At 44.8% G+C, this 55,694-nt stretch carries 57 protein-coding genes, 17 tRNA genes, 2 riboswitches and 1 other annotated feature (1 of these 77 running past the window's edge); of the genes, 53 read left to right on the plus strand and 21 right to left on the minus strand.

Annotated features, from left to right (window positions below; genetic code table 11):
* Position 1: 1 nt before the first annotated feature.
* From BTA30_RS11165 to BTA30_RS11270, 22 genes are all read left to right on the plus strand, one after another.
* Positions 2–76 (plus strand) — tRNA-Gly (locus BTA30_RS11165).
* A gap of 9 nt (positions 77–85) precedes the next feature.
* Positions 86–171, plus strand: a tRNA-Leu gene (locus BTA30_RS11170).
* 9 nt (positions 172–180) lie between these two features.
* A tRNA-Arg gene (locus BTA30_RS11175) sits at positions 181–257 on the plus strand.
* 10 nt (positions 258–267) lie between these two features.
* Positions 268–344: transfer RNA gene (locus tag BTA30_RS11180), tRNA-Pro, on the plus strand.
* A 6-nt stretch (positions 345–350) separates the two neighbouring features.
* Positions 351–423, plus strand: a tRNA-Ala gene (locus BTA30_RS11185).
* A 31-nt stretch (positions 424–454) separates the two neighbouring features.
* Positions 455–528: transfer RNA gene (locus BTA30_RS11190), tRNA-Met, on the plus strand.
* Positions 529–533: 5 nt separating this feature from the next.
* Positions 534–610 (plus strand) — tRNA-Ile (locus tag BTA30_RS11195).
* Positions 611–617: 7 nt separating this feature from the next.
* Positions 618–710: transfer RNA gene (locus BTA30_RS11200), tRNA-Ser, on the plus strand.
* 27 nt (positions 711–737) lie between these two features.
* Positions 738–814 (plus strand) — tRNA-Met (locus BTA30_RS11205).
* Positions 815–853: 39 nt separating this feature from the next.
* A tRNA-Asp gene (locus BTA30_RS11210) sits at positions 854–930 on the plus strand.
* 17 nt (positions 931–947) lie between these two features.
* Positions 948–1,023 (plus strand) — tRNA-Phe (locus BTA30_RS11215).
* 21 nt (positions 1,024–1,044) lie between these two features.
* Positions 1,045–1,120 (plus strand) — tRNA-His (locus BTA30_RS11220).
* Positions 1,121–1,128: 8 nt separating this feature from the next.
* Positions 1,129–1,199: transfer RNA gene (locus BTA30_RS11225), tRNA-Gly, on the plus strand.
* A 15-nt stretch (positions 1,200–1,214) separates the two neighbouring features.
* Positions 1,215–1,291: transfer RNA gene (locus tag BTA30_RS11230), tRNA-Ile, on the plus strand.
* 6 nt (positions 1,292–1,297) lie between these two features.
* Positions 1,298–1,372: transfer RNA gene (locus tag BTA30_RS11235), tRNA-Asn, on the plus strand.
* A 1-nt stretch (position 1,373) separates the two neighbouring features.
* Positions 1,374–1,464: transfer RNA gene (locus BTA30_RS11240), tRNA-Ser, on the plus strand.
* Positions 1,465–1,474: 10 nt separating this feature from the next.
* Positions 1,475–1,546, plus strand: a tRNA-Glu gene (locus BTA30_RS11245).
* A gap of 180 nt (positions 1,547–1,726) precedes the next feature.
* On the plus strand, positions 1,727–3,610 hold the full coding sequence (gene glgB, locus BTA30_RS11250; RefSeq protein ID WP_076761328.1) for a 1,4-alpha-glucan branching enzyme: 1,884 nt from the start codon (positions 1,727–1,729) through the stop codon (positions 3,608–3,610).
* Positions 3,607–4,746 (plus strand): glucose-1-phosphate adenylyltransferase, encoded by a 1,140-nt coding sequence (locus BTA30_RS11255; protein ID WP_076761329.1) that lies wholly within the window; start codon positions 3,607–3,609, stop codon positions 4,744–4,746. The genes glgB and BTA30_RS11255 overlap by 4 nt, the downstream gene beginning before the upstream one ends.
* Before the next feature lie 25 nt (positions 4,747–4,771).
* The gene (locus BTA30_RS11260) at positions 4,772–5,800 is read left to right on the plus strand and encodes a GlgC family sugar phosphate nucleotidyltransferase (protein WP_076761330.1); all 1,029 of its coding nucleotides are present in this window, start codon (positions 4,772–4,774) and stop codon (positions 5,798–5,800) included.
* A complete protein-coding gene (gene glgA / locus BTA30_RS11265; RefSeq protein ID WP_076761331.1) occupies positions 5,797–7,278 on the plus strand; it encodes a glycogen synthase GlgA in 1,482 nt (493 codons plus the stop codon). The genes BTA30_RS11260 and glgA overlap by 4 nt, the downstream gene beginning before the upstream one ends.
* Positions 7,239–9,638, plus strand: a complete 2,400-nt coding sequence (locus tag BTA30_RS11270; RefSeq protein ID WP_076761332.1) for a glycogen/starch/alpha-glucan phosphorylase — start codon at positions 7,239–7,241, stop codon at positions 9,636–9,638. Before glgA ends, BTA30_RS11270 begins: the two co-directional genes overlap by 40 nt.
* A 32-nt stretch (positions 9,639–9,670) precedes the next feature.
* On the opposite strand, the gene BTA30_RS11275 is transcribed toward BTA30_RS11270, so the two are convergent.
* Positions 9,671–10,423 (minus strand): TraR/DksA C4-type zinc finger protein, encoded by a 753-nt coding sequence (locus BTA30_RS11275; protein ID WP_076761333.1) that lies wholly within the window; start codon positions 10,421–10,423, stop codon positions 9,671–9,673.
* Between the two features lie 108 nt (positions 10,424–10,531).
* Positions 10,532–11,464: a 1,4-dihydroxy-2-naphthoate polyprenyltransferase gene (locus tag BTA30_RS11280; RefSeq protein WP_076761334.1), complete on the minus strand. Its 933-nt coding sequence runs from the start codon at positions 11,462–11,464 to the stop codon at positions 10,532–10,534.
* A 267-nt stretch (positions 11,465–11,731) separates the two neighbouring features.
* Here BTA30_RS11280 and BTA30_RS11285 point away from each other — a divergent pair, with 267 nt between their 5' ends.
* The 6 genes from BTA30_RS11285 to menC all read left to right on the plus strand — a co-directional run bounded on the left by BTA30_RS11285 (position 11,732) and on the right by menC (position 19,176).
* Positions 11,732–13,156: an isochorismate synthase gene (locus BTA30_RS11285; RefSeq protein ID WP_076761335.1), complete on the plus strand. Its 1,425-nt coding sequence runs from the start codon at positions 11,732–11,734 to the stop codon at positions 13,154–13,156.
* On the plus strand, positions 13,153–14,892 hold the full coding sequence (menD, locus tag BTA30_RS11290) for a 2-succinyl-5-enolpyruvyl-6-hydroxy-3-cyclohexene-1-carboxylic-acid synthase (protein WP_076761336.1): 1,740 nt from the start codon (positions 13,153–13,155) through the stop codon (positions 14,890–14,892). The genes BTA30_RS11285 and menD overlap by 4 nt, the downstream gene beginning before the upstream one ends.
* The gene (gene menH / locus BTA30_RS11295; RefSeq protein ID WP_076761337.1) at positions 14,880–15,704 is read left to right on the plus strand and encodes a 2-succinyl-6-hydroxy-2,4-cyclohexadiene-1-carboxylate synthase; all 825 of its coding nucleotides are present in this window, start codon (positions 14,880–14,882) and stop codon (positions 15,702–15,704) included. The genes menD and menH overlap by 13 nt, the downstream gene beginning before the upstream one ends.
* Positions 15,705–15,717: 13 nt before the next feature.
* Entirely contained in the window at positions 15,718–16,536 is an 819-nt protein-coding gene (menB, locus tag BTA30_RS11300; protein WP_076761338.1) for a 1,4-dihydroxy-2-naphthoyl-CoA synthase, read from the plus strand.
* A gap of 81 nt (positions 16,537–16,617) precedes the next feature.
* Entirely contained in the window at positions 16,618–18,054 is a 1,437-nt protein-coding gene (locus BTA30_RS11305; protein WP_076761339.1) for an o-succinylbenzoate--CoA ligase, read from the plus strand.
* A gap of 12 nt (positions 18,055–18,066) precedes the next feature.
* Complete coding sequence (gene menC, locus BTA30_RS11310; protein ID WP_076761340.1) at positions 18,067–19,176, plus strand: o-succinylbenzoate synthase; 1,110 nt, start codon at positions 18,067–18,069, stop codon at positions 19,174–19,176.
* A 170-nt stretch (positions 19,177–19,346) separates the two neighbouring features.
* Here the strand turns inward: menC and BTA30_RS11315 are convergent, their stop codons facing one another.
* The 4 genes from BTA30_RS11315 to BTA30_RS11330 all read right to left on the minus strand — a co-directional run bounded on the left by BTA30_RS11315 (position 19,347) and on the right by BTA30_RS11330 (position 22,203).
* Entirely contained in the window at positions 19,347–19,538 is a 192-nt protein-coding gene (locus BTA30_RS11315) for a hypothetical protein (protein WP_076761341.1), read from the minus strand.
* Positions 19,539–19,564: 26 nt separating this feature from the next.
* Positions 19,565–19,726 (minus strand): DUF1540 domain-containing protein, encoded by a 162-nt coding sequence (locus BTA30_RS11320; RefSeq protein WP_076761342.1) that lies wholly within the window; start codon positions 19,724–19,726, stop codon positions 19,565–19,567.
* 64 nt (positions 19,727–19,790) lie between these two features.
* A complete protein-coding gene (locus BTA30_RS11325; protein WP_076761447.1) occupies positions 19,791–20,840 on the minus strand; it encodes a cytochrome d ubiquinol oxidase subunit II in 1,050 nt (349 codons plus the stop codon).
* Positions 20,841–20,871: 31 nt separating this feature from the next.
* Positions 20,872–22,203 (minus strand): cytochrome ubiquinol oxidase subunit I, encoded by a 1,332-nt coding sequence (locus BTA30_RS11330; protein WP_076761343.1) that lies wholly within the window; start codon positions 22,201–22,203, stop codon positions 20,872–20,874.
* A 192-nt stretch (positions 22,204–22,395) separates the two neighbouring features.
* Between BTA30_RS11330 and BTA30_RS11335 the strand changes: the two genes are divergently transcribed.
* Positions 22,396–22,641: a type B 50S ribosomal protein L31 gene (locus tag BTA30_RS11335; RefSeq protein ID WP_076761344.1), complete on the plus strand. Its 246-nt coding sequence runs from the start codon at positions 22,396–22,398 to the stop codon at positions 22,639–22,641.
* A 79-nt stretch (positions 22,642–22,720) separates the two neighbouring features.
* On the opposite strand, the gene BTA30_RS11340 is transcribed toward BTA30_RS11335, so the two are convergent.
* Together BTA30_RS11340 and BTA30_RS11345 are read right to left on the minus strand one after the other, a co-directional pair.
* Entirely contained in the window at positions 22,721–23,722 is a 1,002-nt protein-coding gene (locus tag BTA30_RS11340) for a metal ABC transporter substrate-binding protein (protein ID WP_076761345.1), read from the minus strand.
* Between the two features lie 100 nt (positions 23,723–23,822).
* A complete protein-coding gene (locus tag BTA30_RS11345) occupies positions 23,823–25,004 on the minus strand; it encodes a GTP-binding protein (protein WP_076761346.1) in 1,182 nt (393 codons plus the stop codon).
* Between the two features lie 124 nt (positions 25,005–25,128).
* Between BTA30_RS11345 and BTA30_RS11350 the strand changes: the two genes are divergently transcribed.
* Positions 25,129–25,698: a beta-class carbonic anhydrase gene (locus BTA30_RS11350; RefSeq protein WP_076761347.1), complete on the plus strand. Its 570-nt coding sequence runs from the start codon at positions 25,129–25,131 to the stop codon at positions 25,696–25,698.
* Here the strand turns inward: BTA30_RS11350 and yidD are convergent.
* Entirely contained in the window at positions 25,695–25,922 is a 228-nt protein-coding gene (gene yidD / locus BTA30_RS11355) for a membrane protein insertion efficiency factor YidD (RefSeq protein ID WP_076761348.1), read from the minus strand. The genes BTA30_RS11350 and yidD overlap by 4 nt on opposite strands.
* A 138-nt stretch (positions 25,923–26,060) precedes the next feature.
* On the opposite strand from yidD, the gene BTA30_RS11360 reads away from it, so the two are divergent.
* Together BTA30_RS11360 and BTA30_RS11365 are read left to right on the plus strand one after the other, a co-directional pair.
* Positions 26,061–26,534: an S-ribosylhomocysteine lyase gene (locus BTA30_RS11360; protein ID WP_076761349.1), complete on the plus strand. Its 474-nt coding sequence runs from the start codon at positions 26,061–26,063 to the stop codon at positions 26,532–26,534.
* A 149-nt stretch (positions 26,535–26,683) separates the two neighbouring features.
* On the plus strand, positions 26,684–27,130 hold the full coding sequence (locus tag BTA30_RS11365; RefSeq protein ID WP_076761350.1) for a FixH family protein: 447 nt from the start codon (positions 26,684–26,686) through the stop codon (positions 27,128–27,130).
* Here BTA30_RS11365 and ytzI read toward each other — a convergent pair.
* The gene (ytzI, locus tag BTA30_RS11370) at positions 27,124–27,267 is read right to left on the minus strand and encodes a YtzI protein (protein ID WP_076761351.1); all 144 of its coding nucleotides are present in this window, start codon (positions 27,265–27,267) and stop codon (positions 27,124–27,126) included. The two genes, BTA30_RS11365 and ytzI, sit on opposite strands and share 7 nt — an antisense overlap.
* Before the next feature lie 132 nt (positions 27,268–27,399).
* On the opposite strand from ytzI, the gene BTA30_RS11375 reads away from it, so the two are divergent.
* From BTA30_RS11375 to ytkD, 4 genes are all read left to right on the plus strand, one after another.
* Positions 27,400–27,837 (plus strand): Dps family protein, encoded by a 438-nt coding sequence (locus BTA30_RS11375; RefSeq protein WP_076761352.1) that lies wholly within the window; start codon positions 27,400–27,402, stop codon positions 27,835–27,837.
* Between the two features lie 153 nt (positions 27,838–27,990).
* Positions 27,991–28,392: a phage holin family protein gene (locus BTA30_RS11380; protein WP_076761353.1), complete on the plus strand. Its 402-nt coding sequence runs from the start codon at positions 27,991–27,993 to the stop codon at positions 28,390–28,392.
* A 48-nt stretch (positions 28,393–28,440) separates the two neighbouring features.
* Entirely contained in the window at positions 28,441–28,764 is a 324-nt protein-coding gene (locus tag BTA30_RS11385) for a hydrolase (protein ID WP_076761354.1), read from the plus strand.
* A 216-nt stretch (positions 28,765–28,980) separates the two neighbouring features.
* Positions 28,981–29,454, plus strand: a complete 474-nt coding sequence (ytkD, locus tag BTA30_RS11390) for an RNA deprotection pyrophosphohydrolase (protein WP_076761355.1) — start codon at positions 28,981–28,983, stop codon at positions 29,452–29,454.
* 38 nt (positions 29,455–29,492) lie between these two features.
* On the opposite strand, the gene BTA30_RS11395 is transcribed toward ytkD, so the two are convergent.
* From BTA30_RS11395 to BTA30_RS11405, 3 genes are read right to left on the minus strand one after another with little or no spacing between them, the layout of a single operon-like run.
* Complete coding sequence (locus tag BTA30_RS11395; RefSeq protein ID WP_076761356.1) at positions 29,493–30,305, minus strand: ABC transporter permease; 813 nt, start codon at positions 30,303–30,305, stop codon at positions 29,493–29,495.
* Positions 30,292–31,062, minus strand: a complete 771-nt coding sequence (locus BTA30_RS11400) for an ABC transporter ATP-binding protein (protein WP_076761357.1) — start codon at positions 31,060–31,062, stop codon at positions 30,292–30,294. The genes BTA30_RS11395 and BTA30_RS11400 overlap by 14 nt, the downstream gene beginning before the upstream one ends.
* Before the next feature lie 12 nt (positions 31,063–31,074).
* Positions 31,075–32,067 carry an ABC transporter substrate-binding protein gene (locus BTA30_RS11405; protein ID WP_083696962.1) on the minus strand — a complete coding sequence of 331 codons (993 nt, stop codon included), beginning with the start codon at positions 32,065–32,067 and terminating at the stop codon, positions 31,075–31,077.
* Between the two features lie 107 nt (positions 32,068–32,174).
* On the opposite strand from BTA30_RS11405, the gene BTA30_RS11410 reads away from it, so the two are divergent.
* Positions 32,175–32,975, plus strand: a complete 801-nt coding sequence (locus tag BTA30_RS11410) for an alpha/beta hydrolase family protein (RefSeq protein ID WP_076761358.1) — start codon at positions 32,175–32,177, stop codon at positions 32,973–32,975.
* Positions 32,976–33,001: 26 nt separating this feature from the next.
* Positions 33,002–33,244 (plus strand): DUF2584 domain-containing protein, encoded by a 243-nt coding sequence (locus tag BTA30_RS11415; protein WP_076761359.1) that lies wholly within the window; start codon positions 33,002–33,004, stop codon positions 33,242–33,244.
* Positions 33,245–33,289: 45 nt separating this feature from the next.
* Here the strand turns inward: BTA30_RS11415 and BTA30_RS11420 are convergent, their stop codons facing one another.
* Together BTA30_RS11420 and pckA are read right to left on the minus strand one after the other, a co-directional pair.
* On the minus strand, positions 33,290–34,474 hold the full coding sequence (locus BTA30_RS11420; protein WP_076761360.1) for a dicarboxylate/amino acid:cation symporter: 1,185 nt from the start codon (positions 34,472–34,474) through the stop codon (positions 33,290–33,292).
* Between the two features lie 131 nt (positions 34,475–34,605).
* Entirely contained in the window at positions 34,606–36,189 is a 1,584-nt protein-coding gene (gene pckA / locus BTA30_RS11425) for a phosphoenolpyruvate carboxykinase (ATP) (RefSeq protein WP_076761361.1), read from the minus strand.
* Positions 36,190–36,383: 194 nt separating this feature from the next.
* Positions 36,384–36,523: riboswitch (SAM riboswitch) on the plus strand.
* Between the two features lie 352 nt (positions 36,524–36,875).
* On the opposite strand from pckA, the gene metK reads away from it, so the two are divergent.
* Together metK and asnB are read left to right on the plus strand one after the other, a co-directional pair.
* A complete protein-coding gene (gene metK, locus BTA30_RS11430) occupies positions 36,876–38,078 on the plus strand; it encodes a methionine adenosyltransferase (protein WP_076761362.1) in 1,203 nt (400 codons plus the stop codon).
* 232 nt (positions 38,079–38,310) lie between these two features.
* Positions 38,311–40,209: an asparagine synthase (glutamine-hydrolyzing) gene (asnB, locus tag BTA30_RS11435; RefSeq protein ID WP_076761363.1), complete on the plus strand. Its 1,899-nt coding sequence runs from the start codon at positions 38,311–38,313 to the stop codon at positions 40,207–40,209.
* A gap of 43 nt (positions 40,210–40,252) precedes the next feature.
* On the opposite strand, the gene BTA30_RS11440 is transcribed toward asnB, so the two are convergent.
* From BTA30_RS11440 to BTA30_RS11450, 3 genes are all read right to left on the minus strand, one after another.
* Positions 40,253–41,389 (minus strand): glycosyltransferase family 4 protein, encoded by a 1,137-nt coding sequence (locus BTA30_RS11440; RefSeq protein WP_076761364.1) that lies wholly within the window; start codon positions 41,387–41,389, stop codon positions 40,253–40,255.
* Positions 41,390–41,450: 61 nt separating this feature from the next.
* Positions 41,451–41,963, minus strand: a complete 513-nt coding sequence (locus tag BTA30_RS11445; protein WP_076761365.1) for a phosphatase PAP2 family protein — start codon at positions 41,961–41,963, stop codon at positions 41,451–41,453.
* A 183-nt stretch (positions 41,964–42,146) separates the two neighbouring features.
* Positions 42,147–42,665, minus strand: coding sequence for a gamma carbonic anhydrase (locus BTA30_RS11450; protein ID WP_076761366.1), 519 nt, complete (start codon positions 42,663–42,665; stop codon positions 42,147–42,149).
* A gap of 63 nt (positions 42,666–42,728) precedes the next feature.
* On the opposite strand from BTA30_RS11450, the gene BTA30_RS11455 reads away from it, so the two are divergent.
* A complete protein-coding gene (locus tag BTA30_RS11455; protein WP_404802518.1) occupies positions 42,729–43,496 on the plus strand; it encodes an alpha/beta hydrolase in 768 nt (255 codons plus the stop codon).
* A gap of 14 nt (positions 43,497–43,510) precedes the next feature.
* Positions 43,511–44,590 carry a tetraprenyl-beta-curcumene synthase family protein gene (locus BTA30_RS11460; protein ID WP_076761368.1) on the plus strand — a complete coding sequence of 360 codons (1,080 nt, stop codon included), beginning with the start codon at positions 43,511–43,513 and terminating at the stop codon, positions 44,588–44,590.
* Between the two features lie 229 nt (positions 44,591–44,819).
* Here BTA30_RS11460 and mnmM read toward each other — a convergent pair whose 3' ends face one another.
* Complete coding sequence (mnmM, locus tag BTA30_RS11465) at positions 44,820–45,404, minus strand: tRNA 5-(aminomethyl)-2-thiouridylate-methyltransferase MnmM (protein WP_076761369.1); 585 nt, start codon at positions 45,402–45,404, stop codon at positions 44,820–44,822.
* Positions 45,401–46,369 carry a tRNA modification radical SAM protein MnmL/YtqA gene (mnmL, locus tag BTA30_RS11470; protein WP_076761370.1) on the minus strand — a complete coding sequence of 323 codons (969 nt, stop codon included), beginning with the start codon at positions 46,367–46,369 and terminating at the stop codon, positions 45,401–45,403. Before mnmL ends, mnmM begins: the two co-directional genes overlap by 4 nt.
* A 157-nt stretch (positions 46,370–46,526) precedes the next feature.
* Here mnmL and BTA30_RS11475 point away from each other — a divergent pair, with 157 nt between their 5' ends.
* From BTA30_RS11475 to BTA30_RS11500, 7 genes are all read left to right on the plus strand, one after another.
* A complete protein-coding gene (locus BTA30_RS11475; RefSeq protein ID WP_076761371.1) occupies positions 46,527–46,805 on the plus strand; it encodes a YtzC family protein in 279 nt (92 codons plus the stop codon).
* 125 nt (positions 46,806–46,930) lie between these two features.
* Positions 46,931–47,071, plus strand: coding sequence for a hypothetical protein (locus BTA30_RS23375; RefSeq protein ID WP_164470231.1), 141 nt, complete (start codon positions 46,931–46,933; stop codon positions 47,069–47,071).
* A 29-nt stretch (positions 47,072–47,100) separates the two neighbouring features.
* Complete coding sequence (locus BTA30_RS11480; RefSeq protein WP_076761372.1) at positions 47,101–47,493, plus strand: GntR family transcriptional regulator; 393 nt, start codon at positions 47,101–47,103, stop codon at positions 47,491–47,493.
* The gene (locus tag BTA30_RS11485) at positions 47,486–48,364 is read left to right on the plus strand and encodes an ABC transporter ATP-binding protein (protein WP_076761373.1); all 879 of its coding nucleotides are present in this window, start codon (positions 47,486–47,488) and stop codon (positions 48,362–48,364) included. The genes BTA30_RS11480 and BTA30_RS11485 overlap by 8 nt, the downstream gene beginning before the upstream one ends.
* A complete protein-coding gene (locus BTA30_RS11490) occupies positions 48,358–49,335 on the plus strand; it encodes a permease (protein WP_076761374.1) in 978 nt (325 codons plus the stop codon). The genes BTA30_RS11485 and BTA30_RS11490 overlap by 7 nt, the downstream gene beginning before the upstream one ends.
* A gap of 27 nt (positions 49,336–49,362) precedes the next feature.
* Positions 49,363–50,061 (plus strand): ABC transporter ATP-binding protein, encoded by a 699-nt coding sequence (locus BTA30_RS11495; protein ID WP_076761375.1) that lies wholly within the window; start codon positions 49,363–49,365, stop codon positions 50,059–50,061.
* Complete coding sequence (locus tag BTA30_RS11500; RefSeq protein WP_076761376.1) at positions 50,051–51,376, plus strand: ABC transporter permease; 1,326 nt, start codon at positions 50,051–50,053, stop codon at positions 51,374–51,376. The genes BTA30_RS11495 and BTA30_RS11500 overlap by 11 nt, the downstream gene beginning before the upstream one ends.
* A 29-nt stretch (positions 51,377–51,405) precedes the next feature.
* Here the strand turns inward: BTA30_RS11500 and BTA30_RS11505 are convergent, their stop codons facing one another.
* Complete coding sequence (locus BTA30_RS11505; protein WP_076761377.1) at positions 51,406–52,080, minus strand: coiled-coil domain-containing protein; 675 nt, start codon at positions 52,078–52,080, stop codon at positions 51,406–51,408.
* A gap of 129 nt (positions 52,081–52,209) precedes the next feature.
* Positions 52,210–52,315, plus strand: a riboswitch (SAM riboswitch).
* Between the two features lie 61 nt (positions 52,316–52,376).
* Here BTA30_RS11505 and BTA30_RS11510 point away from each other — a divergent pair.
* The 4 genes from BTA30_RS11510 to leuS all read left to right on the plus strand — a co-directional run.
* On the plus strand, positions 52,377–53,198 hold the full coding sequence (locus BTA30_RS11510; protein ID WP_076761378.1) for a MetQ/NlpA family ABC transporter substrate-binding protein: 822 nt from the start codon (positions 52,377–52,379) through the stop codon (positions 53,196–53,198).
* 130 nt (positions 53,199–53,328) lie between these two features.
* Positions 53,329–54,513: an MDR family MFS transporter gene (locus BTA30_RS11515; protein WP_076761379.1), complete on the plus strand. Its 1,185-nt coding sequence runs from the start codon at positions 53,329–53,331 to the stop codon at positions 54,511–54,513.
* 216 nt (positions 54,514–54,729) lie between these two features.
* On the plus strand, positions 54,730–55,059 hold the full coding sequence (locus BTA30_RS11520; protein ID WP_125921368.1) for a DUF4257 domain-containing protein: 330 nt from the start codon (positions 54,730–54,732) through the stop codon (positions 55,057–55,059).
* A gap of 102 nt (positions 55,060–55,161) precedes the next feature.
* Positions 55,162–55,374: a binding site (T-box leader), on the plus strand.
* Between the two features lie 112 nt (positions 55,375–55,486).
* Positions 55,487–55,694, plus strand: partial view of a leucine--tRNA ligase gene (leuS, locus tag BTA30_RS11525; RefSeq protein ID WP_076761381.1) — the beginning only. The gene runs 2,207 nt beyond the window's last position; only the first 208 of its 2,415 coding nucleotides appear in the window; it begins with the start codon at positions 55,487–55,489; the stop codon falls past the right edge of the window.

A 55,694-nucleotide genomic window follows, 5' to 3' on the forward strand; every position in this document is an offset into this window, starting at 1 on the left:
TGCGGAAGTAGTTCAGTGGTAGAACACCACCTTGCCAAGGTGGGGGTCGCGGGTTCGAATCCCGTCTTCCGCTCCAACCATCCACGCCGGGGTGGTGGAATTGGCAGACACACAGGACTTAAAATCCTGCGGTAGGTGACTACCGTGCCGGTTCAAGTCCGGCCCTCGGCATTGACATATGCGCCCGTAGCTCAATTGGATAGAGCGTTTGACTACGGATCAAAAGGTTAGGGGTTCGACTCCTCTCGGGCGCGCCATTATGTGTAACGGGAAGTAGCTCAGCTTGGTAGAGCACATGGTTTGGGACCATGGGGTCGCAGGTTCGAATCCTGTCTTCCCGACCATTCTTTGGGGCCTTAGCTCAGCTGGGAGAGCGCCTGCTTTGCACGCAGGAGGTCAGCGGTTCGATCCCGCTAGGCTCCACTTTGTTATCTCTATATTAAATCTATATCATGGCGGTGTAGCTCAGCTGGCTAGAGCGTACGGTTCATACCCGTGAGGTCGGGGGTTCGATCCCCTCCGCCGCTATTAAAGGACCTTTAGCTCAGTTGGTTAGAGCAGACGGCTCATAACCGTCCGGTCGTAGGTTCGAGTCCTACAAGGTCCACCATTATTACGGAGGAATACCCAAGTCTGGCTGAAGGGATCGGTCTTGAAAACCGACAGGGGTGTCAAAGCCCGCGGGGGTTCGAATCCCTCTTCCTCCGCCATACATTCTCTATATGATTTATTATCATCGCGGGGTGGAGCAGTTCGGTAGCTCGTCGGGCTCATAACCCGAAGGTCGCAGGTTCAAATCCTGCCCCCGCAACCAAAACAATTCATGAGAAGTACCCGAAGGGTGCAGCTAAATGGTCCGGTAGTTCAGTTGGTTAGAATGCCTGCCTGTCACGCAGGAGGTCGCGGGTTCGAGTCCCGTCCGGACCGCCACTAAAATTTAAATACTTGGCTCGGTAGCTCAGTTGGTAGAGCAACGGACTGAAAATCCGTGTGTCGGCGGTTCGATTCCGTCCCGAGCCACCATTTACAATTTGATATATTTTGGCGGTTGTGGCGAAGTGGTTAACGCACCAGATTGTGGCTCTGGCATTCGTGGGTTCGATTCCCATCAATCGCCCCAATAAAAATGCGGGTGTAGTTTAGTGGTAAAACCTCAGCCTTCCAAGCTGATGTCGTGGGTTCGATTCCCATCACCCGCTTCATTTGCATATCATGGGCCTGTAGCTCAGCTGGTTAGAGCGCACGCCTGATAAGCGTGAGGTCGATGGTTCGAGTCCATTCAGGCCCACCATGATATTCCACAGTAGCTCAGTGGTAGAGCTATCGGCTGTTAACCGATCGGTCGCAGGTTCGAATCCTGCCTGTGGAGCCATGGAGAAGTACTCAAGTGGCTGAAGAGGCGCCCCTGCTAAGGGTGTAGGTCGTGTAAGCGGCGCGAGGGTTCAAATCCCTCCTTCTCCGCCATTTCAAATATGGCCCGTTGGTCAAGTGGTTAAGACACCGCCCTTTCACGGCGGTAACACGGGTTCGAATCCCGTACGGGTCATCATTTAAAAACCCCTGTATCAAATAGATACAGGGGTTTTTTGTATGACTTCAGTCAATTGGTTTGAAAGCTGTTGTTGAATTTTGTCAATAAAAAGAAGCGCTTTCATAAGAGGGATCGATCCATTTTCTGCGAATAAATGAGTAATCTTTAAATATAGTGGCAGAAAGGATGAAATCAATGACTGATGTGAGTGCCGCAGATTTTGAAATGCATCTGTTTCATGAAGGCCGCCTTTATGAAGGCTATAGATTATTCGGCGCTCATCAGACAGAGCAGGATGGCCAAATAGGCTTCCGGTTCTGCGTTTGGGCTCCTCATGCTAAAAAAGTCCGAATCGTCGGGACGTTTAACGGCTGGTTCGGATTGACACATCAGATGCGAAAGCTGAGTCATGAAGGCATATGGGAATTGTTTATCCCTGGAGTTGAAGAGGGGGAGTTGTACAAATATGAAATCACGACAGCTGCAAATGAAACGAAACTAAAGGCTGACCCTTATGCTTTCCTTTCTGAAGTCAGACCGAAAACAGCGTCCATTACTTATCGGCTGCCGGGATTTGAATGGAACGATCATAAATGGCTGAAGAAGAAAAAGCGTAAGGCCGTTTATGAAAAACCGGTTTCGATCTATGAGCTTCACATCGGTTCATGGAAGAAGAAAGCCGATGGGAGCTTCTTCACGTATCGGGAAATGAGTGGAATGGTTATTCCTTACGTAAAGGAGCATGGTTTTACTCATATCGAGCTGATGCCGATTACTGAACATCCTTTTGATCGTTCATGGGGCTATCAAACAACGGGATATTACAGTCCGACAAGCAGGTATGGAAAACCGCATGATATGATGTATTTTATCGATCAGTGCCATCAGCATGACATCGGCGTCATTCTTGATTGGGTTCCCGGCCATTTCTGCAAGGATGAGCACGGCTTGTATTTATTTGACGGAACGCCTTTGTATGAATATATACATGAGCATGACAGGGAAAATTGGGAATGGGGAACCGCGAATTTTGATTTCGGAAAACGCGAAGTTCACAGTTTTTTAATATCGAATGCGCTGTATTGGATTCAAATGTATCATATAGATGGATTTCGAGTCGATGCCGTCGCAAACCTCCTGTATTGGCCAAACCGTCCTCAGCCTGAAGCCAACGGTTTTGCGATCGAATTTATCCAATCCTTAAATGAACAAGTTTTTGCTAAAGATCCGCATTTTCTGATGATAGCAGAGGACTCCACAGACTGGCCGAAGGTGACACATCCGACTGATGAAGGCGGTCTAGGGTTTAACTATAAGTGGAATATGGGTTGGATGAATGACATTTTAACCTATATGGAAACCCCTCCTGAACAAAGAAAGCACCTGCATCATCTTGTTTCTTTCTCCTTAATGTACGCCTACTCTGAAAATTACATCTTGCCGTTTTCCCATGATGAAGTGGTTTACGGCAAAAAGTCTCTGCTTCATAAAATGCCTGGCGACTATTGGCAGAAGTTTGCTCAATACCGCCTGCTGATCGGTTTTTTCATTGCACATCCCGGAAAAAAGCTTCTTTTTATGGGCGGGGAGTTCGCCCAATTTGATGAATGGAAGGATGATGAACAGCTTGATTGGTTTTTAGAGGATTTTGAGATGCATCATAAAGCTGAGAACTTCACAAAAGACGTTTTTCACATCTATAAAAACAGCAGGATTCTTTACGAAAATGATCATCGTCCGCAAGGCTTTGAATGGATTGATGTCCATAATGCGGAACAATCCGTTGTATCGTTTATCCGCTATGGAAAAAAGCCGAACGAAGCGCTGGTCATCGTCTGCAATTTTACACCGGAAGTTTATCACGGCTATCAGATCGGCGTCCCTTTTCAAACCGAATATGTTGAAATTTTAAATAGCGATGATAAAGCCTACGGCGGTTCGCATCAAATCAATCTGAAACATCTCCAAGCACAAAAAGGCGTTCTGCATGGCAAACCAGCCTGTATTAGCATGACTGTCCCCCCGCTTGGGATCTCGATTCTCAGAGCGGTCAAAAAGAGAGGAGTGAAAAAGGGATGAAAGACCAGTGTGTGGCCATGCTTTTAGCAGGCGGAAAAGGAAGCAGGCTGAACGCTTTGACAAAACATTTGGCTAAGCCTGCGGTTCCGTTTGGCGGAAAGTACAGAATCATCGATTTTGCCCTCAGCAACTGCACAAATTCTGGAATCCATCATGTCGGTGTACTGACTCAATACCAGCCGCTTTTGCTGAATTCATATATCGGTATAGGTGAAACATGGGATCTTGACCGGAATAACGGCGGGGTTGCGATTCTGTCTCCTTATGCTGAGGCATCAGAAGTGAAGTGGTATAAAGGGACGGCAAGCGCCATTTATGAAAATCGCCATTTTTTAAAAGAGCGTCAGCCTGAACATGTGCTCATTTTATCAGGGGATCATATATACAAAATGGATTACGGAAAGATGCTTGAATACCACATTGAAAAACAGGCTGATGCCACCATTGCTGTCATTGAGGTTAACTGGGCTGAAGCCGGCCGTTTCGGGATTCTTCACACAAACGATCAGATGGACATTACTTATTTTGAGGAAAAGCCGAAATATCCGAAAAGCAATTTAGCTTCGATGGGTGTTTACATTTTTAAATGGAGCGTGCTTGAAGAGGCATTGGAACAAGATGAGAAAAAAATGGATTCCAGCCATGATTTCGGCAAGGACATTATTCCTGCTCTTCTTCATGAAAAAAAGAAGCTGAATGCATATCCGTTTCAAGGCTACTGGAAGGATGTCGGGACGATCAGAAGCTTGTGGGAGGCCAATATGGATTTGCTTGGAGACCATCCCGCGCTTGATCTGTTTGAGCGAAACTGGCGAATTTACTCGGTCACGCCTGACCTTCCGCCCCAATTTATTGCTGAACAAGCGGAAGTAAAAGAATCTCTCATCAGTGAGGGGTGCGCCGTCTATGGAGCGGTAGCCCGATCGGTTGTTTTTCAAGGCGTCAGTATCGGCAGGCACTCCAAAATCAAACATTCGGTGATTATGCACGATGCTGAAATCGGAGATCATGTTGAACTAGAAAATGCCATTGTTCCACCCGGAATGCGGCTTCCGGACGGCTTTCGCGCCAAGTCTGAGAATGATGAGGTTCTGCTTATCACAGAGGAGTTTGTAGAAAAACATAAGGTTGTCTAATCAACTGGGAGAGGCGGGGATGCCAATGAATAATCAAATGCTGGGAATTATTGATGCAGCCGTAAATCAGCAGTCTCTTCAAGATTTAACCGCCGGACGTTCCATTGGAGCTGTCCCGTTTGCGGGCAGATACCGGCTGATTGATTTTGCTTTATCAAGTATGGTCAATTCAGGTATTCGAAGTGTTGCGGTATTTTCCAGGCCTCCGTATCGCTCCTTAATGGATCACTTGGGATCTGGTCAGGAGTGGGATTTAAATCGGAAAAGAGACGGTCTGTTCTTTCTGCCTGCTTCACTATCTCATGATGAAAATGCCGGGCTGGGATCATTTCATCAGTTTGCCGAACATCTTGATTATTTTAAGAGAAGCACACAACAATATGCAGTCATCACCAACAGCTATACAGTCTGTCAAATTCCGTTTCAATCTGTTCTAAAAAAACATCTTGAATCAGGCTGTGATCTGACTGAAATATGTCAGGAAGGTAAGCCTCTTGGCATGTACGTGACGGCCAAAAAGCTATTAAAAGAAATGATTGAGGGTCATCAGGAAACAGGGCTGCGGTCATTTGAAGAAGCCGTCGAAAAGGAACGGAACTCGCTTTCTATCTGCCGTTATGAGCATTCGGGATATACCGCTGTTATCGATACGCCGGAAACCTATTTGCTTCACAGTCTGAAACTGATTCATCCGGTGTTTTGGCAGCAGATTTTTCATTTGGAGCACCCTGTTTACACAAAAGTGAAACATGAACCTCCAGTGAAATATTCACAAAATAGCAGTGTGAAACAATCGATCATCGCAAACGGCTGCGTGATCGATGGTGAAGTCGAGAATTCGGTGCTGTTCCGCGGGGTTTATGTAGGCAAAGGAACAAAAATTAAAAACAGCATTGTGATGCAAAAAACACAGATTGGAGAAAATTGCCGTTTAGAACATGTCATCTGTGACAAAGACGTCAAGATCGGCCATGACATCGAAATGTCCGGGACAATAAACCTTCCGTTTATGCTGAAAAAAGGAGCCGTGCAAGGAGCGCTGATGAACTCTTGAACATATTATTCGCTGTTTCTGAATGTGTGCCGTTTGTAAAATCGGGGGGGCTCGCAGATGTAGCCGGGGCTCTTCCGAAGGAGCTTGCCCTTTTAGGAGTTGAAACGGCGGTGATGATGCCGAAATACAGCTTGATTGCCGAAGACTTCAAAAAGCGCATGAACAAAATCGCCGAGTGCGAAGTATCCGTCGGTTGGCGCAGGCAGTATTGCGGTATTGAAGTCCTTGAGCATGACGGTATTCATTATTATTTTATCGACAATGAATATTATTTTAAGCGCGGTACACTTTACGGCCATTATGATGACGGAGAAAGGTTCGCTTTTTTTTCGCGGGCCGTCTTAGAAGCTTTATACACGCTGGATCTGGCCGTTGACATCATTCATACACACGATTGGCATGCAGCCATGATCAATTATTTATTGAAAGAGGAATATGGGAAAAAGCCATTTTACCAAGACATGAAAACCGTACTGACGATTCATAACCTTCAATTTCAAGGAGTCTTTCCGAAGGAGACCGTTCATGATCTGCTTGGACTTGATTTATCCCACATGACCACTGACAGGCTTGAGTTTTATGGAAACGCCAATTATATGAAAGGCGGAATCATGGCGGCTGATCAAGTGACAACAGTCAGTCCGACATACCGCAATGAAATTCTGACGCCTTATTATGGCGAGCGGCTTGAAGGCGTCCTCTCCGAAAGGCAGGATGTCCTGACAGGAATTTTAAATGGGATCGATAAGACAATATACGATCCTTTGCATGATCCTCACATCGATTATCACTATGACGCAGAAAATCTTGCCGGAAAACGGAAAAACAAAACCGTGATTCAGCAGATGCTGGGGCTCACTGAAAATGAAAAAATTCCGGTCATCAGTATGGTCACAAGGCTTACAAAACAAAAAGGCATTGACCTGATCAAAAGAGTTCTGCACGAATTGCTTGAAGAAGAAGAGATGCAGATCATCGTTTTAGGGACCGGCGAAACAGAATTCGAAAGCTATTTCCGCTATATGGAGTACGCATTCCCGAGAAAATGCAGGGCATACATCGGATTCAGCGAACCGCTCAGCCATAAGATTTATGCCGGAAGCGACCTTTTCTTAATGCCTTCTAAATTCGAGCCGTGCGGGATTGGACAGCTGATCGCCCTCACATATGGAGCGGTTCCGGTCGTCAGGGAAACAGGCGGTCTTCATGACACCGTATCGGCTTACCAGGAAAAAACCGGGGAAGGCAACGGATTTACATTCACCCATTTTAATGCCCACGATATGAAGTACACGATCAAAAGAGCGCTGTCCTTTTATCATCAAAAAGATATTTGGAATGACATTGTCCAAAAAGCGATGACACAGAATGTGGGCTGGGCCGAATCAGCCCGGCAGTATCAGCAGATATTCGACCGGGTGACAAGGGGGGAAGCGTCATGTTCTCGTGTAAAGAAAGCTTTAAACAAAGCTTTTTAAAACGGCTTGAGAGGCTGTGCGGCAAAAGCTTTCACGATTCATCAAAACTTGATCAGTACCAGACGCTCAGCATGATGGTCAGAGAATATATCAGCTCAAACTGGATCGGGACGAATGAGCAGAGCCGTTCCAACCAAAACAAACAAACGTACTATTTATCGATTGAATTTCTGCTGGGCAGGCTTCTCGGGCAAAATTTGCTTAACCTCGGCGTACGCGGCATTGTCCAAAGGGGTCTTGGCGAGCTTGGCATTTCTCTTGATGACATTGAAGAGACCGAAATAGATGCGGGGCTCGGAAACGGGGGCTTGGGCAGGCTTGCGGCTTGCTTTTTGGATTCGCTGGCATCGCTTGACCTTCCAGGGCACGGGATGGGGATTCGCTATAAACACGGGTTTTTTGAACAAAAAATCGTTGACGGCCATCAGGTCGAGCTTCCTGAACAATGGCTGAAGCACGGGTATGTCTGGGAAATCCGCAATGCGGATCAAGCAGTCTGTGTTTATTTTGGCGGTGAGGTTAAGATGGCCCAGGAAGGCGGCCGTCTGCGCTTTTGGAATGAAAATGCCGAAGTCATCACAGCCGTGCCTCATGATATTCCTGTGATCGGCTATAAAACAAAGACGATCAATACCCTCAGGCTGTGGAATGCCGAGCCTTGCAGTCTCCAGCACGAGCAGAATATCTTGAAGTATAAGCTGGATACAGAGGCCGTATCAGAATGTTTATATCCGGATGACACACATGACGAGGGGAAAGTCCTCCGGCTCAAGCAGCAGTATTTCTTAGTATCCGCAAGCCTGCAAAGCATTGTAAAGAGCTACAAAAAAAATCATCGGTCTCTATACGACTTCCACAAAAAAGTTTCGATCCACATTAATGACACACATCCCGCTTTAGCCGTGCCGGAGCTGATGAGAATCCTGCTCGATGAAGAAAAAATGACCTGGGAGGAAGCGTGGTATATAACAGTACATACGATCTCATATACGAACCATACGACGCTTGCCGAGGCTCTTGAAAAATGGCGGATTGACTTATTTAAACCGCTTCTGCCGAGAATTTTTATGATTGTTGAAGAGATCAATGAACGGTTTTGCGAATGGCTGTGGGAAAAATACCCGGGAGATTGGGACAGGATTGAAAAACTGGCGATTATCGCTCACGGAGAAGTGAAAATGGCACATCTGGCGATTGTCGGAAGCTACAGTGTAAACGGCGTTGCCAATATTCACTCCAACATATTAAAAGAGCGTGAAATGAACGGCTTTTATACCGTTTTTCCTTCTAAATTCAACAATAAAACAAATGGCATGTCACATAGAAGATGGCTTTTAAAAGCAAATCCGCCGCTGGCTGACCTCATTACCGAAGCGATAGGGGACAAGTGGATCAAAGATCCGGAAAGTCTGCTTGAACTCCAGCCGTATGCTCATGATGCCGCGTTTATTGAATCGTTTCAAAAAATAAAAAGGCAACGAAAACAGATTCTGTCAGACATCATAAAAAACAGCACAGGCTTTGCCGTTCATCCCGACAGCATCTTCGACGTTCAGGTGAAACGGCTGCATGCCTATAAGCGGCAGCTTTTAAATGTAATTCATATGATGTACCTTTACAACAGGCTGAAGGATGATTCCGCGTTTTCCATTTATCCGCAAACATTTATTTTTGGAGCAAAAGCATCGCCGACTTACCATTATGCCAAAAAAATCATTAAGCTGATCCATTCTGTCGCACATAAAGTCAACCATGACCCTGAAGTCAGACACTCAATGAACGTCATCTTTATGGAAAATTACCGTGTGTCTTCAGCTGAACGGATTTTTCCGGCTTCAGATGTCAGTGAGCAAATCTCTGCGGCAAGCAAAGAAGCTTCCGGCACCGGAAACATGAAATTCATGATTAACGGGGCTTTAACGATCGGAACGCATGACGGGGCCAATATTGAAATGCTGGAGAGAGTGGGTCCCGACTGTATTTATACGTTTGGTTTAAAGGCGGATGAAGTGCTTCATTATGGCGAAAAAGGCGGTTACCGATCACGGGAATACTATCAGCATGATGCAAGAATCAGACAGGCGGCAGATCAGCTGATCAGCGGATTTTTTGAAGGTGAAGCAGATGAATTTGAACAGATTTATGATTCCCTTCTCGCACATAATGACGAGTATTTTGTGTTAAAGGATTTTGCGTCATATGCAGAAGCCCAGGAAAGAATTCAAAAGGATTACCGGAATAAACGGCTTTGGGCTGAAAAGGCCGTCACAAATATTGCCCATGCTGGCTATTTTTCAAGTGACCGCACGATAAGGGAATACGCGGACGATATCTGGGGCATTAAGCCGCACCCCCGCTAACGGCAAAATGCTAAGCCCCTTCTGCCGGGGGCTTAGTCATCCTCTGTATATGGTTCTTTTTCCGCCGGAGGCAGGTCTCCGAATGAGGTCATGATGCCCTCTTCATCAAGCAGTTCTTCATATTTTTCATGCTCTTTCGTCGGATAGACCGTGATTTCTTTTCCCGTAATATCTGTCGCGGCATAATTTTCGTAGTCTTCGACATAACCAAGCGGCTCTTCATATTCCATGTACATTTGGCTGTATGACAGCGGAGGGACAGCTAAATCCTGCGGTGTTTCCGAATTGCCGTAGCGCTCGACATCCTGATAAGCGTCCTCTGAATCGTATGCCACATTTTCATCATCTTCATCTCGTTCAAAATGGCCGAAAGGAGGGTTTAACACTTCTTCTTCGATCGGACGGTCTTTTGATACAGATACTGTTGAGGAATGCTCACTGCATGTCGTTGCCGTAGGCAGCACGGAGAGCCTTTCGTAAGGAATGTCTTTTCCGCATACTTCACAACGGCCGTATTCTTCTTTTTCAATCAAAGATAACGCATGCTCGATATCGTGTAAATGCTCCCTTTCATGCTCGTAAAGGGCAAGATCTTTTTCCCGCTCGTAAAGCTCTGTCCCTTCATCTCCAGGGTGATTGTCGTAAGAGGACAGCTCCCCTGTTGAGTTGAAAGGATATGTGATATCCATGCCAAAATGGCCGCTGTCTTTAAACCGGCTCACAATCTGTTCTTTGCCGGCTTTCAGTTCATTTTCAAGTTTTGTCAACTGTTCCTTTGTTAGCACATGTATCGCCCCATTTCTAAAAAGTGCTGCCTTTTTAGTATGAACGAATTTAAACAGAACTTTCATTGTAAAAAAAGCAAAAAAAAGAGCCTGCTAAGGGCTCTTTTTTTAGAAAATATATTGAATGGCCAAGGCAAGCGCAAGCAGAAGGCCGAAAAATGTGTTCGTCTGCGCCGTTGATTTCATCGCGACCATCAGATCGGCCGGTTTTTCTTTCACCTTGAATTCTTTGATCGCTTTAATCGGTTTCGGAAGGCTTAAAAGAACAAGGCAGCTCCAAAAAGAAATGATCCCGAACACGATGTACAGACCGATTAATAAATAAGAAACAATGAATACCCAGCTTAATATCTGTACGGCATTTTTTCTTCCTGCCAAAATCGGAAGCGTCTTTCTTCCGTTTTCCTTGTCTCCGACCAAATCGCGGATGTTGTTGGAAAGGTTGATTCCCCCGACTAGAATCGTGATCGGAAGCGAAATCAGAAAGACATTCCAAGCCAGTCCGCCGGTCTGGATATAGTAGGAAATGAGGATAATCATCATCCCCATAAAGACGCCGGACATGATCTCGCCGAATGGCGTATAAGAAATGGGAAGAGGGCCGCCTGTATAAAGGTATCCGACGGCCATGCAAATTAATCCGACGAGCGCCAGCCACCAGCTTGAAGACACACATATATACACACCGAGCACAACGGCTGCCAAGAAGAGGCCGTATGCCAGATATAATACCGTTTTTGGCTTCATTCCGTAGCGGACGATGGCTCCTCCGATACCGACCGAGTTTTCATTATCGAGCCCGCGCACGTAATCGAAATACTCATTAAATAAATTTGTTCCAATTTGTATCAGGATCGAGGCTGATAGCATAGCTAAAAACAGCCATATATCAATTCGCCCTGCCTCAAGGGACATGACCGTCCCGAGTGTAACAGGGACAAATGCGGCTGTCAGTGTATGCGGTCTTGTTAACATCCACCATACACGCCATTTTTCCGGCTTTATTTCAGAAACACTCCCTGAAAGTGATTGATGCTGCATAAAGTTTGACTCCTTTAGTTTTAATACGTACACGTCCATACTAAGTTTAGAAAAAGTTAAAAAAGGTGTCAATATAATGGGTGATATTGTTAGAAAAAAAGCGGCCGGAACACTGGTGAAAAATAATAAACCACCTTGTCTTTTTCAATTGGCCGATTACGTTTATAATAGTAAGGGCACCTGTTAACAAAGTGTCGTTTTGTTGACACACATCGTACACAGGTGTATGGTTATAAAAGCATTTTACGGATTTTGGAGGAATGTATCATGGTGACAACAGTGCAGCGCACCTTCCTTCGGGAAGCGCCTGAAGCATTAAATGTAGTCAAAAAAGTCAACCATGCTGTTTTAATAAGTTATTCCAGAAAAATAGAAGGCCTAGACGCCCTTTCCTTTTTCAAAAGCGGAGAAGAAAAATATGCCGGCAACCGGTTTTTTTGGTCTGATCCTGAAGGGGAAATGACGCTTGTCGGCCTGGGAAAAGAAATAACGGTTTCCACTGATCAAAAGGATGCCGGCCGCTATCGGGATATACATGAAAAATGGGAGCGCTTAAAAGAGAAAGCATATCATTTCCATGAAGGTGAAAGAAGGAGTCAAACGCCAGCAGGGCCTTTGCTGTTCGGCGGTTTTTCTTTCGACCCATTGGAAGAACGAGATCAACATTGGAATGGCTACCAGGAAGGCGCTTTTTTTATTCCCTCTGTCATGCTGACGCGGGACGGAGAGGAATCATTTTTAACACTAAATCAATGGAAAGCTCCCAGTGAAGATGTTCAATTTGTTCTTGCTCATCTAAAGTCCGCTGCTTCTCAGATCTTAAAACAAAATGTTCTTCAGGAAAATGAGAAGGAACATCCTCTGTGTGAGGGCAGGGAAGAGCTGCACCTTCCGCAGTGGTTTGACGCGATTCGCCAGGCGACAGATGACATCAAAACAGGCAAATATGATAAAGTCGTACTGGCAAGAGAAACCCTTTTGACGTTTAACAAACCTGTTCAGCTTCATGACGTATTGTGTAATCTTATGTCTGAACAAAAAACAAGCTATATTTTCGCTATTGAGGAAAACGGCAAAAGCTTTGTCGGCGCTTCTCCTGAACGGCTCATTAAAAAAGATGCAGACAAGGTGCTCTCCACCTGTCTCGCGGGCTCGATCAAAAGAGGCGAAAATGAACAGGAAGACCGGATGCTCGGTCTTGAGCTGTTAAACGATGAGAAAAATTTAATTGAACACAACATTGTCGTCAACATGATTTTCAAGGCGTTTTTATCAAACTGCAGCCATGTCAAAAAGCCGGACAAGCCGGGATTGTACAAAACAAAAAATGTACAGCACCTTTATACACCGGTTGTCGGCAAAATGAATGAGGAATCCTCCCTGTTTCATTTAATCGAGCAGCTCCATCCAACACCAGCCCTCGGAGGAGCGCCTCAGCACAAAGCAGTTGAGGTCATCCGGAATATTGAACCGCTGTCAAGAGGATGGTATGCGGCGCCGGCAGGATGGATTGATATGCGCGGCAATGGAGAATTTGCGGTTGCGATCAGGTCAGGGCTGATTGAGTCGAAAGAGGCCAGGCTCTTTGCGGGCTGCGGGATTGTCGCCGATTCCGATCCCGCGCTGGAGTATGAAGAAACGCAAATGAAACTGAAGCCAATGCTGTCTGCTCTTGGAGGCGATACCCGTTGACTGAAAATCCGATTACAAAATATATAGGAAACTTTATTGATGAGCTTTCACTTGCAGGCGTAACTGAAGCGGTCATCTGCCCGGGATCAAGATCAACGCCGCTTGCGATTCTGGCGGCTGCTCATCCGGATTTGAACGTTCATGTTCATGTTGATGAAAGATCTGCCGGCTTTTTTGCGCTGGGAATGGCAAAGACGAAACGAAAACCCGTCGCTTTGATCTGTACGTCCGGAACGGCAGCGGCCAATTTTTACCCGGCAGTGGTTGAAGCTCATTATTCAAGAATACCGCTCATCATTTTAACGGCTGATCGGCCGCACGAGCTTCGCGAAGTAGGAGCACCTCAAGCGATTGATCAGCAATTCTTATTCGGCAACTTTGTTAAGTATTTCACAGACTCGGCTCTCCCTGATATCCATCCGGATATGCTGGCATATATTCGTTCTTTGGCGGGGCGGGCTGCCGGAGAAGCGGCAAAAGCGCCGTGCGGTCCGGTCCATATCAATTTTCCATTGAGAGAGCCGCTGATGCCAAACCTAGATGATGAGCCGTTCCAAAGAGTGAGAAACCGCCGCCATGTGTCGGCCGCAAGCGGTCACGCCTCCGCTGACAAAAACGAGCTTGAAGCTTTAAGCGCTTTGATCCGTGAGACTGAAAAAGGTGTGATTGTTTGCGGAGAGCTTCAAAATGAAGACGCGGCCCCGCATATTTTATCTCTTTCAAAAGCATTGGGGTACCCAATTTTGGCTGATCCGCTGTCAAACTTGAGAAACGGCAGCCATTCTAAAGAAACGGTCATCGATGCGTACGATTCATTTTTGAAAGATGAAGAATTAAAGCAATATCTCATGCCTGAGCTTGTTATCCGCTTTGGGCCGATGCCGGTATCAAAACCGCTGTTCCAGCTATTAAAACAAAATCCAGCTATCCGGCAAATCGTCGTTGATCCTGATGGCGGCTGGCGAGACCCGACACAGCAAAGCTCCCACATGCTGCATGCTGCTGAACAGGAATTTGCCGCCTTTATGGAAGCCTCGCTTACCGAAAAGAAATCTTTCGGCTGGCTCGAAAAATGGCAGTTTGCCAACAACCGATTCCGCCATCATTTAAGAAATCTTGAAGCTGAGGATCTTACATTTGAAGGAAATGTTTATCGACACCTGCAGCATTATATCCCGGAAAACAGTTCTCTGTTTGTCGGCAACAGCATGCCGATTCGTGATGTGGATACATTTTTTGAAAATCAGGAGCGGTCTTTTCGGATCTTTGCCAACAGGGGAGCCAACGGAATTGACGGAGTGGTGTCGACCGCCCTCGGCATTTATGCCGCAACAAAAAAACCGGTCACCCTTGTGATTGGAGATTTGTCTTTTTATCACGATTTAAATGGCTTGCTTGTCAGCAAAACGCTCGGCATCCCGTTGACAGTCGTTCTTGTCAACAATGACGGGGGAGGCATTTTCTCATTTCTTCCTCAGTCTGCTGAAGAGAAATATTTCGAGCAATTATTCGGAACGCCTACAGGACTGGAATTTGAACATGCCGCCAAACTGTACGGGGGACAATATGTATGTCCAGAATCCTCCGCTCATTTTGCCGACGCTTATTTATCTTCCGTCAACCGCCGCGGCCTCGATATTATTGAAGTGAAGACGAAGCGCGAGACCAGAGTTCAGCACCATCGCCAGATGCTTGATTCGGCGCTTCATGAAATCAGAAAAGAGTGGCCGTTTTGAAATTGACATTAAAAGACGGCGTCTCTTATGCAATCGAAGACACCGGCGGATTACCAGCAGAAAAAACGGCGGTTTTTCTGCACGGCTTTACAGGAAGCGCAAAAACTTGGGACGAAGTTGACGGATACTTTCAGGGAATCCGCCGCATCAAAGTCGATCTGCTCGGACACGGCCGAACCGATTCGCCTGAAAATGAAAGCCGCTACAGCACGGAGAAGCAAATCGCCGATCTTGCGGAGATTTTTGATCTGTTGAAGCTGAAGCAGGTGTATTTGATCGGCTATTCCATGGGGGGAAGGCTTGCCTTATCCTTTGCGATGACTCATCCTGGCCGCGTGACAGCCTTCGTTTTAGAAAGCAGCTCTCCGGGTCTTCAAACACCTGATGAAAGACAAAAACGAAGGGAGCAGGACAGCCGTCTCAGCGAGCGGATTATAAAAGAGGGGATAGAACCTTTCGTCAATTACTGGGAGAGCATTCCGCTGTTTGCTTCCCAGCTTTCGTTGGCTGAATCCAAAAGAAACAAAATCCGCGAAGAACGGCTGAACAACAATCCGCTCGGGCTTGCCAACAGTTTAATCGGCATGGGAACCGGTTCACAGCCTTCCTGGTGGGACAGGCTTGGTGAAATCACATATCCGTCTCTTCTCATTGCCGGCGGCCTTGATCAAAAGTTTGTCGGGATCAATCAAAAGATGAATCGGCACATCCCCGAATGCCGTCTAGTCGTGGCTGAAAAAGCAGGCCATGCGGTTCATGTGGAAGAACCCGATTTTTTTGGTAAAATAGTAAGTGAATTTATTTTAAAATAGGAGGTCACATTTCATGACTGTAGAATGGAAAAGCGAACGTCAATACGAAGATGTTTTATATGAAACATACAACGGCATAGCGAAAATCACGATTAATCGGCCTGATGTACATAACGCGTTTCGTCCGAAAACCGTATCAGAGCTAATCGATGCTTTTGCTTATGCAAGGGATGATGCAAATGTTGGCGTCATAGTTCTTGCCGGGGCGGGAGATAAAGCGTTCTGTTCAGGCGGAGACCAAAAGGTCAGAGGCCATGGAGGATATGTGGGAGAAGACGAAATCCCTCGTTTGAACGTACTTGACTTGCAGCGTCTCATTCGTGTGATACCGAAGCCTGTCGTTGCAATGGTGTCTGGCTATGCGATCGGCGGCGGCCATGTGCTGCATATCGTATGCGACTTGACGATTGCCGCTGACAACGCGATTTTCGGACAAACCGGCCCGAAAGTGGGAAGCTTTGATGCTGGATACGGTTCAGGCTATCTAGCGCGGATCGTCGGCCATAAAAAAGCCCGTGAAATCTGGTATCTGTGCCGTCAATATAATGCACAGGAAGCTAAGGAAATGGGCCTTGTCAACACGGTTGTTCCACTTGAAAAGCTTGAGGAAGAAACGATTCAATGGTGTGAAGAAATGCTTGAGAAAAGTCCGACAGCGCTTAGATTCCTCAAAGCAGCCTTTAACGCCGATACAGACGGACTTGCAGGCATCCAGCAATTTGCCGGGGATGCAACGCTCCTTTACTACACAACAGATGAAGCAAAAGAAGGCCGCGATGCGTTTAAAGAAAAACGCCGTCCTGACTTTGGACAGTTCCCGCGTTTTCCTTAAACATGATAAAAGAAACAGCTTGGTGCGACTGAGCTGTTTTCTTTTATCATTCAAGAAATTTTGTTCTTTGGAGATGATGACATGCTAATGGACCAGCCAAATTGGCTTCAACAGCGTGCAGTGCTGACACCAGACAGGGTGGCTGTGATTCAGGGCAATCAGCAGCTTACCTTCCTGCAATTACATAAAGAAACAAAAAAAATGGCCGCACAGCTGAAAAGCTGTTCTATCAGAAAAGGAGATACAGCCGCCATCCTTCTGACAAACCGGATCGAAATGGTCATCGCCGTGCATGCCTGCTTCTTTCTTGGCGTACGTATCGTTTTGCTGAATACAAAGCTGTCAAAAGCGGAAAGAACATATCAACTTGAACATTCAGAAGCGCAGCTGCTTATGACGGAACAGCCCTTCGCACAAGAGCATAAAAAAGATCATTTTGTCCGCACTTTTGCAATAGAAGACATCCAACAGATTCCGGCTGAACCGCTTTCAGATGCTGCCGGTATCCATTTAGACGATACGGCCACCATCATGTACACTTCAGGTACGACCGGACGTCCGAAGGGGGTTATGCAGACATTTGCCAACCATTATTTCAGCGCAGTTTCCTCTGCCTTGAATCTTGGTCTCGCAGAAAATGACCGCTGGCTGATCGCCCTTCCGCTTTTTCATATCAGCGGATTATCAGCCCTCTTCAAATCCGTGATTTACGGAATGACAGTTGTGCTGCATCAAAAATTTGATGTGGAAGATGTTCTTCATTCGATCAAAGACAATCAAGTGACCATCATTTCGGTCGTTCAGACGACGCTTTCCCGGCTGGCTGCAAGTGTGGACAACTGTCCGGAACCGCTGAGATGCCTCTTGCTGGGAGGAGGGCCTGCACCGTATGCATTGCTTGAAGAATGCAAAAAGAAACGGATGCCTGTCGTTCAATCATACGGAATGACGGAAACGTGTTCACAGATTGCGACACTCGCTCCCGAATACAGCATCACAAAGCTTGGATCAGCCGGCAAACCGCTGTTTGCTTCAAGCATCAGAATCGAACAAAACGGGGCGGTCTGCAAAAGCGGGGAACACGGTGAAATTACTGTAAAAGGGCCTGCGGTAATGAAGGGCTATTTGAAAAATGAGGCGGCAAACCAAGAGTCATTCGAGGAAGGCTGGTTTAAAACCGGAGATATCGGGTATTTTGACGATGACGGATTTTTATATGTTTTGGACAGACGTTCAGACTTAATAATTTCAGGCGGGGAAAATATTTATCCCGCAGAAATTGAAGCGGTTCTCCTTGCACACCCTGCAGTAGCTGAAGCGGGAGTGAAAGGGGCCGATGACGAGACATGGGGAAAAGTACCTCACGCCTATCTTGTTGTCAATGAGCCTGTCGATGAACAAGAACTATTCCGATTTTGCCGAGAACGGCTTGCTTCATATAAGGTGCCGAAAGCTTTTCATGTTGTCGGCCAATTACCGCGCAATGCTTCAAATAAATTGATGAGACACAAATTGTAGAAGGAGATCGCCATGATTCAAATCAGACAGCTGACATTGTATCACCTCAGCATGCGGTTGAAAAAGCCTTTTAAATCAAGCTTGGAAACCTTTCAAGAACGTAAATTTATCATTATCGAGGCGGAAGACCAAAGCGGTGTGACTGGCTGGGGAGAAGTCTCCGCTTTTGCATCGCCGTGGTACACGGAAGAAACAACGGAGACATGCTACCACATGCTGAAAGATTTTTTTATTCCGGCTGTGCTCCGAGAATCATTCACACATCCTTCAGAAATTCCCGACAGCCTTCGCGGATTTAAAGGCAACCGAATGGCGAAGGCAGGACTTGAGGCCGTCTTTTGGGACATTTATGCCCAAAGAAAAGGCATCTCTTTAAGAGAGGCGCTTGGCGGAGTGAAAACAGAGGTGCCTGCCGGCGTTGTCGTCGGACTTGCACCGCTTGAGGATATGCTTCAGGAAATTGCCCAATATGTAAAAGAAGGATATCAAAGAATAAAACTCAAAATTCAGCCTGGACAGGATATAGAGCTGTTAAAAGAAATCCGTAAACATTTTCCGAGGGTTCCCCTGATGGCGGATGCGAACTCTTCTTATAACCTGAAAGATATCAGCCGGATAAAAGAGCTGGACGAATTCAAGCTGATGATGATCGAACAGCCGTTGGCAGATGATGATATCGTAGACCATCGTCATCTGCAAAAGCATATAAAAACATCGATTTGCCTTGACGAAAGCATACGTTCTGCCGAAGATGCGAGAAAGGCAATCGAACTTGGAAGCTGCAAAATCATTAATATCAAGCCTTCGCGGGTCGGGGGACTGACGGAAGCGCTGAAGATTCACGATCTTTGCAAAGAGCATAACATGCCGGTCTGGTGCGGCGGCATGTTTGAAACAGGCATTTCCAGAGCGCATAACATCGCACTCAGCTCTCTTCCGCAATTTTTAATACCAGGTGATATTTCCTCATCTTCACGGTATTGGGAAGAGGACATAGTAAAACCGGAAATTCAGATTGACAATGGATTTATAAAGGTTCCGGACCGTCCCGGAATGGGATTTCGAGTGGACGCAAATATTTTGAGAAAAAATTCGTCTAAAATGGATGTATTTAAGCAGTAAAAATCGCCTTTAGTCTGCAAATATCCGCATTTTCAAGATTTGTTTAGCTGTTAGCTTTCTTGTATATTGAATATGTACATTATTCCCTTCTCGTTTGGGCCGGCTTCATCATGGAGCCGGTTTTTTTATCTCCTGAATAAAGAAAGAGCTGTCCTGATGACAGCTCTTTCTTATTCCCCCAACAGCAGGTCTTCATGCTCGGTCTGTCCGATCAGCCGATCTGCCTGTTCAGGCAAACCGTCAAGACAGCCGTATTCATAATCCCATAAGTTCATGAAGGAGCGGGCAGCCTTTTGGAAAGAGGTTTCATCGGCTCCCTGAACTTCTTGATAAAAAGCCTTTAGCAGCAACTCTTTATTCATGATTGTTCCTCCTTCATCACTCTGGTTTAATGGTGTTCAGGTTTAAATGTTTTACAATCTGTTTCTTCGCTTGATGAAGCTTTCTCGCCTTCTGCATGGCTGACGACATAGATGGCGTCTGCTGTACATTTGTTTCCTTTATCCCAGTATGTGCAGTTGTTGACTTCACACAGTATTTTTTGGTCCATCTGGTTTGGCCCCCTTAAAAATAGTGTACGTTTTTTAGCTTAACCGAATACGCCGGGTTCATACTTATTCAGGCTGCTTAATATACCGCTTGTCTTTCATGAATAATTTCCAGAAGTAATAGAAGCCGGGAAACAAAATAATAAAACCGATGATGTATGAGATGAACAGCGCTCTGAACGTTTCCGGAGCGGTGAAGCCGGATTGAATCGTGACATCAGGGTAGATCATATATGGGAGATGGGCTCTTCCGTAGACGTAGCTGGCAGTAAAATACTGGAGTGTAATGGCAATAACGGCGAGACGCGGCTTTCCCAGACGATCTTTATTGTCAGTATTCGGCAAAAACAGAGCGACAAATGCGATAAGAAACAGCAGAAAAGACAGAATCAGCCATGGAAGACCGTTCATCATTTTCATGTATAGCCAGTTTGCTTCAGTTCTCATTGTCATCATAATGCTGAAAGACAAAAGCAGAGCGAGCGGTCCGGTAATCAGAGCGTTGCGGCGATAAACTTGATATGCGTCTCTTTCATCGGCTACATTTGAAAAATCAGCAAGCAATAATGAAGACAAAAACAGGGTGCTGAAAATGGCAAATCCCATAAATGAATAAGCATGCGGGCTTAAAAATAAATTGGTGAAATCCAATTGATGGCTGCCGTTTTGCCGATATACAACATTTCCGTGAGTGACGGGCAGCACAAGGATTAAAACAGCGGGAATGATAAAACCGCTGATGCCTGAAACATAAGTCAACGCTCTTTCATACCCTTTCGCGGCGTGGGAAAATACCAAAAAGCCGCTTCGAATGGCGAGCAGTAATAAAATAATGCTGCCGGGAATCAAAAGCACCGTTCCCAACACAAAAGTCCCCCCGGGAAAAAAGCTGAAGAGGGCAACGACAATTCCGACGATAAAGACATTTGTGACTTCCCATGTCGGAGAGAGATAGCGGTTTGCGATGTTTGTCGCTTTTAACTGTTTTTTATTCATATAAATCATCGACCAAAAGCCGGCTCCAAAATCCATGGACGCCATGACGGCGTAGATGAATATGAATCCCCAGACGATCGAAATAGCCAGCAGGGCATCTGTTGTTCCATCCAATTGCATCATATGACTCCCTTCTGTTGTCCCGTGATTTTTATGCTTCAGAGGTTTTAAGGTCTTCTTCGACAGGATGGCGTTTAAAATAATATTGCAAAACGAACACCACCGCTGCTCCTAAAATGACATAGACAATAAAGAACAAAAGAAATAATATGCCGATTGAACCCGATGTCGTGACCACTTCAGACGTTTTCTGCATGTGATAGATCACCCAAGGCTGTCTTCCGGTACATGCAAAGACCCAGCCGAATTCAATCGCAAGCAGGCTGAGCGGTCCTGCCGTCGTAAAAAAAATCAGCATCCAGCGCGGAAAATGGTCTCTTTTTAAAACCCTTCTCCATATTAAGCCGGCTGCGGCATAAACGATCAAGAGGCTGCCGATTAATACCATCCCGTTAAACAGCGTATGGATGAACAGAGGCGGCCACTCATCCCTCGGAAATTCATTCAAACCTTTAACGACGGTATCAAACCGATTACCTGCCAAAAAGCTCAGAGCCCACGGAATTTCAATCGCCCACTTAATCGATTGTGTGGCTTCATCAGGTATACCGCCGATTGCCAGGGGCGCATGGGACTGGGTTTCAAATAACCCTTCCGCACCGGCCAGCTTTTCAGGCTGATAACGGTGAAGATATTGTGCGGATTCATGCCCGCTTATTGCAGTGATCAGAGAAAACACGCCTCCGACGAGCAGTCCGAGCAGAAGCGCTTTTCTATGCAGGGTATACACTTTTTCGTTCCCGCGATTGCGGAGCATTTTGTATGCCGCGATTGTCGCAATGATAAAAGCGCCTGTCATAAAAGCAGAAACAACGACATGGCCGGCCGTCACTGCAAAGCTTTTATTAAAAAAGGCTGTCCATGGCTGAACGTCTGTGATTTCACCGCCCACAATCTTAAAGCCTTCAGGCGTTCCCTGGAAAGCGTGAACGTTCGTAATTAAGATGGCTGAAGCGGCCGCCCCGATGACGATAAAGATAACGGCTATGATTCTCATGAGAGGTGTCAAGCGGTCTGCCGCATATACATAAATGGACATGAACAAAGCCTCGATAAAAAATGCGTAAATTTCGATTTGAAAAGGCAGTGACATCACTTTTCCGATCACTTCCATGAATCCAGGCCAAAGAAGCGCCAGCTGTGTTCCTGCAATGGTTCCGGTCGGGATCGCAACTCCCAGCAAAACGGCTTGCGCCTTTGTCCATCTTTTAGCCATAATGCCGTAATGGGGATCTTTTGTTTTTTGATAAATCAGCTCAGCCAAAAGGATCATCAAAGGAATTCCGACGCCCAAAGATGCGAAGATAATATGGAATCCCATCGTTGTTCCGAAAAGGCTTCTTGCAAAAATTAAATCATTCATCCGGAAAGCCACCTTTCATGCACACCATTTTGCTTTTATTGTTTACCTCCTTTTTTAGATTATTCTTCCTCTTGAATATCAAAATTGTAAAATGCTTAAAATATGTAAAAAGGCAGCGTTGCTTTTTGACATGGAGAAATGGAAGGTTTATAATAAAACGTAATTGTTACGTTTTAAAGGAGGAATGGATCAATGAAACCCAATATTCATCCTAAAACCCATAAAGTGATCTTTCAGGATGTAAACAGCGGATACCGTTTTTTGAGCAGTTCAACAAAAACGTCTTCTGAAACGGCAGAGTGGGAAGACGGCAAAACGTATCCGGTGATTAAAGTTGAAGTGAGTTCTGACACCCATCCGTTTTACACAGGCAGACAAAAATTCAATGAAAAAGGCGGAAGGGTTGAGCAGTTTAAGAAAAGATTCAACATGGACTAAAAGGCCGGGGCATCCGGTCTTTTTTTCTGCAATACAATTAAAAAAACGCGCATGCAGGCATGCGCGCCAGAGGTTATAGCTATTGATTTGATAAAGCTTTTTTCAATACAGCTAGGTTTTCTTTCATGATGCTGACATAGTCTTCACCATTTTCGATGTCCTCTTTAGAAACGGATTCAAGGTTTTTCATCGTCAAGCTTTCAGCACCGATCTCTTTTTTAATGATCTCTGAGATTTTGCTGCTTACATTGCTTTCAAAGATCACATATTTAATATTGTGTTCTTTTGCGGTTTTAACGATATTTTCAAGCTCTTTTTGGGAAGGCTCCTCTGTCGGTGAAAGGCCAAGCACGCTCATTTGTTCAATTCCATAGCGCTTTTCCCAGTAGCCATATGCGGCATGAGAGACGAGGATTTCTTTTTTGTCGGCCTTGTCGACTGTTTGTTTAAAGTCCTGATGAAGCTGATCCAAATCTTTTTTTAGAGATTCATAGTTTTTTGTAAAGGTTTGTTCATGATCCGGGTCTAATTGAACGAGCTCATTTTTAATATTTTCCGCTAGTTGTTCAGCAAGAACTGGGTCAAGCCAGATGTGCGGGTCTTTATCTCCGTGGTCATGATCGTGTTCTTCAGATTCGGCATGCTCATGATCGTGATCATGATCCTCGTCATGTCCGTCTTCTTCATGTGCATGCTCTTCTTCGTGGGAGAGGAGATCAATGCCTTCTCCCGCTTTGAGGATTTTAACGTTGCTGCCTTTTAATGTATTGACGGCTTTCTCTGCGAAGCCTTCAACACCAACGCCGGAATAAATAAAGGCGTCTGAGTCCGAAATCTCCGCCATTGTTTTTGAGCTTGGCTCATAAGTATGTGCCTCAACGTTAGGAGGGTAGACGCTTTTGACGTTCACATATTCCCCGCCGATTTTTTCTGTGAAATCTTCAAGCGGATAAATGGTTGTATAAATGTCCAATTTTTCTTTATCTTCTTTTTGATCGCCGGAAGCTCCATTGCTTGAGCAGCCTGCGGTTAATCCGGCAGCAAGAATGAATGCAGATGCTAATCCGAATGCTTTTTTCATCGTATTTCTCCTCTCAATATAAAAACTGAAATCGTTCCGATTTAATGAATCCTGTATCATTGTATCGTAATAATTACGATTTGAAAAGAGGAAATCATAGTTAAATAAATTCTGGAAGCGGGTCGTCCATGACCGACCAGTCTGAAACCATTTCTTCCTCGCTCAATAAACACTCATCAAGGGAGCGGATCAAATCCGCCCGGTTCATTTGAATGCCGATAAACACAATGTCTGTTTTACGGTCACCGTGCGTTTCATGCCATTCCTGTTTCAGTTCGGGATCTTCTTCAAGTGCAAGCTGCTGTTCTTCTTGAGAACACGCTGCAATCCAATGACCGGCGCTTTGGATCATCAGGGAGGAACCCGCCTGAGAAAGAAGGCCGGCTGTTTCATTTCTGCTGGCGAGCCAGAAAAATCCTTTTGCCCTGATGATTTCAGCGGGCCAGCTTTCCAGCCAGCTCATCAGCCTTTCAGGGTGAAACGGCCGCCTTTTTTGATAGACGAATGAAGAGATTCCGAATTCTTCTGTTTCAGGTGTGTGTTCTTCATTCAGCTCTTTGATCCATCCGGCGGATTGGCTTGCTTTTTCAAAATCGAATTTTTTTGTGTTGATGATGTTGTGCAGCGGTACTTTTCCAAATGCGGCAGGGATCATTTCACAGCCGGGATTTAATTTTTTTAAGGACCAGAAAAGCTTTTCCTGCTCTTTTTCGCTCAGCAAATCGGTTTTATTTAAAATGATCACATCGGCAAATTCAATTTGTTCAATTAATAGATCGGCCACTTCCCGGCTGTCGGTTTTATCGGCGGCCTGTTTTCTTTCCAACAGGCTTTCACCAGAAGCAAAATCCTCGAAAAAACGGCTGCCGTCGACAACCGTTACCATCGTATCAAGCCGACAGCATTCGGTTAAATCAATGTCAAGTTCCTCGTCTTTGTATGTGAACGTCTGGGCGACGGGAATCGGTTCGCTGATCCCGGAAGACTCGATAAGGATGTAGTCGATGCCGCCGCTTTCAGCAAGCTTTTTGACTTCCAGCAGCAAATCATCTCTGAGCGTGCAGCAAATACAGCCATTTTGCATTTCGACGAGCCTTTCCTCAGTCCTGATGACATCCTCTCTTTTAATAAGAGACCCGTCAATATTAATTTCGCTCATGTCGTTTACAATCACGGCAATGTTTAATCCATGGGATTCATGCAAGACGTGCTGAAGAAGCGTCGTTTTTCCGGATCCGAGATAACCGCTTAAAACAGTGACCGGAATGAATTGAGAAGCCATTTTTATCCCCTTCCTTAAAACGAAATAATTACGATTTGTACATTAGAATATTACGTGATAGATGAAAAAAAGACAAGACATATGTTATATTTACATAAAAAAGCATTTAGAAAGGAATCGAGTCATGAAACTTTTGGACAATATTCTAGAATATAACCAGCAGTTTGTTGAACGCCAGGACTATAAGAAATATGAAACAAGCAAATTCCCCGACAAAAAAGTGGTCATCCTTTCCTGTATGGATACAAGGCTTGTCGAACTTCTTCCGCACGCCATGAATATGCGGAACGGGGATGTGAAAATCGTCAAGAGCGCAGGCGCCCTCGTGGCCCATCCTTTTGGAAGCATCATGAGAAGCATTCTTGTCGCCGTCTATGAGCTGAATGCAGATGAGGTATGTGTGATCGGTCATCATGATTGCGGAATGAGTAAGCTGAAAAGTGATAGCTTTTTGGAAAAAGCGGTTCATCGCGGCATTCCAAAAGAACGGATTGAAACGCTTGAGTATTCCGGTGTTGATTTTGAGCAGTGGCTGAAAAGCTTTGATTCTGTAGAGGACAGCGTCAGAGACAGTGTAAATGTCATTCGAAACCATCCGCTTACACCGGAAGACGTGCCTGTTCACGGACTTGTCATCAATCCGGAAACAGGAAAGCTTGATCTTGTTGTCAACGGTTATCAGGAAGGTCATTAATCTTTCTGCTTTTTTTCAGGCACGGGATCAACACCGCCGGGATGAAACGGGTGGCACTTCAGAATCCGCTTGATGGTCAGCCATCCTCCTTTGAACGCCCCATGCTTTTCGATTGCTTCAAGTCCGTAATTGGAGCATGTCGGATAAAAACGGCATGAGGGCGGCAGGATTGGAGATATCCATTTTTGATATATGCGGATGACCAGCATGAATAGAGTTTTCATAGGTTTCAGCACCTTTTTTGTTTTTCTTTATTATAATATAAGCAGAAAACGCACAAAAAGGAAAAGCATTCACCTGAAAACTTACCGGTAAAGTATGATATAATACAAAAAAGACCGAATAGAGGGGAGAGATGAACCATGCCTTCAGTTGAAAGTTTTGAACTTGATCATAATGCAGTAAAAGCGCCTTATGTCAGACATTGCGGTGTGCATAAAGTCGGAACGGACGGCGTTGTCAATAAGTTCGATATCCGTTTTTGCCAGCCGAATCAACAGGCAATGAAACCTGATACGATTCATACACTTGAGCATTTGCTTGCGTTTACGATCCGCACTTATGCGGAAAAATATGACCATTTTGACATTATTGACATTTCACCGATGGGATGCCAGACAGGCTATTACCTTGTTGTAAGCGGAGAGCCGAAAGCGGAAGAAATTGTCGATTTGCTTGAGGACACGTTTAAGGAAGCCGTTGAAGTGACGGACATTCCGGCGGCAAATGAAAAACAGTGCGGCCAGGCGAAGCTTCATGACCTTGAAGGTGCAAAACGCTTGATGCGCTTTTGGCTTTCGCAAAATAAAGAAGATTTATTAAAAGTATTTGGATAAAGCCAAAAACAGCCGGCGCCAATTTTCTTCATTTGAAGAGAAATGGCGCCGGCTTTTCATTTTTTGTTCACAAAGAAAATAATGCCATTAATACCTGAACTTTGCTACACTTGATATGTAGTACATAACATGACAAAAAGGGTGATAGGATGCGTTGGGGAAAATGGTTGATTATCGTGTTTTTAGCGATTGGCCTGTCTGCCTGCGGACAAACTGAAAAGCCGGCGGCATCAGATGAAGAGCCTAAAGTGCTGACAGCCAAGCTTTCGGCGCCTGAACAAATCGCTAAAGATGAAAAGGCTGTCATAAAAGCGTCTGTGCTTTACGGGGACGAGCCGGTGACAGATGCAGATGAGGTGGAGTTTGAATACTGGAAGGCGGGGAGCAAAGAAGAGAGCCAGCTTCAAAAAGCGAAACATGACGGAAAAGGAGTCTACAGCATGGAGAAATCTTTTTCTGAAGACGCGGATTATAAAATTCAAGTCCATGTCACGGCAAAGAAGCAGCATACGATGCCGGTAACCGACATTAAAGTCGGATCGGGAGACCATGAGAAGCAGGCGGAAGATGAAAAAGAAGAAGCCCATCATCACTGATGCGGCTGTTCTTCTTCCTTTGACGGCGGAGGATCGACCTTGTGCTTGTAGTCATATGCTTTTGCTGTCGTGACTAGTGACACCGCCAGAATGGCGCCTGTAATTAAAATGCCTACAACAATCCAAAACAGGATCATACTTTACCTCCGAATGCTTTTACCAATAGTTTACCATATGGGAGAAACAAAATCAGGATCAAGAGTAAAAGAAATGTTTCCTGCACAAGCTAAACGGGTAAAACAAAAGTAAACCAAAGGAGGACGATCATCATGTCGGAAAAATTGAAAACAACGGTTAACAAACAAGTTGCAAATTGGACCGTTCTGTATGTGAAGTTACATAATTATCATTGGTATGTGAAAGGCAAAGATTTCTTTACTTTGCATGAAAAATTTGAGGAGCTGTATACAGAAGCCGCAGTCTATATAGACGATTTGGCTGAGCGCCTGCTGGCTATGCAAGGCTCGCCGGTGGGAACGATGAAGGAATGCCTCGAGCTGTCTTCGATTAAAGAAGCGGACGGCAGCGAGTCTTCGGAGCAGATGGTGCAAAATATTTACGATGACTTTTCAACGGTGGCCGAGGAGCTGAAAAGCGGGATCGAGCTTGCCGAGGAAGTAAATGATGAAACGACGGGAGACATGTTTCTCTCGATCCATCAATCGATCGAAAAACACAACTGGATGCTGAAAGCATATTTGGGATAATCAAAAAGTCCGGGCGAAGGCCCGGCTTTTTTGTGTTATTCGTTCTTTTTAAAGCCTCTTTTGAGAATTGTCAAACAATTCATCCAAGCCTTTCAAAGCTCTTTTTCATAGGATAAGCTATGAAAAGTCTTTTTTGAAAGGATGTTGAAGCGCATGATTAGGGACTTAGGCATCTTTTCGCTAGCGGCCGGTTTATCGGCCATTGGGTTTTTATTCGGTACGATCGAGTATTTATTTATGATTTTAATTACGTTAATGGGAATTGAATTTGTAAGCAAAAGCTTGAATGAATGTGTGAATGATCAATTTGCGATCAACAGACTGTTTACAAGGCTGGCGAAAAAATTAGTCACGCTTTCTCTCATATCTGTCGCTCACTTTTTTGATCAGCTGCTCCAAACCGATAATTCGATCCGCGATTTTGCCATCATGTTTTATATTTTATATGAGGCGTTTCAAATTGTGAGCACGGCCCATTCGTTAGGAATACCCGTTCCGCAGGTGTTTTTGGATATTCTTGAAATCATTAAGGAAAAACTGCGGGGAAGGCCGTAACATTTTAGAACAACTGGCAATACTAACACAAAAAAAGGATGATTGGCTTTGAAAAAGAGGACATACTATGTTTCAGTTCAAGATGGAATGATTTCGCAAAGCGGGGACGCTTCCCCTTGGGAGTTTGAAATTACGGCAAGCGATGAAGATGTCATCATTTTAAGAGAGTATTTTGATCAAATGCATTCTGAGGATTGGAGCAATTTTTTCCGGGCGCATGTGCCTGCTGTAGAGTACCATTATGACAGCTCCAATGACAAAATGGATGAGCTGCGGAAGGACATTTATTCAATGCTTTATCGTCTGGGCAATGAGGAAACAAAATCATTCATCAGTGAGCACGGCCTTGCTGAAATGAATTCGGTTGATTAAAAGGAACTCAGGCATTTTAAAAAGCGTGAAAAGGACGATACCGCCCGGGTTTGTCCGCCCTTGTATCCTCCTCATATGTATTGGGCAGAGCGAAAGGTGCACACGTTTTTAGCAAAAAAGATTTTCATGCTGGGAACTGGATAAAATCACAACCGAACGAACCAATATATGATATGATGAGTGGAAGAAGCAAGGAAACGGATTTGAGGGATTATGATGTACGAATTTAAAGATTATTACCGTAATACGGTTCAGCTTTCTTTTGAAAAACATCCTTTTTCACAGAAACCAAAGCATGTATGGGTGATCTGCCGCTATCAAAATCAATGGCTTTTAACAAATCATCAGGACAGAGGCTACGAATTTCCCGGCGGCAAAGTCGAGCCTAGGGAAAACGCCGAGGAAGCGGCTTTGCGGGAAGTGAAGGAAGAAACAGGTGCGGCGGTAAGGAAGCTGACATATCTCGGACAATATAAAGTTCTTGGCAGGGAAAAAGTGATTGTAAAGAACATATATTTTGCTGAAATCGATAAAATTGAAAAACAGGACACGTACTATGAAACGAAAGGTCCGGTTTTGTTGAAGGACCTTCCGGAAGATATCGCCAAGAACAGAAAGTATAGTTTCATTATGAAAGATTCCGTCCTGACAATCAGTCTTGACAAGCTGAAAAAGGAAGGGATGGTCTAAAGAAAAGGCCCCGCGCAAGCAGGGGCTTTTTTGAATGATTACGTTCTTCCTTTCATCCATTTTCTTTCTAAAAGCTCGACGCCCTGATACATGATTGTTGCAAATACGGCGATGATCAAAAGGCTCAGCATGACAAGGGAGAAATTAAAAACTTGAAATCCGTAAATAATCATATAGCCGAGTCCTTGGCCAGATACTAAAAATTCCCCTACGATGACACCGACCCAGCTCAGCCCGACGTTTACTTTTAATGTGGAAATAATCGTCGGAATGGAGGCGGGCAGAATCACTTCCTTAAAAATCTCGCTTTTTTTAGCGCCGAATGTTTTCATGACCTTTAAATAGTTTTCATCAATCTCCTGAAATGAAGTATAGACGACAATAGTCGTAATAATGACGCTGATGATGGCGCCCATCGCAATGATGCTCGTGAGGCTGGGGCCAATGGCAACGATAAGAATGGGGCCAAGCGCAACTTTAGGCATTGCATTTAAGACGACAAGATATGGGTCCAATATGTTGGAGAGCCTTGGAAACCACCATAATAGAGCCGCCAGGAAAGTTCCGAGCAAGGTACCGGCAAGAAAGCCGAGAATGGTTTCAAACACAGTGACACCGATATGTCCAGGCAATGAACCATCACCCATTTTCTCCAGGAAAAGCGCCCAGACGGCTGAAGGGGAGCTGAAGATGAGCGGATCGATCCATGCCATGCGGCTGGCCGTTTCCCATAGTGAGAAAAAAATGATAAAAATCGCGGTTTGATAAAAGCGAACCCGTCTTTTTTCGGTTTGCTGCTTTTTTAAAAACGCCTGATGAAGGAAGTCAACTTTCTGTCTAGTGTTGTTCAAGGTGATTGAGCTCCTTCCATATGTTCTGAAAAAGGGACTGAAACTCCGGCTCCTGCCTTGCTTCAAACGGTGTCAGCATCTTTAAAGATTCAGGAACTGCAAAAGTTTTATGAATGGTGCCGGGCTGTTTTGAAAAAAGCAGAATCCGGTCGCTCATGGCTATGGCCTCTCCGATATCGTGGGTGACGAGAACGGCTGTTTTTTGATAGGAATTCAACGTGTTGAAAACCAAGTCTTCAAGGTTTAGTTTTGTCTGATAGTCAAGGGCTGAAAAAGGTTCATCAAGCAGGAGGATATCCGGATCGACGGCAAGTGTCCGGGCGAGTGCCGCTCTTTGTCTCATACCGCCTGAGAGCTCCTTCGGATATTTGTTTTCAACTTGATAAAGTCCGAGCTTTTCCAATAGATGGAGCGCAGCCCGCTTTGTTTCTGCATTGAGTTTTTTCGAAATATGCAAGCCGATTAAGATGTTTTCCTCAATTGTTTTCCAGGGAAATAAATAATCCTGCTGAAGCATGTAACCGATTTGCCGGTCTCTTTCATCGGGTTTCTGCCCTTCGATCAAAACACGTCCTTCAGTTGGAGACACGATGCCGGCAATGATTGAAAGCAACGTCGTTTTGCCGCATCCGCTTGGGCCGAGAAAAGAAACAAATTGTCCCTTTTCGACTTCAATACTGACATTTTCAAGTGCGGTTGTTTTTTCTTGCAGGGAAAAGTAAGTATGTGTGACATCCTGAACTTGTAAAAAAGACAATGCGGCCACCTCCTAGTGATTTTTTGTGACCTTTTCGGCGATCTTTGTATTGACCAGCTCTTGATGAGATGTTTGTTTCGGCAGCTCGCCGGCTTCATCCATAATGGCTTGCAGCTGATTCCATTCTTCTTCATCCAAAACAGGATTCAGCGCAAAAGATTGCTGCTGTTTATACCGCTCAATTGAGGATTCGATAATTGAAAGCTCTGTATCTTTAAAGTAATCTTGAATGCTCGCGGCGGCTTCTTTTGAGGAATGAGACTCAACCCAGTTTTGAGCTTTATAGATCGCGCGGGTGAATTTTTCAGTTGTTTCCGCGTTTTTCTTTAAGTAGCTTTCTTTTGCCATAAATGTCGTATAGGGAATCCGGCCTGATTCTTTGCCGAAGGAGGCGACAATGCGGCCGATGCCTTCTTTTTCAAAAATGGAGGCCTGAGGTTCGAAAAGCTGAACGTAATCGCCCGTTCCGGAAGCGAAGCTGTTCGGGATATTGGCAAAATCAATCGTTTGGATCAGGTTGACATCTTTTTTAGGGTCAATGCCTTTCTGTTTTAAGACAAATTCTCCCGCCATCTGCGGCATTCCGCCTTTACGCTGGCCGAGGAAGGTTTTATTTTTCAGCTGATCCCAGCTGAATTCATCTGTTTTGTCGCGGGAGACAAGAAACGTTCCGTCCGTCTGGGTAAGCTGAGCAAAATTAATGACGGGGTCGCTTGCACCTTGCGCATTCACATAGATTGATGTTTCTGATCCGATAAGCGCGATATCGACGCCGTTGGATAACAGGGCAGTCATCGTTTTATCTCCGCCCCAAGTCGTTTTCAGATCGACCTCGATGCCTTCTTCTTTAAAAAAACCTTCTGATAAGGCGATATATAAAGGTGTATAGAAAACAGAACGGGTCACTTCCGCCAGCCGGACTTTTTCGGTTTTCTGTCCGCCGCAGGAAGCGAGGATAAACAGCATCAGGGTGAAGGATAATATGGTAAAAAAGAAACGCTTCAAACCGATTTCCCTCCTTTGATTTCGGTTGTTTTCGGCATAAAATAGTTTATGTTAAATGCAAAACAGGTGTGAGGGACAGCTGCGGATTAAAAGAGGTGACATGATTAATGTGGATAGAAAAAAGAAGATTCCCATCACCGAATAAACAAGTGCGACTGTTTTCCGTCACATATTTTTCGCAAGGACTCAAGGTCAAGGGTTTATTGGCGGAACCGGCCGCTTCCGGGCATTATGACGGGTTTTTGTATTTGCGCGGCGGCATTAAAAATGTCGGTATGGTCAGACCAGGACGGATCGTGCAGTTTGCATCACAAGGCTTTGTCGTTCTTGCCCCATATTACAGGGGCAATCAAGGCGGTGAGGGAGATGAGGATTTTGCCGGAGACGACCGTGAAGATGCCTTTGCCGCTTTCCGTCTGCTTCAAAAGCATGAACTTGTGAAAGATGAACGGGTTCACATATTTGGATTTTCCCGCGGCGGGATCATGGGCATTTTAACGGCTATAGAAATGAAATCAGCTGCTGCTTCATTTGTTTCATGGGGAGGTGTGAGCGATATGGTCATGACCTATCGCGAGCGCAAGGATTTGCGGCGGATGATGAAGCGGGTCATCGGCGGCACACCTGAAAAAGCGCCGTCTGCATACGCTTGGCGGACCCCGTTTGACAAGCTGGACAGCATTGAAGCCCCGGTGCTATTGATTCATGGAGTGAATGATCAAAATGTTTCGATCGAACATGCCCGCCGTCTTGAACACGAGCTGATCCAAAGAAGCAAATCAGTTGAAACTTGGTACTACAATCCATTTACCCATTACTTTCCTCCGAGAGAAAACAGGCGGATTGTGAGAGAGCTCGCGCAATGGATGAAGAGCAGATCATGGACAAGGTATGATAAACTGAAGTGAACAGAGAAAAAGGAGGGGGATTTAGAGTGGGAATGCCAGTTGAATTCAATACGATGATCGTGACAAAAGGAAAAGAAACACGGGTTGAGGAAAATTTATTTACGCTTGAAAAAGAAGGCTATCGCGTTTACCCTCTTCATGTACCGATAGAAGTCAGAAAGACAAAGCGCGGCGATATAACCGGAACTGCCCATGCGGAGCGTCTAGAATGGTCGGACGGGCGCACTCATTTGACATACAGACTCGTTTCCTTAAATTCGACGAATTAAAAAAAAGCCAAGGCGCGTATATGACGTCCTTGGCTTTTTTGTATATTATGCAGGCGCATCCTCTTCATTTCCAAGCCCTTTTTTGGAAGTCAGCTTGTGAATGAGCATCGTGAGAGCGCCGTCTCCCGTAACATTCGTAGCAGTGCCCAAGCTGTCCTGTGCAAGATAAAGGGCGATCATTAAGGAAACGCTTGTTTCATTAAAACCGAGCATGGACTGCAAAAGTCCGGCCGCAGCCATGACGGCTCCCCCTGGTGCGCCGGGAGCCGCAACCATTGTAATACCGAGCATTAAAATGAACGGCATCATCATTGAAAAAGTCGGTGTCTGACCGTTTAGGATCATGACGCCCATTGCGCAGCTTGTCAAAGTGATCGTACTCCCTGATAAATGAATATTGGCCAATAGCGGGACCGCAAAGTCAGCGACTTTTTGGCTGGCTCCTGTTTTCCTCACTTGTCTGAGCGTCACCGGAATTGTTGCAGCTGATGACTGTGTGCCAAGCGCTGTAAAATAAGCCGGCGCCACAATTTTTAAAAGTGCGAGCGGATTTCTGCCATCGGCAAGACCCGCAGCCGTGTATTGAAGCAGGAGAATGACGAAGTGCAGCACAATAATCATAATAAATACTTTTGCAAATACGGATAAGATGGTCTGTACCTGGCCCCCGTACGTCATATTTGTGAAAATACCGAAAATATGAACGGGCAATAAAGGAATAATGATATATGAGATCAGCTTTTCAACGATCGTTTGAAATTCATCAAACGCATTTTTTAATGTTTTGCCAGGCAGGTAGGCAATACCGATACCCATGATAAAAGCGAAAATCAGCGCGCTCATGACGCTCATAAAAGGCGTCATTTCAATAGTGAAAAATCCGCTTTGCAGGACTTCTTCCGGATTTTTAAACTCTTGAAGCTGATGTCCGGAAATAATGGCAGGGAGCAGATTTGATCCGACCAGATATGCCAAAAGACCTGCAATAATGGTTGAGCTATAGGCGATGCCGGCGGTAATGCCAAGGATTTTTCCCGCACCGCGGCCGATTTGTCCAATGCCCGGAATAATAAAAGCGATAATAATAAAAGGAATGACAAATTTAATAAAGCTTCCAAAAATATCATTGAACGTGGCGGCGGTTTTGACAAACCAAAGCGGTGCAAAGCTTCCAACGATAACACCAAGAACAATTGCCGTAATAATCCTCGGCAGTAATCCAAATTTCATAGATGTGTCCTCCTGAAATATACAAATGTTTTTAATATATTATCATATGAAAGCTTTCTTTTGTTAAAAATTAAAAAAGTCTGTATTTTCAAATAACAGCAGCGCATGATCACGCTGCTGCTGAAATTGCTTTAAACAAGAGGGCCCCCGGCTTTTTCAATGTCATCAGTATTGGAAAATTTTTTGAAATTCTTTTTGAATTCATTTGCCAAAAGGATTGCTTTTTCCTCATAGGCTCTTTCATCTGCCCATGTTTTTGCCGGTTCAAGCACCTGGTCAGGGACTCCTGGAACGTGTGCTGGTGTATGAAGTCCGAAAATCCGGTCTGTCCTCATCTCAGTATGATCCAGCTCTCCTTCTATTGCGGCCTGCACCATCGCTCTTGTATGAGCCAGGCTCATTCTTTCACCGATACCGTAGCCTCCGCCGGTCCAGCCTGTATTGACAAGGAATACGCTGACACCGTGTTCGTCAATTTTTCTACCGAGCATTTCCGCATATACATGGGCCGGAAGCGGAAGGAAAGGGGAGCCAAAGCAGGTTGAAAATGTCGCTTCAGGGGAGGTGATGCCGCGTTCTGTTCCGGCAAGCTTGCTCGTATATCCGCTTAGGAAATGATACATGGCCTGTTCTTTCGTCAGCTTGCTGATCGGAGGAAGCACGCCGAATGCATCTGCCGTTAGAAATACAATGGTCTGCGGATGCGCGGCAATGCTCGGTTTGACAATGTTGTCGATCGCATCTATCGGATAAGCGGCTCTTGTATTTTCCGTATAAAATGTGTCAGAGTAGTCCGGCTCTCCAGTCTCATCGTCAACGACGACATTTTCCAGAACAGAACCGAAGCGGATCGCTTTATAAATCTGCGGTTCTTTTTCTTCGCTTAAATGAATGCATTTTGCATAGCAGCCGCCTTCAATATTAAACACTCCTGTACTTGACCAGCCATGTTCATCATCACCGATCAGCCTCCGTTTCGGATCTGCCGAAAGCGTCGTTTTGCCTGTGCCTGACAAGCCGAAGAAGAGAGCGGTGCCGCCTTCTTCGCCAATGTTCGCCGAACAGTGCATCGGTAAAATGTTTTGTTCTGGAAGGAGGAAGTTCATAATGGAAAAAATCGATTTTTTCATTTCCCCGGCATATTCAGTGCCTCCGATTAAGATGGTCCTTTTTTCAAACGATACGATGATAAATGTTTCAGACCTTGTGCCATCAATCAGCGGATCGGCTTTGAAATTCGGTGCGGAAAGAATTGTAAAAGGTTTTTGACTCTCATTTTTTTCCTGGCCTTCTGGTCTGATGAACAGCTGTCTCGCGAACAGGTTATGCCAGGCGAACTCATTGACAACGGTGATCGGAAGCCGGTATTTTTCATCCGCGCCCGCAAAACCTTCAAATACATACAGTTCATCGCGTTCCTTTAAATAGCTGACCACTTTTGTGTAAAGCCGTTCAAAAGCGGCTTCTGGAATCGGCTGGTTTACAGCGCCCCAGTCGATTTTCACTTTTGTGCTTTCTTCTTCCACGATGAATTTATCTTTTGGTGAACGGCCGGTATATGTACCGGTCGTCGCCCGTACGGCTCCTGAAGAGGTCAATACTCCCTCTTTGCGGTCAAGGATTTTTTCAACCAAGTGTGGAACGGATAAATTTAATTGAACGTTTTTGCCCGTTAATAACGCTTGTAAGTCAGTCGTTAAATCTACAGAGTTCATAAAAAACCTTCCTTTGCGAATTTTTTAATGTGTATAACATTAATGTAGAAATAGTATAACACATTTATTCTTATAGTCTATACTGTTTCTTCAAATTTCGTTCGGGTTTTTTCTTTAAAGAGATGACGCAAATTTTATCGGCCGATATTGACATGGCAAGCCATTTTAAGATAAGATATTTCATTGAGCGGATACTCTTATCCCGAGCTGGCGGAGGGACAGGCCCTATGAAGCCCAGCAACCGGTTTCTCTCTATATAAAGGATGTAAACAGCTTTTGAGATAACTACGGTGCTAACCTGATGCAAGGTGTTGAATACCTTGAGCGATAAGAGTGAAAGGCACGCAATACAAGACCCTTTCCTCAGTGAATAGGAAAAGGTTTTTTTATTGCATAAATCCATATACAAAAACTGCCGAAAAAAAAATCATGCCTTCAGGATGAAGGTACTGGGCGTTTTTCACAGGACGTGAAAAGCTGCAGCCGGACAACCGTGCAGGAGAAGACTTGAGCTGCATCTGCAGAAGGGGAATACCGGCGCAGAATCTCGTTAAGAATAGAGAATATGGAAATTCTTTCAAAATGAGAGGGTATGAAGCCCAAGTACATCATGGGAACATAAGAGGGATGAGTTCCGTATCATATTTAAGGTCACGGCTGATCTTCATATACAGGAGGAAAATAAAATGAGCAAAAATCGTCGGTTATTTACTTCAGAGTCAGTTACGGAGGGACATCCGGACAAAATTTGTGATCAGATTTCGGATAGTATATTAGACGAAATTTTAAAGAAAGATCCGAATGCCCGCGTTGCATGCGAAACATCTGTGACGACCGGATTGGTGCTGGTAAGCGGTGAAATTACGACGTCAACATACGTGGATATTCCGAAAACAGTCCGCGAAACGATTAAAGAAATAGGATACACACGCGCAAAGTACGGCTTTGATGCTGAAACATGCGCGGTATTAACGTCTATAGATGAGCAGTCTCCTGATATTGCGATGGGAGTGGATCAAGCGCTTGAAGCTCGTGAAGGAGAGATGAGCGACGCTGAAATTGAAGCGATCGGAGCTGGGGACCAAGGTTTGATGTTTGGGTATGCCTGCAATGAGACAAAGGAACTGATGCCTCTGCCGATTTCTCTTGCTCATAAATTGTCCCGCCGTTTAACAGAAGTTCGGAAAGAGGAGATCCTTCCATATTTGCGTCCGGACGGCAAAACACAAGTGACCGTTGAATATGATGAGAATAATAAACCGATTCGCATTGATACAATCGTTATTTCAACACAGCATCATCCGGAAATTTCACTTGAGCAGATTCAGCGCAATCTGAAAGAACACGTGATTAACCCGGTTGTTCCAAAAGACTTGATCGATGAAAATACCAAATATTTTATTAATCCGACTGGCCGTTTTGTCATCGGGGGGCCGCAAGGAGATGCCGGTTTGACAGGACGGAAAATCATTGTTGACACATACGGCGGATATGCCCGCCACGGAGGAGGCGCGTTTTCTGGGAAAGACGCGACAAAAGTTGACAGATCTGCAGCTTATGCAGCGAGATATGTAGCGAAAAACATCGTGGCTGCAGGGCTTGCTGATTCATGTGAAGTTCAGCTTGCTTATGCGATCGGCGTCGCTCAGCCTGTGTCCATTTCAATTGATACATTCGGCACAGGAAAAGCGAGCGAAGAGAAATTGATTGAAGTGGTTCGCAAAAACTTTGATTTGAGACCTGCCGGCATCATCAAAATGCTTGATCTGCGCCGTCCGATCTACAAACAAACGGCAGCTTACGGACATTTTGGACGCCTTGATCTTGATCTGCCTTGGGAGCGCACAGATAAAGCAGATCAGCTTCGCAAAGAGGCGCTAGGAGAATAACAACCGCATAGCCGCTTAACTAAGCGGCTTTACTTTATTTTTCGACGGCGGCACGGGCTGCTATTAAAACTTGAAAAACTTCCGGATTTCATATGTTTGTTTTTTTATTGAAAACAAGTATTTTAATTTGAGCATTTTTCAAGTTTTTTGAAACGTTTTTCTTTAAATACATGTCTAATCAAGCAGCAGATCTTAATGTCTGCATGAAATTTTAAAAATCGGAGGCAATACTATGTGTGGATTTGTAGGGGTATTCAATCATCGCCCATCATCCGAGACAGCAGGCCAGGAAGAACTGATTAAACAAATGAATGAAATGATTGTACACCGCGGTCCCGACGATGATGGGTACTATCATGATGAGCATATAGGCTTCGGATTTAGAAGGCTGAGCATCATTGATGTTGAAAACGGAGGGCAGCCTCTGTCTTATGAAGATGATTCCTACTGGATTATATTTAACGGAGAAATCTATAATTATATAGAACTGAAAGATGAGCTTCTTTCAAAGGGTTATGAGTTTCAAACCGATTCTGATACGGAGGTATTGCTTGCGACTTACCGCCATTATAAACAGGAAGCCGCATCTAAGCTGCGGGGAATGTTCGCTTTTTTAATCTGGGATAAAAAAGAACAGCTGCTATACGGTGCGCGCGATCCGTTTGGAATCAAACCGCTTTATTTTACAAAAGCGGACGGACATGTCTATTTTGCATCAGAAAGAAAAAGCCTGATGCCTGTCGGCGCTGATTTGGAATTCAACGAAAAAGCTCTTCAGCAGTACACATCTTTTCAATTTGTTCCAGAGCCTGAAACGCTTGATAAAAAGGTGCAAAAAGTAGAGCCTGGGCAGCAGTTTTCGATTCGCCCAGGAGAAGATATGCAATTTAAGACGTATTGGAAAGTTCAATTTAAGCCGGTGCAGACGGAAGAAGACAAGCTTGTTCAGGAAGTAAGGGACGCTATTTTTGATTCTGTTAAAGTGCATATGAGAAGCGATGTCCCTGTCGGTTCATTTCTGTCCGGAGGAATTGACTCTTCCTTTATCGTGTCTGTTGCAAAGCAACTTCACCCCAATTTAAAAACGTTCTCGGTCGGTTTTGAACATGAAGGCTTCAGTGAGGTTGACGTTGCGAAAGAGACCGCTGAGAGAGTCGGCGTAGAAAACTTCAGCGCGATCATTTCTCCTGAAGAATACATGAACGAGCTTCCGAAGATCGTCTGGCATTTGGATGATCCTCTTGCAGATCCTGCTGCCATTCCTTTGTATTTTGTAGCGAAGGAAGCGAAAAAACAAGTAACGGTCGTTCTGTCAGGAGAAGGGGCAGACGAGCTATTCGGCGGGTATAACATTTACCGCGAGCCGCTGTCGTTAAAACCGTTTGAACGGATTCCGTCTCCTTTGAAAAAAATGCTTCTTCACGTTGCTTCAGCAATGCCTGAAGGAATGAAAGGAAAAAGCTTTTTAATGAGAGGGTGTACGCCTCTTGAGAAAAGATATATCGGGAATGCGAAGATTTTTGAAGAGGGCATGAAATCAAAGCTTCTTCGCCAATATGACGGAAATATCTCCTACTGTGACGTGACTAAGCCGTATTTTGAAGAAAGCAAGTCCTACAGCGAAATCAACAAAATGCAGTATGTTGACATCCACACATGGCTGCGCGGGGATATTTTGCTGAAGGCCGATAAAATGACGATGGCCAATTCCCTGGAACTCCGCGTTCCGTTTTTGGACAAAGTCGTATTTGAAGCGGCTGCAAAAATTCCGGAAGAGCTGAAAACAAAAAACGGCACGACAAAATATCTGCTTAGAAAAGCGGCGGAAGGCATCGTCCCTGAGCATGTGCTGAACCGCAAGAAGCTCGGTTTCCCTGTACCGATCCGCCACTGGCTGAAAAACGAAATGCATGACTGGGCCGTGGGCATCATTAAAGAGAGTGAAACAGATGCATATATCCATAAAGATTATGTGCTTCAGCTTCTTGAAGACCACTGCGCCAACAAAGCGGATAACAGCCGCAAAATCTGGACGGTTCTCATCTTTATGATTTGGCACAGCATTTTTGTCGAAAAGCGCTATGTGCCGGAAGAATTAAACCATCAGCCAAAAGAAGTCATCATTGTTTAAGACATTAAAAAGGTTTTCGACTAGTCGAAAACCTTTTTTCTTTTTATGCGGGTCTTTCTCTGGAGCATTTAGCGAGCACACTTTCACATTCGGCGAGAAGGTTTTCAAAAATGGCTTCCCAGGATTGAGTAAGGGCATAGCTTCTTGCTTCTTGTTCCATTCGTTTTTTTAATGACGCATGTAAGAGAATATGCAAAATATGTTGAGCGAAGGCTTCCGGGTTTTTTGGCTCTGCTAGATATCCATTTTTGCCATTCCGAATAAAATCCTTCAGGCCGCCGGAGTCTGCGCCGATCACAGGTGTTCCAGAGGCGAGCGCTTCAAGGGCGGAATTTCCGAACGTTTCTGTGGGGGAAGGAAACACAAACAAATCTGAGCTGGCATAGATGCGTGACAGCTCTTCTCCTTTTAGATAGCCGGCAAACGTCATATTGTCGGGAGCCTGTTTTTCCAGTTCTTTCTTTAGCGGCCCGTCTCCGGCGATCAGCCAGTGGACATCTTTTTTCAATGAAGGGTGGTTTGCGATCTTAAGCAGTGTCTCCAAGTCTTTTTCAGGTGCAAGCCTGCCGACATAACTGAGGATGTATGTCTCCTTGATGCCATACCGGATGCGCACCTGTTCAGAGGTGAAAGACGGGTTGAACAGCGAGCCATCCACACCCCGCTTCCAGATCGAGAGGTTTCTAAACTGTTTAGCTTGCAGCTGCTTCAGCGTTTCATGTGAGGGAACAAAGATTTTTTGAAAGGATTTATGGAACCAGTGCATATACTTCCATAAAAACCTGGAAAACATTTGCAGATCATAGTAGGAAAGGTATTGGTCAAAATCGGTGTGATACGATCCCACAATGGGGATGTTCCATTTTTTCGCAAGTTTCAGCCCCGCCAGGCCGATGTTGAATGGTGTAGCAATGTGAATGAGATCGGGATGGAAAGCGCGAAGTTCAGATTTCATTTGGATGAGGTTTGGAAGAGCCATTCTGCATTCGGGGTATAGGAAAAACGGCAGACTGGTGAAACGGCGGATATGGCTTGAAAATTGCGTTTCATGTGTGCTTTCAGGCGCAAACACTTTAAATGGTATTCCTTTGTTCTCGAGATAGTCTGTATACCTTTTTAATGTCCTGGCACAGCCGTTGACATCTGGTGTAAACGTGTCAGTAAAAATCGCTATTCTCATCGTTTCCCCTCCTGATGATTGTTTCTAAAGGGCTTGCAGAATCTTGGAAGAAACGGTTCGCTCACAACATCATACATGACAGCACTCCGACCGAAACGCCCAGGATCATGCCGACAAGTACATCTGACGGATAGTGAAGGCCGAGATAGATTCTTGAAAGACCGACACTGATTCCAAGAGGGATTAATAAAAGCGCCAGTATCGGAAAGAATACGACTATCGGTGTAATCACAGAAAATACAGCTGTCGTATGTCCGGATGGAAAGGAATGATCTTTTAGCGGGTCTTTTAAAACCTGTGTTTGTTTCAGCGTCATATACGGCCGTTTTCTCGGATAGAGCTTTTTAATGAGCACGACTTGGAGATGGCCGATCAGGAGTGCAATGGCGGCAGCGGCTCCGGCCAGGCGAACGCTTCCCGCTCCGAAAATGATCAGCGATAAAGAAGCCAAAATCGTGCAGAAAGCTCCTCCTAAATGGGTTGAAGAGCGAAAGTAGCAATTTAATGTTTTTTGATGAAACAAGCTGTTCATACCGAGGAAAATTCGGCATTCAAAGTTGTACATGCCGATCATCAGTTTATTCAGCGTGATAACCCCCTTAAACGAATGGTAGCTTCTCTTTTATTGTAAAAAATGAATGTTTAGCAATTGATAAGGATTTGTAAAGATTTTCGAAGTGAAAAAAAAAGCCGCAGAAGCGGCCGGAAAGGTTTTTGCTTAATTTATGACTAAAAAAATGGTAAAGTTGTAGCAAAGCTAATCTTTCTGTTGAAGGGATTTGTAGTACTGACCTTTTTCAATATACTCCTTGCGAATTCTTTCCATATCCTGTTTGTCACGATCGGTTAACGGACGAATCACTTTGGCGGGTCTGCCAAAAGCGAGATGAAACGGTGGGATTTTTTTCCCCGGCGGGACAAGGCTGCCTGCGCCGATAAAAGCGCCTTCCCCGATCTCGGCTTCGTCAAGAATAATCGATCCCATTCCAATAAGGGCATGCTTTCGAATCACAGCGCTATGCAATGTGACCTGGTGGCCGACCGTCACGCCATCTTCGATCAAGAGAGGGCGGTTCGGACTTTGATGCAGACAAGAAAGGTCTTGAATATTAACGCCTTTTCCTATCCGGACAGGTGCGACATCGCCGCGGATAACAGAGGAGAACCAGATGCTTGACTGCTCTCCGATTGTCACGTCTCCGGTGATGCACGCGTTTTCGGCAATAAATGCGGTTTCATGAATAGCGGGTTTTGTATTTTTATAAGGGTAGATCATCGATCTCTTCCTTTCATTCGGTGTTTTTCAATCAAATAGCGTGAGGTGGTCAGCGTGTGGTGCATGGAAGCGGAAAGACCTGTTGCTTCGATTGTGATTGTTCACGGTGCATGTGAACATCACGGCCGGTATAAATGGCTGTCTGAGATGTGGCGTTCATCCGGGTACAATGTCGTGCTGGGCGATCTGCCCGGCCAAGGTACTTCAACGAGAGCAAGAGGACATATACGCTCATTTCAAGAATATATTGATGAAGTAGACAAATGGATAGACAGGGCGAAAGCCTTTCAGCTGCCGGTGTTTCTTCTCGGCCACAGCATGGGCGGTCTCATTGCGATCGAGTGGTTTAAACAGCATGAGAACGGCATTGCCGGTCTCATTTTATCATCCCCTTGTCTCGGACTGCAATTAAAGCCGAACAAATTCCTTGACTTCATGTCAAAGGGGCTCAATGTTGTCGCTCCGTCCCTCAGATTTGAATCAGGGATAACACCTGATAAAGCGACGAGAAGTAAAGAAATCATCGAAGTCGACATCAACGATTCATTATATATCACAAAAGTTTCCGTCAGATGGTATCAGGAAATGTTAAAAGCTTTAAAAAGCGCGATGGAGCCGACCGACGTTTTTCTCAACGTCCCATTGCTTGTCATGCAGGCGGGCACGGATTTTCTCGTCGATAAGAACATGGTGGTCAAGTGGTTTGATCAGCTTGTTTCACACAATAAGACATATAGGGAATGGGATGGCTTGTATCATGAAATTTTCAATGAGCCTGAACGGGAGGACGTTTTTAAAGCGGCAAAAGCGTTTGCAGAACAATATCTTTAATGGAGGTGCATTCTTTGTCAGTACCGGAGCATCCTTTTGGACTAATGGCTAAAGTATACAGAGAGGTTTTTCCGCTCGTCCATCAAGAATTGGACAAATGGCGGGCAAAGGCTGAAAATATTCAGAATCCAGAGCTGAAATCGCAGGCGATGGCAAGCATCAGGGATAAAACCTTTCACTGTGAAGGAGGCGGCATTATGGCGCTTCTTTCAGGCAAACAAATCGGGCAGTCGATTCGGTTTATTACCGCCTATCAAACGATAAGCGACTATCTCGATAATTTATGCGACCGCAGCACATCTCTTGATCCGGATGATTTCACCATGCTTCACCAGTCGATGAAAGACGCTTTGACTGTCGGAGCCGAGCTGAAAAATTATTACCGGTTCAGAGAAGACCAGGAGGACAAAGGCTATCTGCACGATTTGGTCAAAACGTGCCAAGATGTGCTGGCTGAGATTGAACACTATGATTTAATCAAGGATCATCTGCTCGAACTTTGCAGCTATTACTGTGATCTTCAAGTCCATAAGCACGTCGTTGAGCATGAGCGCGTTCCGCGGCTTGAGGCCTGGTTCAACGATTATAAATCCGCTTTGCCTAAAATGGAATGGTATGAGTTTTCGGCATGTGCCGGTTCAACGCTGGGGATTTTTTGTTTAGTATCGTATTCCGTACATCAGGATTTTACAAAAGAGATGGCCGGAAAAATTCGCGACAGTTATTTTCCGTACATACAAGGGCTGCACATCCTGCTTGATTATTTAATTGATCAAGAAGAAGATTTGATCGGCGGGGATTTGAACTTTTGCACATATTATCCATCCCATTCAGAGATGATGGAAAGGCTCGAATATTTCATCGAAATGGCCGATGAGCATTTGCGCGGCATTCCGCATGAAAACTTTCACCGCTTGATCAACAGGGGCCTTCTAGGGGTTTATTTATCAGATGATAAGGTCGCCGGGCAAAAGGAGATCGGCCGGCTGGCGAAAAGGCTGATCAAAGCGAGCGGCAAAACATCTTTCTTCTTCTATATCAATGGAAGAGCCTATCGTAAAATTCAAAAAATGCCCTGGATTAAAAGCTCATAAGTTCCCGGGCTGCAAAGAAAAAGCTCAAATCATTTGCTGATTTGAGCTTTCAGCGTGTCGACAAACCCTCGCATTCGTTGTCAGGCCTGCGCGTCGGTGCTCACGAATTGCAACATTCGCTCCGCTCCGATGCTCGGCCTTCCTAGACTGCAAAGGTTTTCAAGCACGCTGAAAGGATGACAAAATCCTAAACCGTTTTAGGATTTTGTCATCAATCTAAAAGCTCAAATCATTTGCTGATTTGAGCTTTCTTTTCAATGGCAATGATAAACGGCGGATCATTTCGCTGATTTAAATATTGATAAGAAAGGACGCGGGCCGTGTCCTGGTCGATTGATGCACAAAACTCAAGGAGGTCATTCTTTTCCCGCTTTCCTTCCGGGTGGCCGTGATAAACGACCAAAACGATCAGCCCCTCCTCTTTTAGAACCTCTAAAAGCTGTTTGATGCTTGAGATGGTTGACTCGCTTCTCGTCGTCACCGCTTTGTCGCCCCCAGGCAGATATCCCAGGTTAAAGATTGCTGCCGCCACTTTACCCGTGACCTCAGCCGGGAGCGAAGAGTTCAGCTCATCATGGCTTTTTTGGAACAAGGTGACCCTGTCCCGGTATTTTTCACCAAGCCTTTCCGCGGTCATTGCCAGAGCAGACGCTTGGATGTCAAAGGCATAGACATGTCCGCTTTCTCCGATGAGTTCAGCCAGAAAATAGGTGTCATGACCATTCCCCATTGTAGCGTCCACGACAATGTCTCCTTCTCCGGCGGCTGTTTTCAGCAGTTCTTTTGAGTATGGCAGAATTTTTTTCAGCTTCATCTTGCGGCTTCCTCTTTTATTTTGTTGAACCGTCTGCCCTGATAGCTGCCGCGCTTTTCAAGCTCACCGTTAATCGCATTTAATACTTCCCATTTATTGACGCTCCACATCGGTCCGACCATTAATTCAATCGGTCCGTCGCCAGTTATTCTGTGGATGATCATGTCCGGTGGCAGAATTTCAAGCTGGTCGCAGACAAGCTGGACATACTCTTCTTGAGAAAGAAACGCCAATTTGCCTTTTTCATATTGCTTCACCATTGGAGTCCCTTTTAAAAGGTGCAATAAATGGATTTTAATGCCCTGGACGTCCAAATCGGCAACCGCTTTTGCCGTTTCCATCATCATCCCGTAGTCTTCCTGCGGAAGGCCGTTAATAATGTGAGAGCAGACGCGTATACCGTGTTTTCTCAACTTATTGACGCCTTCGACATAACATTGGAAATCATGGGCGCGATTGATCAAGTCAGCGGTCCGTTCATGAACGGTTTGCAGCCCGAGCTCCACCCAAAGGTATGTCCGTTCATTCAGCTCTGCAAGATATTCGACGACATCATCAGGCAGGCAATCCGGCCGTGTGGCGATCGAAAGGCCAACTACACCGTCGAGGCCGAGTACGGTTTCATATTTTTCGCGCAGAACGTCGACAGGGGCATGCGTGTTTGTAAATGCCTGAAAATAGGCCATATATTTGCCGTCTTTCCATTTTTCATGCATTCTGTCGCGAATTTCATTAAATTGAGTGATGAGGTCATCAGCACGGTTCCCTGCAAAATCGCCGCTGCCTGCGGCACTGCAAAATGTGCATCCTCCATGCGCGACCGTGCCGTCGCGGTTCGGGCAGTCAAAGCCGCCGTCAAGAGCGACTTTAAAGACTTTATGTCCGAAATGATTTCTTAAATGATAATTCCATGTATGATATCGTTTTTCACTGTTCGTATATGGAAAAGGGTTGTTCTGATGCAAATTTAGCAGATCCTCCTTTTAGTAGATGCCATCCTAAAATTGTAGCAAATAAAAACGATGAGAACAAATCAATTTCTCCATTATTTTCTTTATTGATCAGCGTCTTGTCTGGCCAAACTATATGCGATGGAATTTTTCCATTAAGGAGGGGTTTTCTTTGGCTACAAGGCAATCCGTCGGAGAACACATCCAAAGAAGCGAAGATGCTTATGATTATGCTTTATCTCAATTTGAAACGGCAAGCAAGCAGGAGCATTTCAATGAGACAGAGTACAGCGATGCGCAGCTGATGCTTGAAGACGCAGTCAATGATTTAAATAAGCTTTCATTATTTGCAAATGAACAGCAGAGGGAAGAAATTTACCGCAAAAGGCTTCAGCTGCAAACCCTTCAAAATAATATGATCCTGCAGAGATCGTATGAAAGGCCCCTTTAAAGGGGTCTTTTTTTGCTTTGCATTTTAAAAAAAGCAGTTGACAATAGAGCCAGTTGTCTATAATGTATTAGGTGTACTATTTGAAGTAATACAATATATACACATATCAGAAGGAGCTATCTCTAATGAGTAATCAAAATAAAAAAGAAAATGCACATATGCTGGTACTGGCGTTTATCATCGCCTGTTCCTTCCTGTTTGTTCTTGCATCCCTCGGTTTTGCGATTCAAGAAAACATAGGAAATGTGTTTTTTATGAAAAGTTGATGAGATTGAACGAGAAAGAAGGGAGATAGATGATTCAAATCGATCCGAGAAGCTCAACCCCAATCTATGAGCAGATCATTCAGCAGATGAAAGAGCTTTGTTTAAAAGGGATGATCAAGCCTGGAGATAAACTTCCTTCTGTCCGAGAACTTGCAACCATTATCATTGCAAATCCGAATACGGTCAGCAAAGCCTATAAAGAACTTGAGCGCGAAGGGATTATTGAAACATTGCGGGGAAGAGGGACGTACATTTCAGAAAATGCAAAAGTCACGCTTGATGAAGGGAAGATCGCGATGATTAAAGAGCAGTTAAAACAGCTGATCATCGATGCGCATTACGCCGGTGTTGACATTAAAAAGCTGCAGGAGTGGATGACGGAAATCAGCGATGAAGTGAAAGGAGGCGAAATGAATGATTGAGTTAAAGCATGTGTCAAAAACAATTGATGGAAAAGAAGTGCTCAAAGACATTTCTTTAAAGCTTGAACAAGGAGAGATTTTCGGGCTGCTCGGCAGAAACGGCTCCGGAAAAACGACGCTTCTCAGGCTCATCCAGCAAATCCTTCTGCCTGATCAGGGAGACATCTATTTTGACAGCGTCAAAATAAAGGATCACCCGCTGGTAAAGCGCAACATCGTGTACATGCCGGTGCAAAATACGTACTTCGACAAATACAATTACAAGCAGCTCGTCAATATTTTGCGTAACATTTATCCGGACTTTGATGTTACATACGCAAATGAATTAATGAATAGATACGATATTCCGGAAACAAAAAAGTACAGGGAATTGTCTACAGGACTGAAAAAACAAATGTCACTCATTCTTTCTTTCGCCATCCGTCCGGCCGTCATATTGCTTGATGAACCGACAGACGGCATTGATGCGGTTACAAGACATGATGTCCTCCAGCTGATGGTTGATGAAGTGGCCGAACACCATACAACGATCCTGATTACATCCCACCGTCTCGAAGATATTGAGCGGATGTGCAGCCGAATCGGATTTCTTGAAGACAATACATTGTCGAATGTCATGGATCTTGATGATATGAAAGGCGATTTTATCAAAATTCAAATGGCTTTCGAAGAAGATGTTCATTTGAAAATCAGGGAAAGAAAAATACCTGTCCTGGATCATACAGGAGTATTTTATACAGTGCTTATTCCGAAAGAAGACGATGTGAGCAAACAATTTCTTAAAAGTTTGTCTCCAAAGGTTTGGAACGAGCTTCCGGTCAGCCTAGAAGAAGTATTTATCGCGAAGTTTGGAGGGAAGCGAAGATGGTAGACCGCGGACTGCTATATCAAGAATGGAAACAGCATTTTTGGATCATTTTGGTTGTGTTTGCAGCTGTTATGCTGAGTGAACCGCTGTCGATTTTGAATGATTATTTTCAGTATCAAAGCTGCCTTGCCGATCAGAAAAAATTTCCTGATTTGGAATGCGATTTTTATAGAGATTATGGGATGAGCGGTGTTATGAGAATGTTCTGGGTTGGCGGAATCGCGCTCGCGCTGAGCCAGATCGGGTTTGAACGAAGCAGAGGAACGCTTGAATTCACACTCGGCCTCCCTTATAAGCGCGGCCTCATTTTCAATACAAAGTATTTCTTTGGCACGTCAATCCTTTTGACGGCACAGCTATTATCTTACTTTTTATCATATGCCTTGATTGTTGTATTAAAGGCAGAAGTTATTCATTTTCATGCATATTTTATCGGGTCTGCGATTTTCTGCTTTATGGTTTACTCGCTCGTTATGGCAGCGGGCGCGATGACAGGCAATCCATTGGCACAGCTGATCGTAGCTTTTTCAGCATCGATTCTTCCGTATTTGCTGATCGGGCTGCCGGTAGCCAATGTGCAAATTATTCTGCAGTTTTTTGGCAACGATGCATCTTTCCTTTTACTTGAAAGCAATATGATGAATTATATAACACCGATTGCTTATCTCGATAGTTTCGGTGTCAAAGAGGGCAACATGCTTATAACGCTGATCCCGCTTGTCATGGGCATCTTGTTTTATATCATCGGATCCTTTTGTTTTGTCAACCAGCCTATCGAGCGGAACGGACACTTTTTCCTTTGGAAGCAATTAGAGCGGCCGATACAAATCCTCGTGATTTTATTTGGAATCCTTGGGTTTGGCATGGCCGCATCTTCAAGCATCTTAAGCTATATTTTCGGCATGATCATCGGATCGGCTGTCGGATTTTTAATCAGTTACTTCTTGATTTTCAAAAAAATAAAGCAGCTGTGATCATTAAAGGGGAGGAAATTTACAAATATGATCAATGTAGAGCATATTCACCATTCATTTAAAGTTGGCAAAAAAGGAAGGGAAAATGAAATTAAAGTATTGAAGGATGTCTCACTCACCGTCAAAAAAGGCGATATCGCCTGCATCGTCGGGCGGAGCGGTTCAGGGAAGTCAACGCTCTTAAACTTAATTTCCGGCTATATCGCGCCGACAGAAGGAAAGATTGTCATCGGCGGTACGGATGTAACGGGATACAGTGAAAAAGAATGGGCAGTGTTTCGTCTTAAACATTTCGGTTTTATTTTTCAAAGCTTTCAGCTGATACCAAGTTTGACGACTTTTGAAAATATTGAGCTGCCTCTCACATTAAAAGGCGTTCATCCAGCAGAGCGCAAACAAAAGGTGAATGAAATGCTGCGCCGCGTCGGACTTGAAAACCATGCCGGCCATTATCCGAACGAGCTGTCAGGAGGGCAGCAGCAGCGCGTCAGTATCGCCCGGGCGCTGATTTTAAATCCTTCGATCATCTTGGCGGACGAGCCGACCGGAAGCTTGGACTCGGAAACAGAGAAGGAAATCCTCGGATTCATTCAGCAGTTGAATAGAGAGCGCGGCATTACATTCATCATCATCACTCATGATGATGAGGTGGCATCGATTGCCAATACGAAATTTCATTTATCTGACGGTGTGTTAGAGAAAGGGGAAGAGACTGTTGAAGTTTAAGGATCAGCTGAAATTCATCAGAAGAAATATGAAGAAAAACCGCCTTCGTGTGTTTATGACAATCCTTGCGACGACAGTGGCCTGCGCGTTTTTAATCGTGCTTTCTTCCGTCGGATTCGGACTGCAAAAATCATTGACCGATCAGCTGATGAAGGAACAGGTTGTGACGAAAATCGATATTGTCGGTAAAGAGGGGCAAAGTGAAAAACCCCTTCAAAAGAAAGATTTAAATGAGTTTGCAGACCGAGATGATGTAGCGGCCATCATTGAGCGTACACAAGTGAATGTTCCTGCTGAAGCCAAATTAGGCGGCCGGACCAATCAGCAAATTCCATATGTTACGATTACCGATATGGCAGCGGAGCAAAAGGCCAATATTGACCTGGACCGCGGACGGGTAGCGAAATCACCGAATGAAATTGTTGTCGGCTATCATTTTGGAGAGACATTCTGGACGAAAAAAGAAGCGAAGGAATATGAAAAGCAGCTCAGCAGTAATGCGGAAGATGTAAAAGAGCCAAAAGGCTATACAAAGGATATTCTCGGCAAAACGATTGAATTAAAGGTCTCAACAATTGATCAGAAAACAGGAGAAAAAGGCAAAGAAAAAACGTACGATTTTAAAGTTGTCGGAGTGACAAAAAAGCCTTCATATGATTGGGCAACCGATGCGCATGTGTATGTCAGCGATGAAATAGCAAAACAATTCACCGGTTTTTTGAAGACGGACAAAGATGATGGCGCCATTCAAAAAACGTTGTCTGTTTTTGCGGACAGCTTTGAGCATGTTGGACAGCTGACAAGCGATTTGGAAGACAAAGGGTTTTACGTTGATTCAGTGACAAAAAAGCTTGACAGTATCAATGTGTTTTTCATGGCTTTTAAAATCGGCCTGATTTTCGTCGGCGTCATTGCCGTACTCATTTCCGCGATCGGAATTTTCAACACGATGACGATGGCCGTCACAGAGCGCACACAGGAGATCGGTATTATGAAAGCGATCGGTGCGAGCCCGAATGTGATTCGGAAAATGTTTTTGATGGAGAGCGCCTATATCGGCATCATCGGATCTGTTTTCGGCGTGGTTATTTCTTACGGCGTCAGCTTTCTAGTGAACAAAATTGTTCCGCCGATTCTGGCGTCCATGACTCAAGGCGGAGGGGAAGAGTTCAACATTACATTCTCTTATATTCCGTTGAGCCTTGTCATCATCGCAACCGCCATCAGCGCGGGCGTCGCGATGCTTTCCGGCCTCAATCCGGCCGTCAAAGCGACAAAAACGAACGTGCTGACGGCATTAAGAAGAGAATTATAAGGTGAAAAGCCGGCGCTATGCCGGCTTTTTTATCGTTTAGGCGGACTGTATCCAGCTGCCCTGGCTTCTTTTTCTGAGCAAAACCATTGGACGACGTTTTTCGTGCGGTTGTAGTATGTACTTCCCGGTGTATGATAGATGTGGTTGACGCTTCCCTTAATTTTGCACTCTTGATTGCTTTGAGCGGTGTTTTCCGAAGAATCGCCGCTGTTGTTTGACGGGGCTGTAGCAGAAGCGCTCTTCTCTTTTGACGCCGCTTTTGCATTCCCGCTTTTCACTTCTGTTTTTGCCAGTTTTTCAGTCAGGGATGTTTTGTCTTTCGTCAGCTCGTCTTTTTCTTTGCTGAGTTTTTCGTTTTCTTTTTTCAGCGTTTCATTCTCTGTTTGGGTGGCTGTTAGTTTTTCTTTTGCTTGTTTGAGCTGCTGTTTTAATGCTTTTTGTTCTTTTTGTAAATTTGACTTTTCAGAGGTTAATTCTTTCACTTGTGCTGTCAGGTCTTCCGATTTCTTCGTATCGGCATATGTCTCTTGATCGTTAAATGGTGCTGTGATGATGAGAAGGAGGAGCCCGCCGATAAAACAAGGATAGAAGATTTTTCTGGAAAACCTTTTATCTTTTGAAAAGAGCTTTCGTATAAAATGAAAGGCAAAATAGCCGATCGAAAAAATAAGAGATAAAAACCCGATCATCATTAAGAATGCCATTATTCCTCTCCTTTCTGTTTTGATATTCATATTTTAACTCATTATGAAAAAAATGTTTACAACGAAAAACTTCTTGCAAATCTAAATTTTCAAACGTAAAATGGAGAAATCATTTAAAAATTAATATTGAGCTTATGAAGAGAGATGGAGGGACTGGCCCTGTGAAATCTCAGCAACCTGCATATGCAAGGTGCTAAATCCAGCAGAATGTCAGATGCATTCTGAAAGATAAGTTGAAGAACAACTCTTTCAGATTAGCTGAAAGAGTTTTTTTTATGATGGAGGAGGAGAATAACATGAAGAAATATGTAAAATGGGCGTCTGCACTTGTATTAACGAGCATCATCACACTCCTTGCCGCATGCGGAAACAGCGCGGAAAGCGGAGGCAAGACGATCAGGATCGGCGCAACCGCAGGTCCGTATTATGATATGGTCACAAAGGCGATTCAGCCTGAACTTGAGAAAAAGGGCTATAAAGTAGAGACCATTGAATTTACCGATTATGTTCAGCCGAATACAGCATTAAGCGAGGGCGAACTTGACGCCAATCTGTTTCAGCATGAAGTCTTTATGAAGGCATACAATCGGGAAAATCATAAAAACCTCACCGGCCTGATGACAGTGCCGACGGCGCCGATGGGGCTTTATTCAGAAAAATATCAGGATTTGAAAGATGTTGAGGCCGGTGCGGAAGTGGCCATTCCGAATGATCCGGCTAACGCCGCCAGGGCATTTTTAACATTAAAGGATCAGGGGCTGATTAAGCTTAAAAATAATATCGATACATTAAAGGCCTCGGTTCACGATATTGCGGAAAATCCAAAAAAATTGACATTTAAACAGCTTGAATCTGCGAACCTGCCGCGGGCTGTGGAAGATCTGGATATCGCCGCTGTGCCCGGAAATTTCGCCCTGTCGGCCAATATGAAGCTGCAGGATGCACTGGCGCTTGAAAATATGCCTGACCGCTACCGCAATCAAGTCGTTGTGGATGGAAAAAACAAAGATAAGCAGTTTGCCGAAGATTTAAAAGAAGTGATCAAATCCAAGGCTTTTGAAGAAACCATTGATCAAGCATTTGCGGGTTTTGGAAAGCCGAAATGGATGACGGAATAGCAAAGTGCAAAAAATCTCCTTTAGCAAAAAGGGGATTTTTTGCGGCCGAAAATCAAAACCTGTCAATTGAAAAATCCGCCCGAAACGAATAGAATCTAGGAGGAACTAAAATCAGAAAGAAGGAAACACAATGCCGCGAACGTTATGGCTTTTGGTCATCGGGATGTTTATCAATGTAACAGGAGCTTCTTTTTTGTGGCCGCTGAATACCATCTATATCCATCAGCATTTGGGCAAGTCATTAACGGCTGCCGGATTCGTGTTAATGCTGAACTCAGGTGCAAATGTCATCGGCAACTTGTGCGGTGGATTTCTATTTGATAAGATCGGCGGTTTTAAAACGGTTCTTTTAGGAATCGTCATGACGTTTGCCTGCCTGTCAGGGCTTGTCTTTTTTCACGACTGGACCGCTTACATTCTTTTGTTGACAGCAGCCGGCTTTGGCTCCGGCATTGTTTTTCCGGCGTGTTATGCAATGGCCGGTTCGGTTTGGCCTAAGGGCGGAAGAAAAGCATTTAATGCAGTGTATGTGGCGCAAAATGCGGGGGTTGCAGTTGGTTCGGCGCTCGGAGGACTTGTCGCTTCCTTTTCCTTCACTTATGTATTTCTTGCGAATGCGATGCTTTACGCGGTGTTTTTCTTGATTGCATTTTTCGGATTTAAACATATTCGGACGGAAAAGACCGTTCAGTCATCCGTTTTGGATCACGCCGATTCGGTTAGCGTGAAGCCGAGGTTTCACGCCCTCATGATCATATGTACGGGGTATCTTCTGGGCTGGATCGCTTATTCTCAATGGTCTTCCACCATCGCTTCACATACTCAGGAGCTTGGTGTATCTCTTGGCCAGTACAGCCTGTTATGGACTGTGAACGGCGCGCTTATCGTCTTTGGGCAGCCGCTTATCGGCTTCTTTGTCAAACGATTTGCCGAATCGCTGTTAAAACAGATCGTGATCGGCTTTGTTATTTTTATGTTCGCCTACGGTATTCTGTTTGCGGCAGAACAATTTCAGGCATTCCTTGCTGCGATGATCGTGCTGACGATCGGTGAAATGCTTGTATGGCCGGCTGTCCCTACAATAGCAAACCGTCTCGCTCCACAGGGAAAAGAAGGTTTTTATCAAGGGATTGTCAACAGTATGGCCACCGGAGGAAGAATGGTCGGGCCTCTTTTTGGCGGGATGCTTGTTGATTTTTTCAGCATGCAGGCTTTGCTTGCGGTACTGATCGTTTTATTGATGATCGGTATCGGGACGGCATTTTTATACAGCAGGAAAGAGAAGCAGCTCCCCATCCAGCAGCACCAAGACTGACATAGAAAAAATAGGTAATTGTAATTACGTAAAAATGAATCAAATGAATCAAGATTATTACCTAAATCTTCACATATAATGGAAGAAACAAGCTTTTTTTCTTCTCAGACAGAACACATTTTCTGTATGGTAGTATCGAATATCATCGCAAGGGGTCTAGGGGGGCTGCTCGATGGCCTGAAGTCGCTTGACTAAACTAAGGGCTTTAGGAAGGTGATGAAGATGCTGCATCAAGTTTTGGTTGCTTGTTTGATTGGAGGGATTATGGGGGTTCTCGGGCACATTAAAAAAAGAGGGCGCCTTGAGAAACCGAGAACGACGAAACGATTCATTTACCTTGGTTTTTTTGAAGATATCCTTGTCGGTATGGTTGCTTCTATTTTGCTTGTGTTATCTGCGGAACCTGACTCGGGAGTTCAGCTTGTGGTGTTATCGATTATTGCAGGCTATGGCGGTGAAGCTGTATTGAGAAGCTTTGACTTTGTCAGAGAACAGCAGGCAAATGTACAGAACTCCGAACGGCAAAACAAATCTCCACACGATTAAGATCCTCACTCTTACCCTTTTTTCAGCACATTCCCATTGTATACAAACCTGCTTGCACTTATGAACAGAATTCTATAAAATACAAATAAGATTACGGTTACGGCAAGAACAGTGAAGAGGAGCAGTAAGAAGCCCATTTTGTTTAAAGAGAGTTGACGGCTGGTGAAAGTCAATCAAATGCGCTTCCGAACTCGCCTCAGAGTTGCAGCAGTGATGAGCTGCTGCCGCGTATCTGCGTTAAAGATATCAAGTGAGTGTGCAGCTTGCACACTAACAAGGGTGGTACCGCGGGAAATCGAATCTCTCGTCCCTTTTCAGGGATGGGAGAGTTTTTTTGATTTTAGAATAATCTGAACATAAGCATGCCAGTCCCGTCCATACTTGAAAACAAAGAAGCCGTACGCATATTCAAAGGAGGTTTTTACAATTGAGTTTTGATCATCAGAAAATCGAAAAAAAGTGGCAGGACTATTGGCTGAATCATAAATCGTTTGCCACGCTTGAAGATAAATCCAAACCGAAGTTTTATGCATTGGACATGTTCCCGTACCCGTCCGGTGCAGGTTTGCACGTCGGCCATCCAGAAGGCTATACAGCGACAGATATCCTGTCCCGCATGAAGCGGATGCAAGGGT

The organism is Bacillus swezeyi, from assembly GCF_001969815.1.
GTDB lineage: Bacteria > Bacillota > Bacilli > Bacillales > Bacillaceae > Bacillus > Bacillus swezeyi.

Bases quoted from the DNA above. Each gene is read 5' to 3' on its own strand.
- glgB (WP_076761328.1), top strand. From the start codon at position 1,727: ATGACTGATGTGAGTGCCGCAGATTTTGAAATGCATCTGTTTCATGAA.
- BTA30_RS11255 (WP_076761329.1), top strand. From the start codon at position 3,607: ATGAAAGACCAGTGTGTGGCCATGCTTTTAGCAGGCGGAAAAGGAAGC.
- BTA30_RS11260 (WP_076761330.1), top strand. From the start codon at position 4,772: ATGAATAATCAAATGCTGGGAATTATTGATGCAGCCGTAAATCAGCAG.
- BTA30_RS11270 (WP_076761332.1), top strand. From the start codon at position 7,239: ATGTTCTCGTGTAAAGAAAGCTTTAAACAAAGCTTTTTAAAACGGCTT.
- BTA30_RS11280 (WP_076761334.1), bottom strand. From the start codon at position 11,464: ATGCAGCATCAATCACTTTCAGGGAGTGTTTCTGAAATAAAGCCGGAA.
- BTA30_RS11285 (WP_076761335.1), top strand. From the start codon at position 11,732: ATGGTGACAACAGTGCAGCGCACCTTCCTTCGGGAAGCGCCTGAAGCA.
- menB (WP_076761338.1), top strand. From the start codon at position 15,718: ATGACTGTAGAATGGAAAAGCGAACGTCAATACGAAGATGTTTTATAT.
- BTA30_RS11305 (WP_076761339.1), top strand. From the start codon at position 16,618: ATGCTAATGGACCAGCCAAATTGGCTTCAACAGCGTGCAGTGCTGACA.
- menC (WP_076761340.1), top strand. From the start codon at position 18,067: ATGATTCAAATCAGACAGCTGACATTGTATCACCTCAGCATGCGGTTG.
- BTA30_RS11315 (WP_076761341.1), bottom strand. From the start codon at position 19,538: ATGAATAAAGAGTTGCTGCTAAAGGCTTTTTATCAAGAAGTTCAGGGA.
- BTA30_RS11320 (WP_076761342.1), bottom strand. From the start codon at position 19,726: ATGGACCAAAAAATACTGTGTGAAGTCAACAACTGCACATACTGGGAT.
- BTA30_RS11325 (WP_076761447.1), bottom strand. From the start codon at position 20,840: ATGCAATTGGATGGAACAACAGATGCCCTGCTGGCTATTTCGATCGTC.
- BTA30_RS11330 (WP_076761343.1), bottom strand. From the start codon at position 22,203: ATGAATGATTTAATTTTTGCAAGAAGCCTTTTCGGAACAACGATGGGA.
- BTA30_RS11335 (WP_076761344.1), top strand. From the start codon at position 22,396: ATGAAACCCAATATTCATCCTAAAACCCATAAAGTGATCTTTCAGGAT.
- BTA30_RS11340 (WP_076761345.1), bottom strand. From the start codon at position 23,722: ATGAAAAAAGCATTCGGATTAGCATCTGCATTCATTCTTGCTGCCGGA.
- BTA30_RS11345 (WP_076761346.1), bottom strand. From the start codon at position 25,004: ATGGCTTCTCAATTCATTCCGGTCACTGTTTTAAGCGGTTATCTCGGA.
- BTA30_RS11350 (WP_076761347.1), top strand. From the start codon at position 25,129: ATGAAACTTTTGGACAATATTCTAGAATATAACCAGCAGTTTGTTGAA.
- yidD (WP_076761348.1), bottom strand. From the start codon at position 25,922: ATGAAAACTCTATTCATGCTGGTCATCCGCATATATCAAAAATGGATA.
- BTA30_RS11360 (WP_076761349.1), top strand. From the start codon at position 26,061: ATGCCTTCAGTTGAAAGTTTTGAACTTGATCATAATGCAGTAAAAGCG.
- BTA30_RS11365 (WP_076761350.1), top strand. From the start codon at position 26,684: ATGCGTTGGGGAAAATGGTTGATTATCGTGTTTTTAGCGATTGGCCTG.
- ytzI (WP_076761351.1), bottom strand. From the start codon at position 27,267: ATGATCCTGTTTTGGATTGTTGTAGGCATTTTAATTACAGGCGCCATT.
- BTA30_RS11375 (WP_076761352.1), top strand. From the start codon at position 27,400: ATGTCGGAAAAATTGAAAACAACGGTTAACAAACAAGTTGCAAATTGG.
- BTA30_RS11380 (WP_076761353.1), top strand. From the start codon at position 27,991: ATGATTAGGGACTTAGGCATCTTTTCGCTAGCGGCCGGTTTATCGGCC.
- ytkD (WP_076761355.1), top strand. From the start codon at position 28,981: ATGTACGAATTTAAAGATTATTACCGTAATACGGTTCAGCTTTCTTTT.
- BTA30_RS11410 (WP_076761358.1), top strand. From the start codon at position 32,175: ATGTGGATAGAAAAAAGAAGATTCCCATCACCGAATAAACAAGTGCGA.
- BTA30_RS11420 (WP_076761360.1), bottom strand. From the start codon at position 34,474: ATGAAATTTGGATTACTGCCGAGGATTATTACGGCAATTGTTCTTGGT.
- pckA (WP_076761361.1), bottom strand. From the start codon at position 36,189: ATGAACTCTGTAGATTTAACGACTGACTTACAAGCGTTATTAACGGGC.
- metK (WP_076761362.1), top strand. From the start codon at position 36,876: ATGAGCAAAAATCGTCGGTTATTTACTTCAGAGTCAGTTACGGAGGGA.
- asnB (WP_076761363.1), top strand. From the start codon at position 38,311: ATGTGTGGATTTGTAGGGGTATTCAATCATCGCCCATCATCCGAGACA.
- BTA30_RS11440 (WP_076761364.1), bottom strand. From the start codon at position 41,389: ATGAGAATAGCGATTTTTACTGACACGTTTACACCAGATGTCAACGGC.
- BTA30_RS11445 (WP_076761365.1), bottom strand. From the start codon at position 41,963: ATGATCGGCATGTACAACTTTGAATGCCGAATTTTCCTCGGTATGAAC.
- BTA30_RS11450 (WP_076761366.1), bottom strand. From the start codon at position 42,665: ATGATCTACCCTTATAAAAATACAAAACCCGCTATTCATGAAACCGCA.
- BTA30_RS11455 (WP_404802518.1), top strand. From the start codon at position 42,729: ATGGAAGCGGAAAGACCTGTTGCTTCGATTGTGATTGTTCACGGTGCA.
- mnmM (WP_076761369.1), bottom strand. From the start codon at position 45,404: ATGAAGCTGAAAAAAATTCTGCCATACTCAAAAGAACTGCTGAAAACA.
- BTA30_RS23375 (WP_164470231.1), top strand. From the start codon at position 46,931: ATGAGTAATCAAAATAAAAAAGAAAATGCACATATGCTGGTACTGGCG.
- BTA30_RS11480 (WP_076761372.1), top strand. From the start codon at position 47,101: ATGATTCAAATCGATCCGAGAAGCTCAACCCCAATCTATGAGCAGATC.
- BTA30_RS11485 (WP_076761373.1), top strand. From the start codon at position 47,486: ATGATTGAGTTAAAGCATGTGTCAAAAACAATTGATGGAAAAGAAGTG.
- BTA30_RS11490 (WP_076761374.1), top strand. From the start codon at position 48,358: ATGGTAGACCGCGGACTGCTATATCAAGAATGGAAACAGCATTTTTGG.
- BTA30_RS11495 (WP_076761375.1), top strand. From the start codon at position 49,363: ATGATCAATGTAGAGCATATTCACCATTCATTTAAAGTTGGCAAAAAA.
- BTA30_RS11505 (WP_076761377.1), bottom strand. From the start codon at position 52,080: ATGGCATTCTTAATGATGATCGGGTTTTTATCTCTTATTTTTTCGATC.
- BTA30_RS11510 (WP_076761378.1), top strand. From the start codon at position 52,377: ATGAAGAAATATGTAAAATGGGCGTCTGCACTTGTATTAACGAGCATC.
- BTA30_RS11515 (WP_076761379.1), top strand. From the start codon at position 53,329: ATGCCGCGAACGTTATGGCTTTTGGTCATCGGGATGTTTATCAATGTA.
- BTA30_RS11520 (WP_125921368.1), top strand. From the start codon at position 54,730: ATGAAGATGCTGCATCAAGTTTTGGTTGCTTGTTTGATTGGAGGGATT.